Here is a 57,671-nt window from a genome sequence, read left to right as displayed (position 1 = left end):
ATACATTTGCTCAGGGAGTTCTCTGCTTATCATTCCTTCTGGAATATCATCAAAGTTTTCAACGGCGACTGTGCAAATATAACTAAAAGACACATCATCTTCTTGTTCTTGATACGACTCATAAATACCAAAACTATCCGTGCCTAATCGGTTTGGAATACTGTCTCTATAAGGTGCGAACGCAGACCATAATTTTGGCAAGCTTAAATCAGCACTGTCGTATTGTCGTGCGACACCCACCAGTTTTATTGCAGGGCGAGTGATAATTTCTGGCTCCATGCTGATTTCATTTTGTAAGAAACTCAGCATATGCGGGCTAAACTGATCCTTATAAAGCAAACGAAATGGATCATTTTGTTTGCGATATTGGGCTGGCGTAATATTAAACAAGCTTTTAAAAGCACGTGTAAAAGCCTCTTGTGAATCAAACTGACACTCAAGAGCAAGCTCTAAAATACCTGTATCATCCTGCAATAACTTGGTTGCAGCCACTGTTAACCTGCGCTTGCGCAAATATTCTTTCGGCGTATCTCCCACCAAGGCTTTAAAGATACGGCTAAAATGGTAAGTCGAATAAAAGGATGCAGCTGCAATTTCATGTACAGAAATCTTATCGAACAAATGCTGCTCTATATACTCAATACTTTTAAAAAAACGTTGCATCTTATTTCCTTGTAAAAAATGTTTGAAGCTAGGTTTCTCTGGCCTGATTTGTAACCTAGAGCGTCATTCAGACGCCTATTCATTTGCTATTCGCATATTATAAAGGCTCACTACCTATATAAAAGGCGACTTGTTTAAAGGCTAAATCCCTATCTGGTACCAAGGCCTGATAGGCAGGCGCATTAAATAAAGCCAAAATACTCTCTCTATCAGGAAACGAAATGACTGCTATTCCTCTCGATACGGGTTCACCCTGTACTTGAGCTGAGTTATTCATTTTGGCTGATCTTAATTGCGAAGCAATATCATAACTTGCAACAGTAACGGCACCATAAGTTTGGAACACAGTAGGCACTTTTGCTAAATAACGATTAAGCGCCTCAGTTTGCTCTGGATCAGGTACCGCTTCAATCAATAAAAAGACAGGTAAAGGTATTTCCATCACTGATACCCTTACGCGCTTTTCAGCTTACTAGCAGCTGAACTCTGAGTTAGGTGATTTTCTGCATAGTTTTTTAAATCTTTTAGTAAGCCTTTAAACGCCGCACCAGCACCTAATTTCAATAAAGGGTACAAAGGATAAGCAAAGGCTTTAATTTGAGGACGAGATACCCAAATTACTTGCGATTGATTCCTACCTAGGGATTTTACCGTCATGGACACTACATTTTTCTTAATAGGTATAATCGCAGGCACATTGATAGAAGTCACCTCGAATGTCAGACTCTTATTAGCATCATCAAAGGCAGTAATGACCTCTTTAGCTTTAGCACCATCAGCTTTATCACTCAGGTGACAAATACGCCCTTCCATTGGTGCTCCTTGCTTACTATTACCAGTACCAATCGCATATGAATGCGGGATAGGTCCCATCCATAAATGTGCTTGGTCAAAATCATAAGCAATAAAATTCCACACTAAATCAGCAGGTTGGTTAATCACGATCTTCTTAGTAATTTTCATAATAATCTTCTCTCTATAATGAGTTACGAGGCCCTTAGGCGATGAAGATAACTATAGGGATTAAGCCGCGCGTTTTTTTGATATTTCTTGCTGTGTTTTATTTTAAGCAAATAGATGAATTTACATAAGCTACTGTCACGTAACGAAAAAAAACGTTGTGTAACGAAAGCCTATTGACTTAACAAAGTAAAAATATGAAACTCAGTTCCAAATAATAAGCATATAACCATTTCATAACTTTAAATTAGGATAGGCAGTGAAAATCACGTCATTTGTACTAAAGAATGAGATTGGTGATTGGGTAGAAATACTCAATTTTGGCGCTCGCATCATGAAGTGGAGCACCCTAATTGATCAAGAAAGCCGTAATATCATTTTGGGCTATGAGCATTTAGATGACTACCTTGAAGACCCATTCTATATGGGTGCAATTGTGGGCCCTTATGCCAATAGAATCGGTAATGCAGAAACCTCGATTCTAGATACTAGGATTGACTTAGATCCAAACCAAGCGCCTCATCATTTACATGGAGGTCGTCAAAGTTTAAGTAATCAAATTTGGACAGGTGTTGAGAAAAGCGGCAACAGTATTACCTTAAAATGTAAACTGGAAGACGGCCTCGCTGGTTATCCAGGTAATCGTGTATTTTCTGTTAACTACCACTTATCAGATGACTCATGTTTGACGATCAAGATACAAGCTCAAACAGATAAAACCAGTATTATTGGCCCTACTAGCCACCCTTATTTTAATCTTGCAGGTTTTGGTAATCAGCATAAAGGCCACAAATTACAAGTCTTCTCTGAGCAATACACTAAACTAGATTCGATGGCGATTCCCACAGGAGAAATTGCCTCTGTATTAGAGACTGAGCTTGATTACAGACAAAAGCGACAGCTAGAAGCCCCTGAAGATAAAGACAGACTAGATCATAACTTTATTCACTCATCTAGTTTAAGCGAGCAGCAAGCCATTCTAACCAGCCCTGACGATACACTATCCTTAGCTGTTTCCAGTAATTATCCAGGCCTTCAGGTTTATACAGGTAACTATCTAAGCGATTCGTTTGAGCCCCAGTCGGGTATATGCCTAGAACCTCAGTTTTATCCTGACAGCCCAAACCGCACAGCATTTCCTTATCAACATACCAATCCTGATACGGTATTTGAAAAAGTCATCAAGTATCAATTACTCAAATAAGCACTCTGATTAATAGTAAAAAGCCAGTTGCACTTAGAGTGACAACTGGCCTTTCTAATAAAAACGTTTAGGTTTTTAGTACGCCCTTTTTTAGGCTTCTATTTTTGTGATACTTGGAACTCACCTACCAAAGAGTTTAATTTCATACTGGATAGACCCACACGTGAAGAACGTCTTTGCAAAGCGGCAATAGAACGTTTCATTTGCTCGGTTGCTGCTCCCATTTCTTGTGCTGTATTGGCATTTTCTTTATTGCTCACGTTAAGCTGAAGAATATCTTGGAACATATTATCGACCAGTTCATACAAGCGATTATTCTGATCATTCTCCTGCTCATTGACTAACAGGCTCTTATCAACATTCTCCGCTTCTTTTTCCATAAAGTTCACCGCAGATTGCGTCTCTTTTTGAATGCCTTCTAGCATGGTTTGTATTTCTTCTGCCGCACTGGCTGTACGAGATGCAAGGTTTCTCACTTCATCAGCCACCACAGAAAAACCACGACCATGCTCACCAGCTCGTGCCGCTTCTATCGCTGCATTTAAAGCCAGTAAGTTAGTTTGATTAGTTATCTCAGTAATAGTATCGATTATGCTGGCAACTTCATTGGTTCTTTCATCCAAAGATTTAACCGATTCAGCTGTCGTACGCACCACGTCTCTTATCCCTTGGGTACTTTGTTTAACTGCATTGATACGAGATTCAGCCTCTTCAACAACCGTGTCCATCGTTTGCTTTAAGGTTTGAGCTGTATGAGAGGCCTCTTGCACCTCGGCAATCTGCTTCTCGAATACATTGAGCATGGACTCTACGGTAGTTTCTAGATATTCAGATGCTTGGCGGGCTTCCTCATTGGTGTGAATCATAAATTCGTTTGAGCGCTTCACATTGCCACTGGCAGAGATAACTTGCCCCATGGTGTTATCCAAATTATCAATGAAGCTATTCATCCAGCGGCCCATATCACCCGTTTCATCTGCTTTCAGGCCTTCCTCTTCTAGCCTTTGCTTTAAGTTGCCCTCACCTTCTGCGATTGTCTGTATGACATTCGTCATTTGAGTTAAATGCTCACTCACATCTTTGGGGCCAAATAAATGGAAAACATAACCTGCTAAAATCAAGCTTGAACCCGTTAAGCCTGCAATCAAAAGAGTGGAAAGATCGGTAAATGAGGTTAGGCCAATTTGCAGGGCAAGTGGAATACTGGCCGCAATTGCGTAGCCTTTCATCAAGCGTAGGTTGAGTGAACGACGACGATACACTTCTTCCAAATCACCTTCACACATCATGCCCCAAATATCAGGGCTACCTTTTAGCTGAAAAGTGACCCCCTTACCAATGACAGGAATATGTCTGTAATCTGAATAACCTGGATAAGTGACAAAGAGATTCTGCCCATTTTTGATGGTTTCACGAATGCCCGGGTGTAGCTCTTTCGTCGCAGGATCAGTAAAACGTATTTCAAATTCTGTATGTTGATTAACCTTTACGACGCCCCAATCAGTCGTAACACCCGACTTAAGATTTTCACCATGGCTAAAAGTATTATCTTCAAAACGTGAGCGAGATAAGGCAGTACCGGGTAAAATGCCAGCATCAAAATTCGCTTCCACCATGAATAAGTAATTATCACCCGATTCTTTATAAATATGCCCAGCTTCCCTTTGGATCAAATCCCCAAGCACATCATTAGGTACACGAGCACAAACGGCCCCTAGTACTTGATCACCACGCTTAATCGGCAAGTAAAACATTAAGGTAACAGCATCATGAAACTTAGAACTTGTAGGTCCTATTTTCAGGGTATTCTGATCAATATAAGGGCCATGAAGAAATGGTGCAGTAAGCCCTTGAGATAAAGCATTCGCATTCAAATCTTGTTGATTTTTATGAGCTTTGTAAGTGGAGTTGATCACCTTGCCTTGATTATCAACCACAAAATACTCTGACACATCACGGGCAAGTTTTAGCCTTTCTTCTAACACGCTTAAATCAATGACTGGGTAGGATTCTGAAAAGATTTCTAATAAAACATCAAGATGGGACCATTGGCTGTTCACCCAAGTATTTAATAACTTTACTCGAGTATTGGCGATGCCTTCAAAGGTCTGTTCAACGGCTGGATAAATCCCTTTATTCAAATAACAGGACCAAGAAAGTGAAAGTTTGCCATTGTCACCAAACCAAGGAAGCCAGCTTTTTTCTGCTTGGGTTAAGGACATGAGTGAACTTTTAAGTGCCATGTGTGCTCCATTTTGTTTTTATATACAAAACGAAACAAAGCAATAGACTTGCCAACAGATAAATTAACTCTTATTTAACAATTAGTTAAAACATTCCACTAAATAAAAGATATACGACACTATCTTTAATCATTGGAGTAAGTAACAAAGTGTATATAAGAAAGACATAAGTAGATATTTAGCACCAAATCAATGCATGAAAGAGCAATATTAGTGCGTATTTTTTATTGATAGGCTTCCTATTTAAATAATAGTCTTGGATAAGGGCAGCCCCTTATCCAAGGAGTTAGATTCAAATAGCGTCATTTAGCTTCTTAATTAAAGCTTGGTTTTCTGGTGTATCTTTACATAAAAGGCTGTCTTCATGTGACGCGACAGGCGAGGTTTTAGTATGAGGAAATGGGTCTTTACCCGCTGAATAAAAAGCATCATAAATATCCGGAGTATAAGCAACCATATAATCTAAACTGCCTCTCTCAAGTTTTTTAATGTTTTTCGTCAGCTGATCAACCTTCATAAAACGAGCCCCTGAAGACTCAACATGATTACCATAAGGCATGCCTTTTCTCGCCCCTACTTTTTTCCCCTTTAATAAAGCAACATCATTAATCGCAGCGTCACCCGGTTTAGAGAAAATAAAGATTTGTGCGGTAAACATAGGGATACTGACAATGTGTCCGTCACCATATTCATAAAAGTCTGGGTTCTTGTTAGCCGGGCTGATACAACAATCCGTGCAGCTATCATAAGCATTCACTGCCCGTGCTGGCGGCATGATGAGCACATCTCGCCCGGTTGCATCACGAATCATAACATCATAAATACCCTGTCCATCATTATTGTGTAACCCAGGAATATCTATCCCTATTATGGTTTGAGCAGAAATACTATTTAAAAAGCTGCTAACAAATAGCAGTAATCCAGAAAATAAAACGTGTTTAGTTAACATCTTGTTTGCTCTCTTGTGTTAATAAAAAGTGTTTAATTGGCATTAAACAAATGGTTTTTATTAAAGCTAGAACAGGCTTAGTTATTCGTCTAGAAACTGGACTGTAAATAAAATGTATAAGAATTAGCCTAAAAAGCAGGACGATGAAAAAGAAAGATTTGGCTCTTTCTTTCTCATCGTAGGGACCTAAAGTTATTGAGTTGGCCCTGAGTTTATTTGGGTCAGACTATCATTAATATCAAAAATAACACCTCGAATATCAGTGATGCCCATTTCACTTAATCGAGCCGAATGCATTTCTAGATAGTTTTGAGCTGATGTTTCATCTTTAAAAAGATAAACCCCACCCCCTAGTTTTTTCTTTTCACTCTCTGTCCAAATTTTCCAAATCATGCCGGGTTCATTGTTAATTGAATGTGCAATGTCTTCTAGCACTGCGCTCATTTCATCACCAAAAGGACCATTAAATTGAAAGTCTACTTGTAATAATTTTTGCATCTAAATCTCTCCAAAACGAATTATTAATAGGCTTTGACACCAACAGACTCGTTTAAAAAGTCAGTGGGTTAATGCCAACAAGGTGATAATACCTTTAACAATTAGACTTAAAAGTTCATAATTTAATCACTTATTGTAGAGAAAATAGACACATGAGATTGAAAAGCACCTTAGAGCAATGGGTGACACTTCAAGCCGTTGAACGCTGCGGTAGCATTCAATCTGCTGCAGAGTCACTCAATAAAAGTCACACTACACTGATTTACGCCATCAAAAAATTAGAAGATCAATTAGGTCTCAGCTTAGTAGAGGTTAAAGGTAAAAAGACCCATTTAACCCAAGAAGGAAAAGCCATTTTAAGACGTGCTGATGCCATGATAGAACAGGCACAGCAATTAGAAATAATCAGCCAACAGCTGCAAGCAGGTACTGAAACAGAAATAACCTTATCCATAGATCATTTATGTGACCCCAATTGGATCTATCCAGTATTGGCTCGTTTTTATCAGGACAACCCAACAACCTCTATTCAGTTGGTCGAAACCACCTTGTCCGGCACCCAAGAAGCCGTTTTATCCCAAAAAGCCGATATAGCTATCATTAATATTCCAATTACAGACTACCCGGCTGATATATTTGGAAATACTAAGATGCTGGCGGTAATTGCATCACACCACCCCCTGGCTCAAAAAGAAAAGCTCTCTTTTTCGGACCTTAAAACTATCACTCAAATAGTAATTCGTGATGCAGCATTTGAAGCGAATGTCACAGCATTCGAACAAGAAAACAAACAAGAGGATATCAATGTCGGCTGGCTTAAAGCAGAACAGAGACTGACGCTTGATAATTTCGAGCAGGCCCTTAGTGCAGTAAAAGCGGGAGTAGGATTTTGCCGCTTACCAGAGCACCTTATTCAAGCAAATCAAGACAATAAATTAATACAGCTTAAGCTAGATAACTCCGCTAGTTATCAGATACCAACACATATCACATTGCCCAAAGGAGAGAAAACAGGCCCAGCAGCTAGACAGCTCTATGAGCTTCTACTGGCCAGTGCATCTGAGCGTTTATAATAAGAGGTGATAAAAGCTCATGCTGAGCTAATTATCAACAATTTCTATAAAGTCATTCACCCTGAATACCTATTATCATAGGCAGTAAGTGAAAATATACTCTATTCCATGGATTTGAGATCAAACACCTTTAGATAAAAGTGGAAAGCTAACCGTTAAAGAAAGCATACCACTGTGTATTTGATCTCTCCCCAACTCACTAAAAATTGAGCACAAGTCATACTATCTAAAAAGATTGATGATAAAGCTAAGCCTTGGAGAAATGAGATGAGCAAAACAATACTAATCACAGGTGCTACTGATGGTATCGGCCTAGTGACAGCCCGTAAATTAGTAGAATCAGGCCATAAGGTTCTGTTGCATGGCCGTAATGCCAGCAAGCTTGATGCTGTTATGGAATCCTTGGCTGAATATAAAAATCAAATCCAAGGCTATATTGCAGACTTGTCTAACCTAGAACAGGTGACAAAACTTGCCCAAGAACTGTTTAGAACACAGACTCAAATAGATGTTTTAATTAATAACGCAGGGATTTTAAAAGCACCTAAAACTCAAACCCTAGCAGGGTTAGATGTACGCTTTGTTGTAAACACGCTAGCGCCTTACCTTTTAAGCCAAAGTTTAATGCCACTTTTTAACAAGGAAAGTCGAGTTGTAAATCTTTCTTCAGCAGCGCAAGCACCCATTGATATTCAAGGCTTGTTAGGTAATAAAGGTTACCACAATGACATGGCAGCCTATGCACAGAGCAAACTGGCGCTAACTATTTGGTCTAAAGGTTTAGCCGCCGAACATGCAGAAACAGGCCCTTCTTTTATCGCGGTAAACCCAGGCTCCTTGCTAGCGAGTAAAATGGTGAAAGAAGGTTTTGGTGTTGCAGGTAATGATCTAAGCATAGGGGCAAACATCTTAATAAAAGCAGCCTTGTCAGATGAGTTTAGCCAAGCCAGTGGCCAGTATTTTGATAATGATATTGGAAGGTTTTCAGACCCACACCCAGACGCTTTGGATAAAGTAAAAATTGAAACTGTCATGAGTGCTATTCACACACTGGTAAAGCCTCATAGTAATACCTCTCTTTAATGGCTTATCCAGTGAGTAAACTAACCTAAAAAGACAAAAGCATGAGAAACAGGAACGCCCTTAGCTTCACTGTTTCTTATGCTGGTCTACTAACACGCCTTGTCGCCCAAAAGTATGCCGTAATGCTCAACAAAGTTAGCCCAGCCATAACATAATAAGCCGCTGCTAAACCAAACCATTGCACACTTAAACCTGCGATTAAATAAGTGATTAGCCACCAACAATGAGTAAGAGAAAAGTGTGCCGCAAAGTAAGGGGCTGTTTCTTTCCCATGACAGGTTTTAACTATGATTAAACCAGCGGTAGTTTGAATACAGGACATGCCAATTCCCATTGCCAGACAAAATACAATAAAGCCTAGCCAGTTAGCCGCTATTACAGGAATAAAAAAAGCCCAAAAGACGATCAGCATTCCTAGCCAATGAAAGCGAGTAAAACTGAACTTTTTAACCCAGTGAGGCAAGCCTAAAGCAATAAACATAGAGCCTAAACCAACAGCCATCATGGCCATTGCCGTTTCACTCTCACCTCCTTTTAATATGTCATGAACATAAACCACTGTGTTCACAAGCACCATGGCAGAAGCACTTGCCGCCGTTAAATAGGCAAACCAAAGCGCCCTTAAAGAGGGGTTAGACAAGTAATTCTTTAAACCTAACGTTAATCCCTTATAAGAAGCGTTTTTGTCCTTTTCAAGATTTAGATTTACTGACACCAAAGCCTGTTTATCTGCTCTACCAGTTAAAGGTTCAACCCTTTGCTTGCGAGGCATACTGATAAATAAAAGCAAACTTGCAGACACTAAAAAAGAAAAAGCATCAAAGAAAAACACATAACGAAAACTTAGTACTAACAATAATAAGGCTGTAATCATTGGGCTTAGCATCTGCTCTAGATCAAAGGCTAAACGGCTAATACTCAAGGCTTTTAAATATTCATCCTCATCGTCACTTACTTCGGCTAAAAGGCTCTGAAATTGAGGTGTAAACCAAGCCGAACAGGCATGAATAACAAACATTAAGACATAGACTTGCCAGATCTGGGTAACAAAGGGAATAAAGAGAATGAAACCTGCTCGTATCAGATCCAGTAACACAAGACTCTGACGTTTCGCTAACCCTTTAGCTAGTTGAGCAAACACAGGAGATAACAAGATATAGGTGAGCATTTTAATTGCAAAAATAATGCTCAACACCCTCCCTGCATCACTACCAGCAAGGTCATAAGCCAATAAAGCTAAGCACACACTTGTGATGCCAGTTCCCAGTAATGAGACTATCTGAGCACTAAGTAGCCCAAGATAAGGTGAGCGAGGAAAAAGGGCATAAAACATAATGGGTTACTAGGATTGTGATTTTCATTGAAATATACTCCTTACAACTTGATCAATTAAATCGAACATATTCATCAATACTATTAGTTTGTTCGATAATTTGTTTTTTATCGCGAGAAACCTAGATGAAAGAGATAAATTGGCGTGGTGTAGACCTAAATCTATTACTCACTTTCAATGCTTTAATGCAATTCGAGAGCGTATCTGGCGCCTCCAAACACCTTAATTTAGGCCAACCCGCCACCAGCTATAACTTAAAAAGGTTAAGGCAATTATTAAATGATCCCTTGTTCGAACGTCAAGGTCACAAGATGGTGCCAAGCTTTCGAGCAAAAGAAATCGCCCCTCATATCACACACATATTAAGCATAATGACGAATGAGGTTTTACCCCAAGGTGAATTTGACTTTGCCAGTTACGATGGCATCTACAAAATAGGCCTCACAGATTATGCCGAGCAAATATTTGGCCCTGCTCTTTTTGATACCTTGCTAGAGAACTCACCCAACAGCAAAGTCTTATTTAAACCTGCTGACTCACAAAACAGCTTAAATATGCTAGAAAATGGTGAGATAGATTTATGCATAGGTGTGTTTAATCAGCTTCCTGACAACGTCAGCAAAACCTTTCTATACCGAGAAAAGCACTGGTGTATTTTTGATAATAAACAAGTTAAGACTGAGATACCGATTCCGCTAGATGCCTACCTTGAAACACCACAAATTATAGTCACAGCAAATGAAGAGCTAACCAGTAAGGTGGATATCACCTTAAAAAATATGGGTGTTAAACGTAACGTCGTTTTAGGGACCACACGCTTTTTCACTGTTAGACGTATGCTTTCTGGACGTAAGCAACTGGCCGTTGTGGCAGAAATGGTCGGGCGCAGTGACTTAATTCAAGATAAACTTAGCCTGAGCCCACCCCCAATCGATATTCCTGACTTCGACGTGGATATGATTTGTTTAAGTCGGAATGCATCGCACCCAAGACTGGTTTGGCTCGATGAGAAAGTAAAGGCGTTAGTACAAGCGAAAGTCGAAGCCTTAAAACCTCAGCGTTAAACTCAACACCAAATACAAAAGTGAACTAATTACCAATAAATTAGTATCACTGATACTTTTTATAAATATGTTCGATTTCAATGATGAAGGCGTTAGCACTAATATCCTCGGCAACACATTTAGCTTGCGACAGGAGCAACATCTTGAATCGATTACTCAGTACAAAAGGCCGTTGGTTCAGGCCAATACCTTTACCCAAAAAACTTACATTTTTACTCTCTGCTTTTGCCTTACTGCTTATTAGCAGTCTGGCCCAAACGGCATATGCCCATGGTGTCACACTTGGGGATCAAGGTTATATCCAAGAAATCTCAGGGATCAACCTGATTCCTTTCATCTATCTTGGCGCCAAGCACATGGTGACAGGCTATGATCACCTGCTCTTCTTATTTGGCATTATTTTCTTTTTATTTAAACTCAAAGATGTCGGCCTGTATGTCAGTATCTTTGCCATTGGCCACTCTTCTACTTTGCTAATTGGTGTCTTTTTCGATATCTCAGCCAATGCCTATTTGATTGATGCCATTATCGGCCTTTCAGTGGTTTATAAAGCGCTAGATAATTTAAACGCCTTTAAAAAATGGTTTGGTTTTCAGCCTAATACCAAGCTTGCCACGCTGATATTTGGCCTCTTCCACGGCTTTGGTCTGGCCACCAAAATTCAAGAGTTTGAGCTTGCTGAAGAAGGGCTTTTACCCAACCTGATTGCTTTCAATATTGGTGTCGAAATCGGCCAACTACTGGCGCTTTCCCTCATACTCATCTTTATGGGCTTCTGGCGAAAACACCCGAAATTCATGCAACAGGCCTTCATTAGCAACACACTTCTTATGACATCTGGCTTTGTCCTTATGGGCTACCAACTTAGCGCTTATACCTTAAACTAGGAGGAAATTATGACTCTCACACAGGCAAAAAATACCGACGATACGGTTTCAATTTTATCTCTGATAAAAGCCACAATAGCGGCATTTATATCGGCAATAGTCATCTTAGTATGTGTTGTATTACCGGCTGAATTTGCCATTGATATTACCGGAACAGGCAAACTTCTTGGTTTACAAAACATGGGGGAAATTAAACAATCGTTAGCCCAAGAACAAGTAGCGCTTGATCAGAAAGCTCAAATGAGTGCGAAAAATATTGAGCAAAATTCAAATGAACAAGAAACACTGATAAGCCAATCAGCGTCAGTACAAGAAGTAGCTAAACCTAGCTTAGTTAATCAAGATTCTTCAACATTAAACCAAGAAACAAAAAACCAATTAGCACAGAGCCAGCCTACACAAGATAAAACGCTTATGTCAGACACTCTCACTATAGTGTTAGAAAATGGCGAAGCTGCGGAGTTAAAAGTGGCGTTAGCCAAAGGTTTGTATGTTGATTTTGATTGGCGCGCCGATGCTAAAGTCAATTTTGATAACCACGGTGATTCAAACAAGATACGCTATCACCCTTACTCAAAAGGCAAAGGTGTTACCGAGGATAAAGGCCGCATTCAAGCTGCATTTGACGGCTACCATGGTTGGTTCTGGCGTAATCGCTCCGGCAAGCAAGTTAGCTTGACCATCAATTTCACTGGGGAATACACCAAGGTTAAACGGGTTTTATAAGACTTTTACTTAGCCTTAAACAAAATGGCAGATATTTAATTATCTGCCATTTATACACACCTGGTTCAATTTTTAAACGTTAATCACGCGATTAGAAAGCAAAGATTACTCAATTTCAACTACCACTTTACCCATGCCTTCACCACTAGTTAGGCGAGCATAAGCGTCATTAACTTGATCAAAGCCATAACGATTTTCGTCTAATACAGGTGTTAAGCCACCCTCTTCAACAATTTTTGCTAAAGAAGATAAGACCTCAGCATGATCCTGACGCTTATAGTTGTGCAACATAGGAATCAGCATAAAAACAACATGTAATGACAAGCCTTTAAAGTGAGCAAGAGTCAGGTCTAAATCCACCATAGAAACGGTTGAAGCCACATGGCCATTTAACGCAGCCGCTTCAAAAGAGTTAAGCATATTCATACCACCAACCGAATCATAAACAATGTCGAAACCTGCTCCTTGAGTATATTGCTCAACATAGTCAGCAACGGATTCAGTTTGGTAGTTAATCGCTTTTGCACCTAGTTTTTCAATCAAGCCTAACTGGTTATCACCGCCGCCTGTGGAATAAACATCAGCGCCAAAGTAGTTGGCTAATTGCAAGGCAACATGACCTACACCACCAGAACCACCATGAACTAACACTTTTTGACCGGCTTGAATTTGAGCACGCATAAGGCCTTCATAAGCGGTAATACCGACTAAAGGCAGAGCTGCAGCTTCACGCATGGATAAGTTTTTAGGTTTAAGCGCAACGAGATTTGCATCAGCAAGCATGAACTCAGCCAAAGCACCTTGTAAATCAGCTAAACCACCAGCACAACCGTATACTTCATCACCCACTTGGAAATTTTCAACACCTTCACCTACAGCTTCAACGACACCTGCGAAGTCCATTCCTAGTATCGCAGGTAGCGCTGGTGATAAAGGTAAATCAGGCCCCATCAGCTTGATCATGGTATCAACCGTATTCACACTGCTTGCTGCAACTTTCACAAGTAAATTACCCGCTGTCACGGTAGGTTTTACTTGCTCATTGCTTTCAAAAACACTGTTGTCACCGTAAGTTTTCAAGATCATTGCTTTCATAGGTTCACCTTAGATGGAGTATTTCTAGCGTGATATGACACAACTAGTAACGAGTTAAGTGGCTCAGATTCGGGCCAGAAGTAATTAATAAGGAGATTATATGAGCTAGCATTGAAGTTGATAATTAGGCAAAATATGAAATCACTTTATAGCTTTTATTGATAATCATGAATATTGATCACTTAAGACTTTTTGTCCGAATTGCGCAAACCCATAACATTAGCCAAGCAGGACAAGAGCTAGGTTTATCTCCTGCAGTAGCAAGCTCTCACATCAATAAACTTGAGTCAGGCCTTGGGGTAAGGTTGATTCACCGTACTACGCGTAAAGTCTCATTAACGGAAGAAGGGATCGCTTTTTTCCCTCACGCTGAAGATGTCATTGCCAGTGTTGAAGCAGCCCAAGCATCCGTTGGTGCAGGAAAAAGCACTCCCAGTGGCACACTGAGAATTTCAACACCCGCGTCTTTTGGCCGAATGCATGTTTTACCTGCCTTAGCCGACTTTATGGAACGCTACCCTGAGATTAAGATCGACCTTAAACTTTCAGATACCATAGTCGATCTCGTTGAGGGAGGGTTTGATATTGCCATTCGAATCTCGCAGCTCAAAGATTCAAGTTTAATCGCTAAAAAGCTGGCTGATGACAAACGCATACTATGCGCTTCGCCTGGTTATATTAAAAAGTATGGTGTACCGAGTAACCCAGAAGAACTTAATCAGCACCAATGCATTTCTCTCATTGGCCTTGAAGATTGGAGTTTTGAAACAGCAAAAGGTCCAATCAATTTTAAAGTAAAAGGTAAGTTTCGTACGGACAATGGCGAAGCGGTGAGAGATGCAAGCATAAGCGGTATCGGCATTACGATTGGCTCTAAATGGAGCGTCTACAAACAGATTCAATCCGGTGAACTGGTACATATCATGCCAGAGCACCCTCTCATATCAGAAACAGCCATCTGGGCGGTTTATCCAAGCTCACGATTATTAGCCCCTAAAGTCAGGGCCTTTATCGATTACTTTAGTGATTATTTTGGTGATAAACCTTACTGGGAATAAAAACTTCTAAGGCTTTAAATGAGTATATTATGTACGCTTGAGCCTTTGTCTTATGCGGCTTAACGCCACTGGGGTGATACTCAAATAAGAGGCAATTTGTTGTTGGGGTATCTTGTCTTTTAGCTCGGGATAATCAACACAGAAGTCTAGGTAGCGCTTTTCTGCTGAATCTTTCACAAAGCTGCTTTCTTTCTCTTCTTTGAGAATGAATATCTGCTCCATAAAATGGCAATAGCACTCTAAAAAGCCCTTATCTTGTCGCATCTCATCAAAGAAACTGTGCCAAGGGTAAGAAATGATCATGCAGTCCTCAAGAGCTTGGATACCAAATAAGGCCTTTGTGCCTTTTATAGTCGCCCTTGTAGAACCTATGATTCGAGGTGATTTAGCAAAAGACTGAGTATATTCTTTGCCGGTTTCAGACACACTGACATACCGTACTTGTCCTGTGTGTAAGAAATATAAACGATCGACTTTTTCCCCTTGCTGAAATAAGAATTCGCCTTTGCGTATAGGCTGTATTTGCATGGATTGAGTAAAATACTGCCAATCTATGCCATAACCCATTTGATCAAAGTAGTGTTTAAAGCTTGCTTCTAACAGTGCCTTATCCATTCGGCTTCCTTTTTCTAAATACGCTTTAGCTAATTACGCTTTTTCTGGTACTTGTTTATTCATGTCTTCTTTATTTCGGCTTTCCTATGAAGGTTCTACCTCAATCAAAACAAATGCCAGCCATAATAAACCCAAACCTAACATAAAGCCGAGGTTAAATAGCTTATCCAATACGTTATTCGCAAAAGCGCTATAGAGTGCCACCCAAACAGGGATACTGTAAGAGAAAGCTAATAACCGATTCGCTCCAACACTTGCTACCAAATGCTGCTGTAAAATGAAGGTAAACAAGGTCGCAAACACGGTGAGATAAAGGCCGTTAAGCCAAAAACCTTTTGCTAGCCAACGAAGCTTATCAAGCTCTCCCCAGATAAGGGCGATGGGAATAAGCCAAAGCGTACCAAACAGCATTATCATAAAAGCACCTGATAAGGGTGCGAGCTTGCGCCCCCACTTTTGTACACTTACCACATGTATGGCTAATAGCACACAGGCAGCAAGAAAGATGAGATCCCCCCTATTCCAATTCAGTAAACCGAGTTCAGCAACGTTTGAATTTATGTCATTTTGACTATTAAACAACACCAAACAAGCCGCAATCGAGCCTAATATAAAGCCTGATAATTTGATGCCGTTTAACCTTTCACCAAGCCATAGTTTTGCAATAAAAACGCCCATTAAAGGCACCAGAGTATAAAGTACTGAGGTTTTAAGAGGAGTCGTGTATTTAAGCGCCACAAACAGACCAATAAAGAAGCCTACTAAGGCGCCACTTATCAGCACATACTGCAGGCACAATATTCTTGATACAAACAAATCAGATAATGCTTGGGTCCGATTTATTCCCGCCCGCTGCCAGTTAGCAAGCAACAAACCAGAAATCAGTACAAGGGCCAAAACAAAGCGAAAAGCAGTGGTTGCGATTGGGCTAGCAAAGGCTTCCATATTGCCTGATACAACAAAAGAAGATGCCATCAACCAAGCCCAAACCAATAAGCTAGAAACCCCTTTCATCATTTTTAATGGCCTAGCTTAGGCACAAGAAAGCGGTCAAACAAATGCGCCGTAATCGCCTGATCCAGAGCTAAACCAAAGCTCTCTGTTAAAATATTGTGCAATGCATCTGCCGAGTTAACCTGTTCAGTAAGCTCAGTACGTTGACCTGATTCATCGGTAAAACGGGTTAACAACTCATGGTTTTTTAAGGCGATAATCACCTCATCATTTTTTAGACTCACCACCAAATTATTAACAAACCCCGCCTCTGGATATTTATGAGAAAAGAAGTGACTTAACTGGCAATCTGCATCTGAGTAATCCGCTAAATCAAAACGGTATAAAGTGAAGAACTCACCACCTTTAAAGATTTGCACGTCATACTCTAGTGTCTCCAACTGCTTTTGCTCAGACAGTGAGATGATACGATAAGTTTCTCCCCCTATGTTTTGCTCTTTATCTAACTCAAGAGTAAGCGGTAAACTTGGGCCATACGCGCCAAATCCAGTATCAATCAGATAAGTTTCGCCCTGAAGTTTAACGAAGCTAACCCTGTGGGTTCTAGGTGCTTTTTTCTCTTGGTTATAAAGGACACGAGCTAGCTTTAATTGCACTTCATAACCTAATGCACTTAATAATTCATAAGTAAGCTTATTATGCTCAAAGCAATAGCCGCCCAAACCTTGAGTCACTATTTTATGGCTTAAGCTATCTGTGTCCAAAGGTAGCTCTTCCCCCAGTACAACTGCCAAGCTATTAAAGCTGTATTTAGCAATGTGCTTATTTTGCAAAGCTGCAACAAATTCTAAAGAAGGCTCGCCCTCGTGGGTTAGTGCTAAGTCGTCTAGGTAATTTTGTAAACTGCTTGATAAAGTCATGTTCTACTCCTGTAATGTCATTCAATGGATGACAGAATATGGGAGTCAAAGAGAGAAGGAATTAACCCAGGTTAATTTTGAGAAAGTTTTTTAAAACACGCCATTCTTTAAATCTATTTCACCAAAAGCTAATTAAGACTGTTTCAGTTTTTGCACTTTTTCATGCATGAGTATTTCGCTAGCATAAAATGAACATTGTTCAGAAAATTTAATTTATGTTTATCTTTATTAGCGCCTTTATTGCTGGTGCACTTTTACCTCTCATCACCTCTGCGCTAACGTGGAAGTCTGAACCAAAATTAAGCCGTAACCTGTTTATTCTAAGCTGCTTTTTGTACCTGCAAATTTTGGGAGAGATGCTCTTCAAAGTGAATGATTTAGGGGATTACATTAAATACTTATCAGCATTTTTTGTTGGCTTTAGGTTAGTTCACCTAGCTTACATTACTCAATTAGGTATCAACTTAATTAAAAGAGCAAACCCTTTACCTAAGCTACTTCCAATCACCTTAATTCTAAATACTCTTGTCTGGCCCATGGTGTTTATTAGTCTTGTCAGTAAGTTCTAAAGATATTCTCTTCACATAAACTTACTGACATGACTGCCTAAATTCAAAGATTAGAGAGTAAACCAATTAGTCCAGGAAACTCCTCTTCCAACTCTTCCCGCCTTAACTTAGCAAGAGAGTGGTTTCCACGGTCGATATGAGAAATTAAACCCACATCCTTCAATAATTTAAAATGATGAGAGCGTGTGGCCTTAGCCACAGTTAAGCCAAAAGAAGTACAGTGTCTTTCTGCCCCATTTTCATCATTAATGAGATCCACAATGATTTGCAAACGTATTGGATGAGCTAATGCTTTCAGTATTCCTAGCATAGCCTCTTGCTTAGTACTGGTATTTGTTATGTTGTTTGGCATGATTTGATCCTTTTTATAAACGTATCAAAGTATTGACATAAAGTTTTTGCTAATATAAGGTTCGACAAAAATCGAACGTTTAATTTTATTGATACGTATTCATTTTTTATAAACGTATTATTATTTTCTTACCATTCTAGTGAGAAAATTTCTTCCTGTCATGGATTACAACTAATAAGAGGGAACTAAAATGGAAATTCAGAGCAATGCAATTTGTTCAAAACTTGGTCAGATCGAAGCAAACGCCATTCTTAAAGAGCTTAACCACTCTGAATGCTCTTTCGGCCATACAGTAAACAAAAAGCTTGTTCACAGAGCAGCAGTAAGTGAAGTATTCCTTACGGATGTTAAGAGTACTGCTGACGATAAGTTCTATACTGGTGCGCACTTACCAAGAACACATTCGTACTACAATGATGTTCCAGGCAAAACCCATTATGAAAATATTGCTCTGTTAGAGGTTTGTAGACAGTCTTCTATCATCATTGCTCATAATTTTTATGAGGTGCCACTCAATGCTAAATTTATTTTCAATGAAGCAAAATTTCATATCAAAAATAATAAAGCCTTATCAGTCAAAGCCACTCCTTCCTTTGTATTGACAGAGGTAGATGTCATTTCCAAAGAATTTAGAGGTGATAATTTAAGTGGTCTAACCTATGAAATGCGAATCTATGTAGATGGCTGCCTTGCTGCTACCAAATTAATGAATATTTCATGGATGCCTGTACCAATTTGGAACAAGGTAAGAAGTAAAGGTTTAAAGTTTGTCGAAAACTTCTCAGAAATCACCTATTCACCAAGTCCAGCTAAACTTGAACTTAAAAGTCTACTAGGTAGAGAAAACACTGATAATCTTGTTTTACATCTAGTTGAAGAGATAAATAATCAATTTACAGCAAAGCTTCATGTGAATGATACCCACCCAGCCATGTTCGATCACCCTCTCGATCATGTTCCAGGTATGCTTTTGATTGAAGCGTTCAGACAAATGTCATTTTACTCAATTCAAAAGAAATATGGTTTAAGTCACAGCGATGTGTACATGAAAGACTGTGATATCGAATTCACTAAATTTACCGAACTTAAAATTGATTCGGCCTGCCATCTAAATGAAATTTCAGTCGACGAGGCATCAAATGAAATTTCACTCCTGCTATCAACAACACAAAATAACGCTATTACAGCGAAATGCCACGTAAGAATTGCTCGAAAATAAGGATATACCAATGACCTATAAAGTGATTTGGTTCGATTTTGGTGGCGTTTTATCGCCACCAATTGATGAACTTTTCAATATATATCAGACCCGCACAGGGATTCCCGCTGCGGCATTAAAGGACGTCATGACACAAGTAGCGACGGATATGGGCTTAGCCATGCTATCTCCCATAGAAAACGCCTTGATTAGTGAAGCTGAATGGGGGGCAGCATTAAGGCAGTGTTTGCATACTCACTACCCAAATATAGATACCTCAAAAGCCAAATTAGAAAATTTTGGTGAACAATGGTTTAGCAATGTAAGCCCTAATCAAGACATGGTGGATGAATTTATCCGCCTAAAAGAAGCTGGTTACCAAGTCGGTATTTTGACCAACAATGTCGTTGAATGGGAGCCTTACTGGAAAGCAATGTTAGGGCTTGATGACATAGCCGATTTCATTATTGACTCGTGCAAAGAAAGACGCCGTAAACCAGAACCCGAATTTTTCTATCTAGCAGAAAAACAAACAGGCTATGCGCCCTCACAAATGCTACTCATTGACGACCTCAAGATAAATTGTGAAGCAGCATCATCAAGGGGATGGGGGACAGTGCATTTCAAGGAAACAGAACAAGCACTTTTAGATCTAAAGAAACAATTAAATTCAGGGAAGAAAGATGAGTATCGAGTTGCATAGTAAGTTAAATAGTATCAATGACCTTCCTAAATATGATGCTAAGCCCGCTTATTCAGTTATTGAGAAAGCGACCTATAAAAAACATGGCTTGATTCGTATTTTAAGTGGGCATGAAACCCATCATGTGATCAATTACCAAGACGTAAAAAAAGTATTACTCGATAAAACATGTGTAAGAGGCCCCTCTAATACGGAAGGTGGTCCAAGTATTTTGCCGACATTGACGCCAAAAGATTTGTTACTAAATCTCGACTTTCCCGATCATTCACGTATGAAACAGTTTATTTCTAAAGACTATAGTCGCAGTGGTTTAAGCTGGCTTGAGCTCTTTATTGATGAAATAACCAATATCTGTATCGACGATATGCTCAATAAAGATAATCAGGATTTATTCAAAGATGTTTTAGACAAGGTATCTGTTACAGCAAATTGTAAATTATTAGGCATCCACACAGATGATATTGCTTACTTTAGAGGCCTAGCTAAAACAGTACAGATTGCAGATAAAAATGATGTTGATAATTTAGTCCAACAGTTTACCGACTTATATACCTACTTGATGGAACATGTCACAGGTGTCAGGGAGCATGCTGATGAAGGTTTAATTCAAAAATTTATTAACGAGAGGGACAAGAGTACACCAAGCTTAACTGACGATGAAATTGTGTCCATCTTACTTGGCTCTCTTCTTGGAGGAGATCAAAACACGTTAACTGTCATGACAAAAGTCTTGTATGCCGCTCTATATCTCCCTGATGTTTGGCATGACATGGTCACTCAGCCTGAACTGAGGGAAGCTTATATTGAGGAGTTTTTAAGATTAACCAACCTTGGCAACGCATCAACCTTTCCTCGCATCACCACTCAAGATGTAGAGTTATCATCAGGCACTATTCCAGCAGGCTCGGTGATATATGCTGATGTTTTCCTAGCGAACCGTGATCCAAGTGTGTTTAGTGATCCTTTAAGCATCAATCCTAATCGTACTGGACCTTCACACCTGCAATTTGGCTATGGCATGCACCATTGTATGGGAAGAGAGCTCGCCAAAATGGAAATCAGTACTGTACTTAAGGTGCTCTCCCAACGCCTACCAAATATGACGCTAAATACAGATCCTGAAAACATAATCTGGTCTGAGGGCATTATTTTAAGACGCCCAGATAGCCTACCTATCGTTATTAACTAAATTCGGATATCTAATAAAATGAGTGATACAAAGCAACCAAGCGCCTTTTTAATACTCTTTGCAGTACTATTGGCCGTATTTGTCGTACCAAGCTCTATCTCAGGCACGGCAATCGCATTACCTTATATCAGTGAGGATATTCAATCAGACCTTGCCAGCTTACAATGGGTGGTTAATGCCTTTAATCTAACATTCGCGTGTTTTACCCTAATTTGGGGCAAAATATCCGATGTTTGGGGTAAAAAGCGATCTTTCTTTATTGGCGCTTTTATTTATACCTTAGCGTCTGCAGGGTCTGCCCTATCAACAGATGCTTTAATGCTAGATATATTTAGAGCACTGGCAGGTGTTGGTGGTGCCGCCATTTTTGCATGTGGTAGTGCAATATTTATTCACGCATTTGAAGGTGATGCAAGAACTAAAGCCTTTGCCCTATTTGGTACAACAGCAGGCCTTGGGATTACCTTAGGCCCGACTATTTCAGGTATTCTTCTTGATTCGATTGGTTGGCAGGCAATCTTTTTCATGCATGCTGCCGCCCTCTTCTTGGTTTTAATTGTCAGTGTCAAAATACCAGCAGATCAGACTCAAGGTGGCTCTTTTGCTCAGATAGACCTGATTGGCTCCTTCTTGTTCATTTCAAGTATGTTTTTGCTAATGCTAGCACTCTCAAAAGGTTATGACTGGGGCTGGAGAAGCCAATCCATCATACTGAGTTTCGCTGGCAGCGCCGCATGTTTCTTAGGGTTTATCTTACGAATTAGAATCGCAACATTCCCAGTATTAAGCCTTGAATTAATTAAAAACCATAAATTTTTAGGCTTGATCTTGGTACCTGTTGTAGCAAGTTTCACCTTTGTTACTCTGTTAACTTACTTCCCAACTTTTTTAACTGGCTCAATGCAGTTTACTGCATCTAAAGCAGGCTTAATCATGCTGTTTCTAACCGCACCCGTTTTGGTTTTCCCTCTGCTTGCGGGCAAATTATCGGCGAAAGGCGTCAGCACAAACTTACTCATGTACTTAAGTATTATCAGCATGTTAATTGGTGCTGTAGCGCTTATTTTTGCAGTGCAAAACCATATTTCTATCATCACAATAGCCTTTGCTTTGATACTGATTGGTATAGGTATGGGGATGTCAGCAGGTCTTGTGGATGGCCAAGCTCTAAGCAGTGTCAATGAAAGCGATGTTGGTATGGCAGCAGGTTTACTTAATACCTTCAGACTTGGTAGTGAGGCAATTGGGGTTGCTATTTATGGATCATTATTAAGCTCTCTTGTTAGCAATATGGTGCCTATACAACTTAAAGAGCACATCGTTTTGAACACAGACAGTTGGGTTAATGCGATTTCCTCAGGCAACTTTATGAGTATGTTACCCCAAGGGAAAACTGATCAAGCTGGCATATTTGAAACCATGTCTAGCATCTATAACAGCGCTTTTGTTACGACGAATATCGCACTAACAGGTATGGCGCTTATTGCCTCTATCTTGGTTGTTTTTCTTCTTAGTAAAGAAAGGAGAGAAAAGAAGAAACAAGCAATCCAAGAGAAAGCTTACAACCTTTAGTAAAGTACATTTATAAAGGCTAAAGGAAAAAAAGAGAGGCCTAGATGCTAAGCCTCTCTTTTTGTTTGTTATACCCTATCTAAGGTTTATTCGTTTGTTATACCCTATCTAAGGTTTATTCATTCGTATCAGGTGTAAAGGCTTGATTCATATTAACCGCATTCAAAGAAGGCGCAGTACTACCACCAAATACATAGATCTCCTTTCCAACACTGGCTGCGGCTAATCCATGTCTGGCTGTAGGCATAGCTTCAACTTCCCCCCAAACATCTGTTTTTGGATCATACACCCAAGTACGATTAAAAATCACTTCATTTGGAAACCACTGCTCACCACCAAAGGCATACAGTTTGTCATCCATGACAGCTACTGCAAGGCCAGCCTGAGCTAGAGGCATTGCGGCTTTAATCTGCCATTTATCTGTTTCTGGATCATATACTTCTAGAGTATTAAGGTTGTTAAGCCTGAGTTTACCCTCTGGATCATGTTGATTTTGACGACCACCCACAACATAAATTTTGCCATTAATCACCCCAGCTGCCGCACTGTTTCTTGGTGTTGGTGCATCAGCTAAACGAGTCCAAGTATTCGTCTTTGGGTCATAAACTTGTGTCAGCTTTGTTTCCACATAATCATCTATATGTTTGGTATTAGGCGTTTCAGCTAATCGTCCACCTATAATATAAATTTTATCTTTAACAACCGCACTAACATGCTCACCACGAGGTGTTGGCATATCACCTGCAGATGCCCATACATCAAGCTTAGGGTCATATACAAAGATAGAAGACTGCACCTGCCAATCTGGTAAAGCACCATAAAAGCCACCCATGGCATACACCTTTCCCTGCACACTAGACAAAGTAATATGATGACGCTTTGCTGGCAGTGGTGATAACAGCTGCCAAACATCATTTTTAGCATCGTAAGCACTAAATTGGTCAGTAAACGTATTCTTGCTGCCAACAAAACCACCTGCCACATAAACTTTGCCATCCAAGGTATCCGTATAGATTTCTTGGACCGCTGTTGGCATAGGCGCCACATTACGCCAATCAGCAAAAGATGGTGTTGCCAAACTAACCGCAACACTCGTACAAAGGGCTAAAGCCAAGGTATGTAAGCGCATCGCCTATATCCTCTAAATGTAATTTCTATTGAGATAATTGTTCGTTAAGCTCAATGAGTGGCTAATAACACTTAGCCACTCACAAAAGCGTTAAGACAGACTAAGTAATGGCTAAAGCGTGACTATCACTTTACCAACACTACGACCAGCTTCGATTGATGTATGCGCTTCACCCAGTTTTTCAAATGCAAAGGTTTGAGACACATGAGGCTTAATGGCACCGCTTTCTAACCAGCTACTTAAAAGTTTCATATCCTCGCCATTAGATTGAACCAACAATTTATCGATAGAAACCTTTAGCGCATCAGCTTTTGCCTGCAAATCAGCTGGAATCTCCATCAGCGTGATAGAAACCAATCGACCGCCTTTACCAAGAACCGTTAGCGATTTTTCTGCCGTCTCTGCAGAGACAGTATCAAAAACAAGATTCATATCTGATACGGCCTCTTCAAATGCTTGAGTACGGTAATCAATATACTCATCTGCACCTAAAGACATAACAAAATCGAGATTTTTGCTTGAACTCGTTGATACGACATAAGCACCCATTTTTTTAGCGATCTGAACAGCAAAGTGTCCAACTCCACCAGAACCTGCATGTATGAGTACCTTATCTCCTGGAGAAACACGGCCCTTAAGTGCTTGCAATGCCGTTAGTGCTGCCAAGGTTGTTGCTGCTGCTTGAGTGAAACTGGTGCCTTTTGGAATTGCAGCAAGGTGAGACTCTGGTGCAGCCACGTATTCGGCATAAGCTTTACCATGGCCAGGAAAATTAACCATACCAAATACCTTGTCACCAATTTGATACTGGCTAACTTTATCGCCAACCGCGACAACAGTCCCTGCGATATCCCAACCCAAAACAATAGGACGCTCTGGGCTAATCAACATATTTAGACCTTCATTTGAGTATTTCACCTTGGTATCAGCAGGGTTAATACTGATTGCCTGGTTTTCAACTAGGACTTCATTATCTTTCAATTCAGGTTTAGCGATATCTTTAAGGATAAGGTTTTCAACGCCACCAGCTTGTTCAAGTAAAATTGCTTTCATTTTGGATGCTCCTTTTTAAGCTAATTGAGTTACAAAGTTCATGTATTGCTGCATATCACCTATCACGCTCTGTTCCATTAATTGGCCGGTGGTGACTGCATAAGGCTGATGGAAGTGAATGTCCCAAACATCTGATTCTTGACGCCAGTGCTCATAAACTACCAAGGTGTCTTCTTGGCCTTGCACTTCATAAAGGTCAAACAACAAACAACCTGCTTCACGACGAGTTTGTTTAATGTGCTCTTCAAACTGAGTTAATAACGCCGCTCTGTTTTCCAACGAAATTTTAAAAATGAAAAAGATATTAAATTTCGGATCAGAGTCATCTGCTTTAATCGGAGTAACAGGCGCTGGCTGAGTATCCGTTAAGTGAAAGCACTCTGTTGGTACCGCCAAAGCTTCTTGCTCTAATTCGTTTAAAACTTTGCGGTGAATAAGTGTTTGGTGATGATCAAGTGAGACTTCATCTTCCCAACGGGTATAAATGAAGAAAATATTAGGGTCAGTATTATCTTGATAAAGACGTGCAGCTAGATTGCCTGCTTCCTTTAGGGTTAAGGCTTGCGCCTCTAATAACGCTTGTGAAACGGCATCTTTAAATTCTGGTTTAGCAGTAAATTTTTCAACTTGTGTAGCAGGCATGATACTTACTCCTAGTAAATGTCTGTGCATTGATTAAGTAAGATGCATATTAATAAGTTTGATTTTTAGTATCATCTAGCTAAATTAGGAATTATATTCCTTAAATTTGGGATAATATTTTCATTTAGCTGTCATATCAGGCTAAATTCGACTCATGCTCTCTCTTCAAGCTGGAAACAAGATGAACTTAGATCTGAAAAATTTAGCTCTTTTTTTAAGGGTAGCTGAGCTAGGTAAGATTGGGCGTGCTGGTGAAGAATTCGAGCTTTCTAGTACTAACGCTAGTCAGCGAATTCAACAACTGGAAACCCAGGTAGGAGTAAAACTGTTTCATCGCACCACGCGTACTGTCACACTGACTTATGATGGCGAGGTATTTCGCGAGCATGCTAAACGTATTTTAGATGATGTAGAAGAAGTCTCTAACGTCTTTAAGACAGATAAAAATAAGGTAAAGGGGAAAATTAAAATCAGTGTTTCTTCGTCATATGGTCGAATTTACATCGTGCCCTTTATTCCTGAATTACTAAAACGCTACCCTGATTTAGAGATCGATTTGGATCTCAGCGATAAAAATATCGACCTTGTTGAGCAAGGTTATGATCTTGCCATACGTATTGGAAACCTTACCTCTAACAGTCTATTAGCCAGAAAGCTTGCTGATAACCCAACACTCTTGGTTGCTTCACCTGACTATGTAAAACAGCACGGCATGCCAAAAGAACCAGAAGAGTTAAAACAACACATCTGCCTCCCCTTTGCAAACCTAAACAATTGGACTTTTAAAGATACACATGGAGAGTTGATAGATGTCACGGTAAAAGGCCCTTTAACCATAAATCTTGGTGATGCGATAGGTGATCTTGTAGAGGCAGGTATGGGCATAGGTATGGCCTCATACTGGCACGCTGCTCCCGCAATAAAAGCAGGTAAGGTAGTTCAGATATTACCAGACTTTCCTATCTGCCCAGAAACCAAAATATGGGCGGTCAGGCCAGCAGGTCGCATTATGCCTACTAGAGTAAAAGCCTTTTTAGACTTCATTGAGAAAGTCATTTTTGAAACCAATCAAAAGCGCTATGGCAGTCTAATTAAGTAGTGAGTGATTAAATCAACACAGAGGCCAGAAGCCTCTGTGTTTTTTACAAATACTAGTTTGCTTGATAAGAAAATCGGTACAAGGTGTAAGGGGCTTTCGCATTCCCTAACCCTTGGCTAAAAGCAGGATGCTGATGCAACTGATCTTGTGTCACATAAACATAACCATTACTTAGGGCAAAACTATCTGGCCAAGACAAACGCTTATCTTGTACTAGAACTTGATACTTGCCTTTGGTGGTTAAGCCAACTGCACTGTTTTCAAGGTCTGACACTATGATGCCCTGCTTAGAGTAAGCGATACCATCACTTGGGTTCTTCGGCCCAAAGACTTCGATCTTGCTTTCGATTTGAGAATCAGACAGTGAATTATTCACTAGTGCCATAGCTGGTACACGATAAATTTTAGTGCCAGTAAAAGCACCAAAATAGATCCACTCACTCTCATCATCCATGGCAATTGGGTTTAAACCAAAACGCAGTTTAGTCGTTTTACCCTCTGCTGATTTTGATGCTAATAGAGACGCTTCTATCACAATGTCTCTGTCTTCTGGCATCAAGGTATCCACATTTTCAAGGACACGTTTAGCTTGGCCAGAGGCAATATCGACCACAACAAAGGCAGGTTTAGTTGCTCCAGCAAAGTTTCCAAATGTCATATCAGCAATGATGATTTTCCCGTGTTTTTCATCTATCACAAAATCTTGCAAGAAAGAATTTGCGGCAAGTGCAGAAGCTGGCAGTTCAATATTATGGGATAGTTTATTAAGCACAGTATCCCAAGCGATCAATTTAGCAGGAGACGCTTCGCTGCCCATGTCTAGCATCCATACCACCCCTTTGCTATCTGAATGCACACCAATAACCGCAGATAAACCTACCTTGCCTATCTCTGGACCATCCGCCCAATCTTGCGTAGGAAATGGACGCTTAACCCCATTTGCCATCACTTCGACAACTTTTACCTTAGGACCATCAAGTGGGTGCATACTGATAATGATGCGACCTTCTGGCGTAATTGTAATACCGCCACCACGATAATCTTCAAACTGAGTTACCGCTTCTAACGCACCTATTTTAAGATTGTGTGCTGTATGCGCTTTATCGTTTGAAGCCGCAGACACTCCCATCGATAAAGTGGTACCCATAATAGATAGGCTCAATAAAGTTGCAGATAACTTAACGTTTTTCATGTGAACTCCCGTTTAAATAATTTAATCAAAATAGAAGAAAGCAGTGTCTGCCCCTTCGATAAACGCCATATTAATGGCGGATTAAATCTCTTTAAACAGGATAATAAATGAATCTTTATCTAATAATTTTGGATAACTGTGCATTTACTTAACTAATTAGATGTAATATTTACAGTAATTGAGCTCATATATCAGCATAGAGAAGACAATCACCACCAACAAATGATAACCATTTGCATTTAAGTCTCATTTCCATTTAAATAGCCGTAACGTTTAACTAAAGGTGTGTTTAGATGAGCTTACAAGATTGCTGGACTAACTATTTAACGGCGGAGCAATTACTTGAAGATGGGCACTGGTCTGCTGCTCATCAGATGTTTGATAAGGTGCTTCAACACCTCCCCCAACATATTCAGGATGCCTTAACTGATGAGGATACAAGACCTTGTCAGTTTGCTTGTCTATTAAGGGGCTTAAAAGATGCGAGTGTTTCCCAATCTGAGATTCTGAATCATATGGGTGAGTACGATGCCGCCTTTGATCTGCTTAATCAGTCTTACGCGCTTTTACAGTTTATCTACCTTGAGCCAAATCTATTAGTAAAACACTCTACTCAATCACTAGAGTCGAATAGTGATGATTTACTCAAACATATGACGGCGTTTTGTGCTGCCCACGATGAATCTCATTGGGCTCATGAGCTTCAGCAAGTACAAGAAAGCCACCATCATTTTAGGAACCTCACCCAACACAGAGTAATGAGCGCGCAATCAGTAGCGCTTAATTGATAAGGAAATCTCATGTCACACCCCCCTATTCTTGAGGTCAAAAGCCTCTCTATTAGTTTTGCCTTAACCCAAGGCACATTGGATGCAGTTAAAAATTTAAGCTTTGAACTCTACAAGGGGGAAACCCTAGCGATTGTTGGCGAATCCGGTAGTGGTAAATCGGTTTCAAGTAATGCCCTGATGCAACTTTTACCTAAGAACGCCAGTATCAAGGCAGAGTCTAGTATTGTCTTTGAAGGTGAAGAGATCTTATCCAAATCCGAAAAAGACATGCGTCAGATTCGTGGGGATAAGATTGGCATGATCTTCCAAGAGCCCATGACCTCACTTAACCCTTATTTGAAGGTTGGCACTCAAGTCGCTGAGGCCATGTTATGCCATCGCTCTGTTTCTAAAAAAGTGGCAAAAGCTAAAGTATTAGAACTCTTTAACCTAGTACATCTCCCCTTTCCTGAACAAGCTTATGGTAAATACCCACATGAGTTTTCCGGCGGGCAATTACAACGCATCATGATCGCTATGGCGCTTATCAACGAGCCAGACATCTTGATAGCAGACGAACCTACCACAGCTTTGGATGTGACAGTACAGGCAGAAGTACTAAACCTGATTAAAGAAGTTCAGACTAAAATGGGCATGGCTGTGCTCTTTATCACCCATGATTTAGGTGTGGTCAAACACCTTGCCGATAGAGTTTTAGTCATGTGTAAGGGTGAACTAGTGGAGCAAGGGGAAACAACAAGCCTGTTTGAAAATCCGCAGCTTCCCTATACCAAGATGCTAATCGACTCGACACCAAGAGGCCAAAAGGATGAGCCACCTAAAAATGCAACCGAGTTACTTAAAGCCAACGACATTAAGGTGAAATACCATATCGGCACTCAGCTCATTAGCCGTAAGAAGGAATACTTTGAAGCCGTTAAAGGCCTCTCATTAAATTTAAAACAAGGTGAAACCTTAGGCATAGTGGGTGAATCTGGTTCAGGTAAATCCACCCTAGGCAGAGCCTTAATTGGCTTATTACCATCAAGTGGCCAAATAGAATTTAAAGGCCAAGATGTTAGCAAACTCAGCAAAAAAGACAGATTTGATCTTAAAAAAGATATTCAAGTCGTCTTCCAAGATCCTTATGGTTCCCTTTCACCACGTATGACTGTAGGCGAAATTATCACCGAAGGGCTTACGGTTCATCGCCCTGAATTATCTAAAGCAGAACGCATGCAAAAAGCCCGTAAAGCGTTAGAGGAAGTTCGTTTAGAAGCTCACTCCATCAATCGTTATCCCCATGAGTTTTCGGGAGGGCAAAGGCAACGTATCGCTATTGCCCGCGCTTTGATTCTAGAGCCTTCTTTTATCTTGTTAGATGAACCCACCTCAGCCCTTGATCGATCAGTCCAACTAACAGTCATCGACTTACTGAAGAATATTCAAAAGCAGCACAATATTGGCTTCTTGTTTATCAGCCACGACTTAAGCGTAGTGAAAGCCTTGTCTGACCGAGTAATGGTGATGCAAAAAGGGGAAGTGATGGAAGAAGGCTCAGCTGAAGAGGTTTTCAAGAATCCAAAAAGTAGCTATACCCAAAAACTCATTGCCGCATCTTTTGACCTTGAGCCTAAGATGACGGCAGAAAATCAAGTTGCCTAACAAAAACAAGCGGCAAAAATAGCGAATTTTATCTACTAAACCAACCAAAGAGATAGGTAACACTGGCCTTTACCTCTCTCTTTGGCATCAAATCCCGAGACTCTTTTCTCAAAGAGTTAGCCCTTTCAAATTCTTTATAATAATCCTTAAGCCAAGGCAGCCAGATCAGAAGTGAATGGTATGATGAAATTAGGATATACTTGAATTATAAGGAATTATCATGCCATTTTTTGATACTAAAGGATTAACTTCCCGTGTTCTCGATACCATAGAGGTTATCAGGCAAGAAGACGACAGAGTCGCAACCAAAGCCGTTGAATGGTGTGAGCAAGCCCATATGTACGAGATCATTCGTATTTCCTCCAAGATGCATTTAGGCAAAGGCTTCCTTAGTAATAAAACTCAACGTAAATATAAACGTGCCATCATTTTGATTCGAGCAGCCATCATGCGAGAAGACTTAACTAATGTGATGACGAGCGTGAACAACATACAGAACAGCCAATTAGAGGTTCAATTTAAACGTACCGTTCGTAAATGCCGCTCTTTTGAAAAACTCATCCCGCCATTAATTCAGCAACTTGAAGCTGAAAACTATCGCCTTATCCAAAATGATGCGAAAAAGGCGATGATGGAAATCCAACACAGAGACGCCAGAAGAAAGGTTCAAGTAAAAACCTGTGAAATTTACTCTCCTTTCTACAGTGCAAATAATAAAGATGCCGCTTTATTTCATTGTCTTTACGAGATTAGAACTAAATTATTGCCAGCAAGAAGCCAAAGCCAATCCATACTGTCACACACAGGAAAATTAGACAGGCTGGATGATGGCGGTAATCTCTATATCGTTGGTCATGGTAACTTAGGCAAAGGAATCGGCACCCACGATGACTTTCTTGATGAAACCCAATTAACCCAAGCTTTAATCGCCAGCAACCTCACCAGAGACCCCACTCCCCCAATTAACATTTACCTCTTTGCCTGTTGGACTGCTACCTCAGTTAAAAAAACCTATAAAAGAGGTAAAACAGAGCCCTTCGCCAAACGCTTTGCTAGCAAGCTTGCCAATGCTGGTTTTAACAACATCAGAATCATAGGCTTTGCAGGCTCAGTGAATAAGTTACAACTACAGCAAGAAATCATCTTTAGTAATGGAGACCAACTTGGGCCAAAAGAAAATTTAGGTATTAAAGACAAATTCTGTATTTATGAAGTAGATAATCGTAACTACAAACGTACTTATGGCGTTGACTGGACCACAGATTCAGAATGGAATAGACGACGAGAACGAACCCGTATCATCGTCAGACCAAGAGGTGGGGATGACTCTTTAAACCTTTAAATTTTCTCACTTTAAAAGAGATAAACACTGGGTTGATACAGGCAAAATACTCTAATTGATAGAGTATCCCAGTGTTTAGCATTTAAATGGCTTTGCTGTAGAAAAAGCTATCTCTACATAAAATGATATTTTACATTACCGTTAACCGTGTTAGAGCGAAAGCGAGCGGTGTTAAAATGCTCATACTCGAAGCCCACTGATATATCATTCTCCAAAGTAAATTCATACCCTACCGACAAACTCAATCCTAGGCCGTTCTTTTTTGAGATGCTTTTATCATCATTTTCTAAATCATAACGATAAGCGCCAGCTCCCACTTTCGCATAGATAGCGTAGCTATCATTGATTTTATAAAAGTGTTTAAGCTTTATATAAATCATATCCATTTCTAAATCATCTTTTGATTCGTCTTCATAATTATCCCCCCCTAAATAGCCTGTTTCTAAAAAGCGAGAATGACTAATTTGATGTCCATAATGAATACGATATGGCGCATAAGTATTTGAATCCAACTCAGAGTTATCCGACGCCAGCCAAGCAATACCAAAAGAGCCTTCTACATAATTAGCGGCATAAGAAGTGCTAGAAATAAAGGGTAATAGTGAAGAGACTAAAAGGAAGGAGAAAGTATTTCTTAGAAAAGGACGACCCATATAAAACGTTTCCTTATGTTTTATTAACTGTGGCTATTAAACCGTATTTTATTGAGGCCAGCATAATAGAAAACACATTTAAAAGACATAGTTAAAGATCCCCCTGATAACCTCCATCCATTATAAAGATGCGGCTTAAATCAGTTAAAGAAACTATGTTTAACCAAGGCTAAATTGAATAACAACAAGAAGGTAAATAACTGAAATGCATAATGTTTTGAGATTTTATAGAACGTAATATCACGTAATGTTTTTACCCCATCTTAAAACTACATTTATCTCGTATCTCTCAAGATATGGCTTATCGGTTGTTGGCATTCACCAGCCCACCATAGTCGAGTTAAGAAGGCGACTTGTCTCTATTGAGACCTCAAGGCTGTAGGCCAACTCCCTAATTTTTTATCAACTGAAAAGGATTGTTCAATGTCTCAAAATGTCATTTATTGCTTTAAGGGAGTTGCCGACGGAGATTCGGCAACCTACGAATTCGATGCTAACACTATGTTAAGCAACGTCAGAAGTACTCTTACAGCCAATGGTTTTATGCCTGCAACTGTGACTAACCCTAACGGAGTAGTCACAACTCAATGGCAATTTATAGCAGGAAAAGCAAAACATACGAATCTCAAAGATGCACTAATTGCGCCCAGCGCAGAGCCCTATATTCCACTTAAAGCCATTCTCGGTGGTAATGATAATCGCCTAATTATCACAGACTCAATCGCGACTCATGATCCAGATCTAATAGGCATTGGCACTGAGTGGTTCTTTAATAAATATGTCAGCGTGCAAGTGAGCCTCAATAACTATGACCCTAAAGCTCGAGCACAAAATACTAAAGTAGGCGCATTCCCTCCAATGCAGCTCACCAATGTGGTACCAACCAGCACAAAAATAACAGGGATATACGACAACGTATGCGTTTGTGTTGAAGGTAGCGTTGTCGATATCACGATTAACTCTTGGGGAGCTGCAGGTTTTCAGTTTGCAGCAGGTTCTGAGGCGGGACATCAGGTGGTTCCAGCATCTGGTGATAACACCCTATACCAAGCTTGGCCTAACAATATGAATCGTTACGTGAGTACCACGATTCGTCGTTACTCAGATGTTAAACAAACAATCGAAATTGTTGGGGAAGACTCGGTAGGTATAGGCAAAAACCAAGAAATTCAATATCAAAAATTCACAGTGAAAACTCGTAGACTTACCTCCTTCTCACAAAATGGACATACATATTCAAGTGATAACCAGCCACCACCACTGATTGCTCCAGGCTCTGCCGGTACTAGCTTAGCTGAAACAAATGGTAAACCAACCGACCAACAACTCGCCAACGCCGAAACGGGACTTGAAGTTGTACCGGGACATTCAATCAAACCAGGAACACCGACAGAAGGACCAGCATCTGACCAAAATTGGGGAGCTCCTATTTCTGATCTTGAATTGGACTCTTGGGATAAAGCTCTTGGTGAAGTCGTTATCTACTTCTTTGTATTCAAAAGTCACCAAGACGCAGTGCGAGTTATTAATGGTTATAACGCCCCTAACCCACAAATTTGGTCATGATCAACCCTATTTATAAGGAGTGTAAAAAGATGTCGAATACTCAATTATTAGTAACAGTTAAAAATAGTGATGGGCAACAAGAAGCAATCGAACTTGATGAAAGTAAAACCCTAAGTGTGGCACGAGCGACATTAGGTAGTTTCATGACAGAAGATGATGAGTTTATTGCTGCAACAGGTGCACCAATCCCAATTTCTGAAGAAGGGAACATTGCCTTAAGCCTTGTAATTAGCATGGTAGATGGTAATGCTATTTTGAACATTGGTGTTGCAAGCAAGCATTCTCCTCTTAAGCCTAAAGACGGTGTTGACCGTTGGAACCTGCTTAATCAAGATCAACAAAGAGCAGTACTTAATGATGTTCAAATTTTTCGAGGGCTCACTCTTTCCGAAAAGCTTGGCTTTGGTAAAACCTTTAAAAACCTCTATTCCTGGTCAGAAGATTACCAGCCGGCTGCTAACCTTCCACGGGTGCTAACAGAATTAAAATACACCTATAACTTCTCCGAACAAACAGCAGAAATTACCCGTTTTGGCTCTGATTCTGCTTCTGTTTCAATGTCCTCTCCTTATGGCAGTGCTAGCGCTAACTATAAAAGAGAAACCAACAGCTCAAGCTATAGCGGAAAAGTTACTGAATACTTAAGTGCCCGCTATATTGTGAGAAAGGTAGAGCTTTCTGTAGATAATAATGCCTTTGTCGTCGATCCAGATTTTTTAGCGGCTATTCAAGTTGCCATTAAAGGCCAGCAAGGGGCAAACACGGTATCTGGCGCACAAGCTCTGATCGAAGTGTTAAATGAATGGGGCTGGTATGTACCTCAAGAATTCACTTTAGGCGGCGTATTGTTCTCGTCTACTTCAACTGAGATCACAGAATTTAAAGATGCAGAGAGCGAAAAAGAGCAGTTTGGCGGAAGCTTTAAGGCCGCTTTTGAAGGTATAGGCGGAGGAGCGTCATACGAGCATGCCAGTGGTTCCAGTTCTAAAACAACTAGCACTAATAAATTCACCGATACAAGCATACTTCAAAGCGGCGGTGCGGCTGGCACATCAAATGACTATAGCAAGTGGGCGGAATCTTTAGATAATGCAATCAACTGGAATTTAGCTAGCGCCAGCGGTCTCTACCCAAGCTTAATGTTATTAACTAGCAGCCAAGAAGGCAGACAAGCACTGAATGTTTGCTTGAACTTACTCAGTAATTTTGTTGCTTATCCTACTGTCACATCCATGCAGCCCTATTTGGACTTTACAGATTATGTGACAAAAATTCAGAGTAAATTGAATCCTTTTAGCTAACTATCCCCAAGAGATAACTTACTAGGAGATAACTCACTTTAAGAGAACTAAGCAGCATTGTGTTTTTTCAAACACTTTGCTGCTTTTCTTTTCATATTAGCTCTCTTAGCACTTCTATTAGAGCCTTACTCCATAGAGCGTTTCTAGTTAAAAAACATTTATTCAATAAACAGTTCAAATAATGTAATTAAGGGAAAATCTATGTCAGATAAAACATTCATTAAATGTACTATTACAAATACGTTACGTGAAGGTGATTACACTTGTGTAATGGAGGTAGGTTCTGGCACAGTCAAGGTAAACCTCATTCTAGATACTGGCAGTAGTGTACTGGCGGTTCACAGCCATAAATATAATCCATCAAATGATAGCCATGCTGAATTTACTCATCTTGCCCAAAGTATTTCGTACAATTCTGGCGCTTGGTCCGGTGCGATAATAAAAACCAGCCTTAAAATAGCCTCTTCTAAAAAAGCCCAGCTCGATTCAGCTCCAATTGCTGCTGTAGATTCAACAGAAGGAGACATGTTTGGAGAGGCCGATGGCATTTTAGGGCTAGCTTATCAAAACTTAGATACTGCCTACTTAATGCCAGAACAAACTTGGCCACAAAGCAACACACCAAAACCATTAACTAAAGGAGTTAAAACGACTATTACCCCCTTTTATACACAACTCATAAAGCAAAATTCCCTAGAGAATAAATTTGCTTTTGTGACTCAAAGATCAAGAATTAGCCATGCTTTAGATGATCCTAAAAGTGACCCTCTAAATTCGGGCTATTTTATTATGGGAGCATGTGAGCAATGTACCGACTTATACCAGGGAGAATTCAAAAGCATCAAAATTGTACATGATAAATTCTACAATACGAACCTGCTATCAGTTCAAGTCGGTAACACCAAACCTATTAATATTCCTTCCGTAGAATGGTCACAGCAAACTTCTTCAAACAGCATAGTAGACTCAGGTACAAACAGTATTCTTTTATCACCAGAGGTCTTTCAAGCCTTGGTTACTAAGATCTCCTCTAGCAATTCAGCTGAAAAAGGTTCAACTCTATCCCTCGGAGTTGCCATGATGAATGAATTAGACATAAAGAGCTGGCCAGATCTTACTTTTACCTTTGAGGGTCCTGAAGAAGAAACATCTCTCACCCTAACACCTGAGACCTACTGGCAAGAAAACAATCCAGCAGCGGGTGTCGCTAAATGTGTACTGAAATCCACTGGCGGCCCCACAGTCAACATCTTAGGGCTCCCATTACTCAACAACCATTTTACAATTTTCGATCGTAGTGCCAGTGATGGCTTAGGATTGATACGCTTTGCTGCATTACCAAATAATGCTAGTGCTAAGGTAAATAAATTACAGCCTTAAAGTACAAACGCTATACTAAAACCTTAACTAGGCAAGCGAACCCTTTAGCTTTGGAGTCATGATGAAACTTAGTCAATTAGAGCAATACGCAGAGATAGAAAAGCTTATCTTCAATAGCTTGGACCCTTCTTTATATACGGTTAGCGTCCTTATTTCGGGGGGAGATGATGCTGAAGAGCACATGATTACAGATGAATCTGAAATAAATTTAAAGGGTAACAACGTGCTCAGCTTACAAAAGCAGCTTCGTAAGGTTAAAGCGGCTAAGCATGTAATAAGACACACCAGTGCTTATGATGAAATGATAGGTGGTCCACTCAAAGCAACCAATGAAATGGAAGTGCCCGTTGGAGATAATAGATTGTATTAAGGAAGCTGCGAATAAGTCTTCCCACCTCAGCGAATGGACAAAAGTAGACAAGCCATAAGCTGAGCATTTCAGTTAAAGATAATAAATAGCCATAAAACGTGTAAGATAAAACCTGTCTTAGCATCCAGATTTTAAGGAGTAATTTCTTGGCTCTTGAACCCCTTCCTAATGTTTCTATGAATACCCTTAACAGGTTAAATACGTTGGGCAAAGAAATTGATGCCGTTGCAGGAAGTTGCTTACTTGATGCTTCTCATATTTGGAACAAGGTTACGCTGATTGAATCAGGCGTTGTGAGAATGTTCTATTTAGCCATTGATGGGAAAGAACATAACAAAAACTTCTTTTTTGAAGGCGATATATTCTGGCCTGTCACACCAAGCCTACAAGAAAAAGCAGCAGGGTTTACGATCGAAGCACTCTCTAATGTTAAAGCAATTCAATGGCATATAGATGACTTTAAATCTGCTTTTGAGAGTGAACTTGAATGGCTTAGATTTACTCTATTTTGGTCAGATAAATTGCTTGATAGTAAAATGCAAAGAGAGCAAGAATGGCTGCAGCTTCCAGCCAAAGCACGCTATGAAAACTTGCTTAAAAAACATCCTGACATAGTTCAGAGAGTTCCTGCGCATCATATTGCGAGCTTTTTAGGCATCACCTCTGTCACCCTTTCTCGTCTAAAACACGCTAGCTAATTAACATTTGTTAATGCACACCATTTTAAACCCTAGATAATGAGTGTTTTAAGGAGTGCAAACAGATGCTAACAATAAAACAGCTTAGTGGATTAACGGCTACCGCTTTATTTGGATTAATGGCGGGCTTTTTTGCGACCTATTCGTTTAATGTTAATTACGCGATGTTAGCTGTTGATGCGAGTACCTACGCTGAAGTTCAATCTCTCTTCAACATCAATGTGCGTCATACAGGTTTCTTTTTATGCTTCTTCGGTGCAGGAGCACTTCCCTATTTTTGTGCTGTTTTGAATATCAAAAATAAGAGTATTTTCTATTTTTGGTTACTGCTCGGAACGCTCTACTTAACAGGAATAATTCTTTTCACCAAGTTCGTTAATTTGCCGCTCAATGATTATACCGAATCTTGGACACCTTCAACTTTGCCTTCTGATTGGGAAAACACCCGAGATACTTGGAATCAGGCGAACCTATTCCGATCTCTACTTAGTTTTATTCTCTTCATTAGCGCCTTAGTTCTTCTCATCAAACAAGATAAAACGAATAGCTAATGTCACTGTATGAGCTATTTTCACACCTTGAAAAACCACAAAGCACGGGGGCTGAAGACTATTCTTGAGCAAGTTTACACCCATGATAAATAAAACACTTATCATGGGAATTTCTCTAAATGTCTAAAATGCACTCTAAATTACGCTAAAAGAACTATTTAAAATGAGCTATTTGATAGAAGTACTCAAGGATGTACCTTTTTCACCTATCGACAGAACGAGTATCTTAGCGACCTCATTGTGACTAAGGTTTTCAGTTAACTCATGAACAGAACCTAAAGGTTCTACCCATACATCTCCTTGTTTATAATCCTTGGCTTCACTGCCTTTTAATTTTGACCTAACCCTTCCTTGCAGAACATATACATAGAGCATGCCCTCATGTGTATGCGAGCCAACACGCACCTCTGGCTGTAATTCAACCGTTAAGGTCGTGAGATAGGCTTTCTCAAACTCAGGCAGTGCCAAAATATTTAGCATTTGTCGCTTTACATCATGGACATCACCTTCGTGTGTTAACCCATGATTAGACAAGCTTAACAACGCAATGAGACTAAAGAACTGCGCTGCTTTTCTCCAAACCTTCATAGCTTTCATAAAAAAGCCCATAACTTTCTCCTAATTTAGGCCATAGCCGTTGCCACACCAATGCGATTCCAAGCATTAATCGTCACTATCAGCATAATGAGCTGGGCAATTTCCGAGTTTGAAAGGTATTGCTTTAAAGGTTCATAAATATCATCAGGGACATGTCTACTCGATAACTCAGTGACATGATCTGTCATGGCTAAAATGGCTTTTTCTTTTCCATTAAACAATGCACTTTCTGGCCAAGCCTTCAGCGCTTCAAGCTTCCTCTTTTCAATGCCGAGCTTTTCTGCAGCAGAAGTATGCATCCCGATACAAAAATGACATTGATTAATCAAAGAGGCTCTAAGCCTTACCAGCTCTTGAATATCTTTAGGGAGTGTGGATTGGCCAATAAACTGCTCTAGTTCAAACATGGCTTTATATGCATTTGGTTCAATAGATTGAATATCTACACGAGTCATAGTGTTACCTCAAAAGTGAATGGACAAATTGTTAACTTGTGCTCACTTTAACCAAAGGCGATTAATGCTAGAATAGCCTCAAAAGAACAAGAGTTATTCGTAAATTGCATAAATAGAATGGAACATCTAAATGCTTAAGATTCAGATTGAAGAATTAGAAATGTTGGTAGCAACAGTAAATTGCGGCAACTTTAGTAAGGCTGCCGAAGAGCTTGGGGTAACCGCCTCAGTAGTCAGCCGCACAATCAAGAAGCTGGAAAACAAGCTCAATACGACCCTCTTCAATCGAACTACTCGCAAGACACAATTAACACAAGAAGGCCAATGGCTGTTTAATGAAGCAAGTGCCATGATTGCTCAAGGTCAGAGAGTCGAGTCCCAACTTGGCGAACGTACAGCTGCACCTGCGGGGCGATTAGTGGTTGATGCTGCCACACCTTTTTCGCTGCATGCTATTGCTCCACTTATCGCAGGCTTTAATCAGGAATACCCAGATGTCACTGTGATCATGACTTCGACCGAATCCAATATTGATCTAATTGAACGTAAAGTGGATATTGCTATTCGCATTGGCCATTTAACAGACTCAACCCTTAAAGCACGCAAGCTAGGAGAAACCAGCAGACAACTTTATGCCTCTCCTAGTTATCTTGATAAATACGGGTTGCCTAAGTCCCCAAGCGACTTAAAACAGCATAATTGTTTAGGCTTTGTTAAACCCGATAGGCTTAATGTATGGCCGCTTCAGGATGAAAACAAAAATGCGATACACATAGTGCCTAAAACGTATGCGGACAATGGAGAAACCCTGCGTCAGTTAGCAATACAAGGCTGTGGAATCGCCTGTTTATCAAGATTTACAGTAAACGCAGATGTTCAGGCGGGACACTTACGCCCTATTTTAGAAAGTGACATTCAACCTGAATCCATTCCAATATATGCTGTTTTTTACTCTGATAACGAGGTTAACCCAAGAATGCGCTGTTTCTTGGATTACATCAGTGAACATATTGTTCTTAAATAATAGATGGAAATAATCGTTAATCAGAAAAAATCTGATTTGAAGAAGAGCCAAAATATTGGATCAGGATAATTAATTCTTCAAACCCAACATTTCTTGGATTTTCTTTTGCTTGATATTGCTTGCATCCACAAAGATAACCTCTGCTTCTACAGATGCATCTATGGTTTTACCTAGCCTCGCTGCATGGGCTGTTTTAACACCTTGATAACCCATCAAGAAGGGGTTTTGAATGATAAAACCTTGCATACTCCTTTCTTGAACCGCCTTGATCATAAGGGCATGGCTATCAAAGCCAATAAACTTAACATCCTGCTCTAAACCTAATTGTTTTAAACTCGCCAGCACACTGACACAGGTCGATTCGTTTGGTGTAAACACCCCTTCAAACTCACCTAACCCTTTAAGAAACCTGATAGAGTTAAGTCTGGCTTGGCCTATAGTTGTGCCTAAATAGCCATCAAAGATAAGGCCCAAACCTTTCTCTTTAGCCGCTTTAATAAAGCCCTCTTCACGTAATCGCGTACTGATAACTTTTTGATCCATCCTCAGTAACACAACTCTCTTTTGAGTAGAATCTGCAAGCGCATTCGCCATTTCTAGGCCTGCAAGATAACCCGCTTTAAAGTTATCCGTTTTAATCACACTCACCCGCTCGCCCCCTGTGTCTCTATCAATAAACACAGTAGAAATACCTTTTTCTTTTAGAGATTTCACATCTTTATTTCGATCGGCATTATTAGGCGCTAACACCAAAGCCTCACAACCCATTTCCATCATAGAGTGAATGATTTTAGCTTGAGATTTACTATCTACTTCATCCGCAGCACCTCTTACCAAAACCTTCAATGAAAGCTCCTTCCCGGCGGCTTCAGCCCCTTTTTTTACCTCACCCCAAAAACCATCGCCACCCCCTGCGGTAACCACCCCAATACACTGGGACATAAGCGGAAAAGACATAACTAGAGACACAGAAAATACAGCAGATTTTACAGCACTCAGAAGAGAGGAAGCTCTCATTGACGATATCCTTAAATACGAATCACTCTTTAAACTATAGGACCATTCACCCTCATAAACTGGGGTATTAGGAATAAAAAAGTAATGCATTGTAAATGAGGTTAAGTGACAGCTAGGTAAACAAGAAAATCTCTCCAATTGCTTCTAAAAACACTTATCTCCAAGCATTTCCCGTTGTTAAGGCGGCGTATTGAGTAAAGGGATTTTCTAGGATGGATTGCGAATATTTTTAAAAGGATTTAAATATGTATGAACAAATGGATCTCTATTAAAGACATCCATCCTTTGCTTAAAAGGCCATGGATGTCTAACTCTATACCTCCCCTACTTCGACCGTTTTTGCCAAAACTCACTGTCAGGCCAGCGTTGCTCTAGCTGGTAAATATGGGCTCTATTCCTCAAGTATTGTCGGTAATCCTGCTGAATCATGTCACCATAATTAATTTGAGGTTCAGTACCTTTTAACTTAGCTAGCACGACTTCGGCGGCGAATATGCCATGCTTAATGCCTTTATAGATCCCCTGTGCTGCTATGGGATCAAAACTTGAAGCAGCATCTCCAACAGCAATCCAGTTTTCACCTTCAACCTGCTCTAACAAACCAGAATTAATCATATAGGTGTGATAACTCTCATCGGTTACTTCTATCTCTTGGGCCTTATCGCCTACCCAAAGCGGCTTGGCTAAACGAGTTTTAAACGCATGATAGTTATCTTTTTCGAGCGCCTTTCGCTCTGAAGGATCAGTAATCAGCATACTCATTACTTTTTGATGAGGCATTAACGTGTGATAACACCAACTATTGTTCGTAGCATCTATTCTCACTTGTTTGCCTTTATGGGGCTGCTCAAGCTCGGCAAAATGCACGATTGCAATTAACTTATCATCTAGCGTTTTTTTAACATTTAAGCCTTTAGCAAAGCTTGCCTTACTACCTGTGGCATCAACAACAAAATCAGCTTTAACTGAACGGGTTTCTTGAGAGTCTATTTGCAAGAAAAGCTCGTAAGCAATATGCCCATCTTGCTGACGCCTACTCGTCTCAATAAAACGGGTATCCCAAACGATTTCAGCACCCAATGCCTTGGCCTTATTCACTAAAGCTAAGTCAAAAGAGTGGCGATTAAGTCGCCAAGAGTGGCCATAAGGGTTAACAACCGCATAGTTATAAAGAAGCTCTTTACCTCCCCAGACAGAAGCAAAATCTGGGCAAGGCTCATGACCGCCTTTTGAGAACTCAGACTCAACCCCTAACCTTTGTAATAACACTGAAATATCAGAAGGGACATTCTCCCCTATTCTTTGATGGTCTTTTGAGCGCTGATCGATAAGCAGTATTTTCGCCTTCATATTAGAAGTAAGAAGGTCAGAAGCAATACCTATAGCAGTGGCAAGCCCAGCAGGCCCTCCCCCAATTATCACCACATCATAATGAGTTTGTAGCATACCGAATTGACTCCTTAACCTTACTTAACCTTTAAAAAAAGAATTGATTGGCCAAAAAGAGATTGAGATAACCCTCCTCTTTTTTGCCTAAAAGGCTGATAAATAAATTCTAGCTAACTCATAAAGTGAAATGAGCAAACATTCACTTTTTCATAATCCAGCTCAAGAAAAGGTGAAATAAATTTAATTTATAGGTTTTTATTTGGAGTTTAAGGGTAATAAATTGACGATCAGGCTATTTCTGCAAGCTCCTTTCAGTCAATCCAAAGACATCATTTCTTCACCTAAATGTCACATAAGTGTAAATCGCCACAAATAGAATTCATTTACCATTCATTCTTAGGTAAATAGCTATTATGGAAAATAATCAAGCAGTACTTCCTAACAAAAGCGAGTATCAAAACTACATGCAGTGGGCGATGGTTGCCCTATTAGTTTACCTACTTATCTGTGCTGTTGGCATGATAGGTGGTGGATTTAAAATGGCGGCAGGTGGCCAAGCTAAGGAGCTTTTTGCTTTTGCTAGTAACCCTTTTGCGGGCCTTGTTGTCGGTATTGTTGCAACAGCGCTCATTCAATCATCTTCGACAGTAACCTCTATTATTGTGGGCTTAGTGGCAGGCGGCTTACCCGTTGAGCTGGCTGTGCCTATGGTAATGGGTGCCAATGTTGGGACATCTATTACAAACACAATTGTCTCCTTAGGCCATGTCAGAGCAAAAGAAGAGTTTAAACGGGCCTTTTCAGCTGCCACAGTGCACGACTTCTTTAACCTTTTATCCGTACTTATTTTTCTCCCGATGGAGATTGCCTTTGGCGTATTAGAGAAAATGGGGGCATGGTTATCTGGCTTGTTTTATGGCGCTGGGGATAGCTCAATCAAAAGCCTTAACTTTGTGAAGGCTGCAACCGCACCTGTGGTAAATACCTTTAAGGAAGTGACTCACTCTTTCGGTGATCAAATTGGTGGTATCACCCTGATTATTTTAGGGATAGTGCTTATTTTTATCTCTATCACCATGGTTGGTAAATTACTGAAAAAGCTCATGGTCGGTAAGGCTAAAAACATCATGCATACCGCGATTGGCCGTGGCCCGGTTTCAGGGATAACATCAGGTACATTAGTGACCATTCTTGTTCAATCATCCTCTACAACCACCTCTTTAATGGTACCGCTGGCTGGTTCTGGCGCATTCAAGCTGAAAGACATCTACCCTTTTACCTTAGGCGCAAACATAGGTACCTGTGTGACTGCCGTATTGGCAGCGACTGCAGTAACAGGTAACGCAGAAGCCGCATTACAAATCGCCTTTATCCACCTTACCTATAATATTTTAGGGGTTCTCGTGATCTATGGATTACCTATGTTAAGGGACTTACCTGTTAAAGCGGCAGAGTTATTAGGTGAGACAGCAGCAGAAAATAAATTTGCTGCACTAGGATATATTTTAGCTGTATTTTTTGTTGTACCTGCCGTATGCCTCGGCGTCAGTAGCTTAGCTTAATAAAGGGAAATGACATGAGTAATTTACAAGTTTTAACCACAGAAAGATTAAACAAGTTAATTGATGAAACTCAGCAAACCTTGTCAGAACTAAAGGAAGAAGTCGCTCGTCGAGAACTATTACAACAAGAGCATGAAATAATGGATTTAGACCAACATATGAAGAGTGCTGAATTTAACCTAGTGGGAATAAAGAATTTTATTACCTACTTATTAGATGAAGCCAAGAAGAAAAAATAGCAAAAAAACAAAGGTCCTTGTTCATTGCAAGGGCCTTTTTTGTTAACTAATAAGTCAGCTAACGCTTTGCCCTACACAACTAAAAAGTAGGTTCTTTCTTATCCTTGAATGAATCTAATAAAACTAGTCTGGGATAAGATACATGCCAAAAAACGCTGGGGGCCTATGGTCATTTATCATAGAAGATATATAGAACGATGTTGCTTATGTAGAGTGTCGGGAAAATAACGTCTTTAAAGCCTCTCTTAAGGTAACCGAACTCCAATACAAATCAACTCTTACATTAATTTACTATAGAAACATTTCTGTAATGTCTTATTAATAATTCATTATTCATTTACATTCTATGGCTTATTATCTCCGGTGATATCAATATCTGACAGGAGAGCTACATTTGCTTAATAATCTAACTATAAAAACTAAGCTAAACTTTAATTCCTTACTCCCTCTAATTGGCATTATTGCCGTCGTAATAATTTCCTTATCAGGTCTAAAACAAGCCAATGAAGGCGTTGGTCGAATATATGAAGACAGAGTCGTACCTCTAGAAGACTTAAAAACAATAGCTGACAACTACGCCGTGTTTGTTATCGATGCAGTAAACAAAGCAGATGCTGGCCTAATGACAGCACCAGAGGCGCTTTCAGGAGTACAGCAAGCAAGAGAAGAAATTAAGCTAAAGTGGCAGAAATTTATGGCGACAACCCTTACACAAGAGGAAGCTAAATTAGCCAAAGAAGCAGAAGCACTGTTTGTTGATGCAAACCGTTCGTTAGATGCACTAGAAAAAGCATTACAAAATGCGAAACAAATAAATCTAGCAAATAAGCTCAGCGCATTTAATGGACCTCTATATAAAACCATAGATCCTATAAGTGAAAAAATTACAGAGCTAGTTGTTTTACAGTTGGCAGTTGCAAAGCAAGAACGTGAGAATATTCAATCCGTTTACCAAGACCAACAAATACTACTATGGCTTTTGACTACGCTGATTATTGTTGTACTCATTGCTACAGGGTATCTCATTAATAAATCAATTAATGCCCCACTCAATGTGCTCAATAATGCGATGTACAAAGTATCGACTGAGTCCGACCTCACAGTGAGTGTTGATAGCAAAGGTCAAGATGAACTGGCAAAAATGGCCAATAATTTCAATAGCATGCAAGAGCAACAACGCTCACTCATTTCAGGCATTGGCAATGCTATTCACCAGCTCTCTGATGCGGCATCTCAAATGACTTCAATTAGCTCACTTGCAGGAAAAAATATAAATAACCAAAGAGTTGAAATAGAGCAAGTTGCCAGCGCAATGAATGAAATGGTTTCAACATCACTAGATGTCGCGGATCATGCTGAACAGGCAAATCAAAACGCAAAAAGCATGCAGAATCAGGCTAACATCGGTAATACAGTCATGGAAAGTACTGTCCATGCAGCGAATGCACTCATAGAAAATATGGAGAATGTAGCCAATCAAATTAAATCTGTTGATGAAGACACTCTCAGCATAAACTCAGTCGTTAATGTCATTAATGACATTGCAGAACAAACCAACCTGCTTGCACTTAATGCCGCCATAGAAGCCGCACGAGCTGGCGAACAAGGGCGAGGGTTTGCAGTTGTTGCAGATGAAGTAAGAACACTGGCACAAAGAACACAAACCTCGACGACAGAAATACGAACAACCATAGAAAAGCTTCAACAAGGCACACGTATCGCAGTTGAAGCTGTCAAAACAAGTAAAGAAGAGACCGAACAAGTCGGTGCTAAAGCAACAGAGGCTAGCCAAAGCTTTATTGATATTACACAGTCGATTGGTAACAGCACAGACATGAATACTCATATTGCTTTAGCCAGTGAGCAACAACATTCCGTCTCCGAAGAGATCAATGGCTCTCTTACAAGGATTAGTAATTCAGCGCATGACTCAGCCGAAGGTGCTGAACAGCTTTCAGGTGCTAGCGACCAACTAATGACACTTGCATCAGAGCTCAATGCTCAAGTAAGTAAATTTAAAGTTTAAGCATCAAACACGTCTTGGCTTGAATACAGGCAAGATTACGTTGCCTGTCCATGGTAATTAATGGATTTAGACCAACATATGAAGAGAGCTGAATTTAATCTAGTGGGAATAAAGGATTTTATTACCTACTTATTAGATTAAGCCAAGAAGAAAAAATAGCCAAAAGACAAAGGCCCTTGTTCATTGCAAGGGCCTTTATTGTTAACTGATAAGTGCACTGAAAGTTTGTCTTATATAGCTAAAAAAGTATGCGCTTTCCCATCCTTGAACGAATCCTAAATAACCAGTTCGATTTACGTGTAATTGAGGAAGATGAGAATAAGAGAGAGCTGTGCAGGTAAAACGACGATGAAAAGGACATGACTCATAACTGTACCATCAAGTAGCGGTTATGAATCATGTTGCTCTGTTTAATCAATGAATATTTAAGACATATCAGCAACTTCTCGTTCAATCATAGCCTTAATGTGCTCTTCATTTTCAACCACGGATTCACTTTCGTTTCTTAATGATTTGAATAAGCCAATCACCATAGCAATTAGAACGAAAGAGAAAGGTAATGCGCCGGCAATAGAAGCCGCTTGCAGAGCCCTCATTGCCTGATCTCCCCCCATTAGTAGAATCACTAGGGTCACGATTCCAAGAATAGAACCCCATAATATACGTTGCTGTATAGGTGGCCTGCGGCCAAATGAAAGCAGTCGACCTAATACTAAGGTTCCTGAATCTGCAGACGTAACAAAGAAGATAATAACAACGAGTAACGCAGCACTTTTAGCAATGGTTGCCGCTATACCTGGTGTTAATACATCAAACGCGGCGTAAAGTGTTCCGGCATAATCCCAGTTGTTTACAGCGGTATTGTAGATGGTCATATCAGCACCATAAATGGCTTCATACATACCAGCAGAGCCAATGATGCCAAACCAAATGAGCGCAACGGTAGAGGGAACAAACATAACCCCAATGATAAACTCACGGATAGTACGGCCACGAGAAATACGCGCGATGAACATACCAACAAACGCACCCCAAGCAATCCACCACCCCCAATAGAAAATAGTCCAACCACCTTGCCACGTTCTTTCTTCAGGGCTACGAGCTGTCCATAGCGTCATGGAAATAGCCTCTGAAACGAAGTCTCCCATGGCTGTTAAGGTATTTGCTAATAAATAGTTTGCGTTACTTACGATTAAAAAATACGACAAAATGATAACGCAAACCCATGTATTGAATGTTGATAGCATTTTGATGCCTTTGGCAACACCACTTGTCGCCGATACAATAGCAATAAAAGTAATCAATACGATGGAACAGATAGTAACCATTTGAGAAGGTTCATCTAACAAGCCTAATGAGATTAAACCTGCACTAATTTGTTGAACACCTAAACCTAAGGTAGTGGCAATACCAAAAATCGTCCCTAATACGGCTAAAATATCAACAACGTGTCCAATTGGGCCGTAAATACGGTTACCAATCAAAGGATATAAAGCAGAACGAATTGATAGAGGCAAGCCTTTACGAAATGCAAAATAAGCCAATGATAAACCCACTACGCCATACATAGACCATGCCGTTAAGCCCCAATGAAAGATGGTCAGCTTAAGTCCGCCTGCAACAGCTTCCGCAACCAAATCATTTGGTACTGGGAAACCTGCTTCGCCAGGAACTAAGCCTTGTTCTAAAGCAATTTGTTTAGCCTCAAAAAATGTCGCAACCGCCATTTTCACTTCAGCACTCAAAAATGGGTTACCACCACTCCAACTACTTGCAAAATGAATCAAAGGCTCTGACATAGAGAAGAAAAGCATGCCAGCACCTGTACCCGCTCCAAATAACATGGAGAACCAAGCAAAGTTGCTAAACTCGGGCCTTTCATCATCTTGTCCTAGTCTTATATTGCCAATTTTAGAGCACATGAAATATGTACAGACGACAAACGACATAAAAATAATCAGAACGTAATACCAACCTAAAGTACTTTCAATCCAGCTTTTTAAACCGAGAAACTGCTCGCTGGCTATATCGCCCAAGATGACTGTGTATAGTATTAACCCAACCACCATCACTAATGCGGTAATGCCAAGTGTAGAATCTAACCCCTTCAATATCCCTCTTTTGGATATTCGTGCGTTTATTTCTTCATCCGATATCATGATTTACCCTTTAATTTCCAAGTTGTTTAAAACGACATTGCTAAATTAAGGAGCCCTTGAATAAATCTCATCTTTCGATGTGACTTACTAAATAAACTCCATGGTAACCTCGTAGCCTTTCCCTCCCGTTATTATTATTTTTTTATCTATAACAAATTCCACAGATAGTTATTTTTGTAATCAATCAATCGTATTTTTTAAGTTTTTTACAATTAAAATTTCTCAATAGATGACATGAATAACAATCGTAAAGTTATAGTGGCAATGTTTTGAAAATGCGTAAACTCTAGCCAGACTAATCCAAGGTATAAGTAATTCTTATGTTACTCAATAAATGACAAAGTGTGGCACTCTGCATTCTGCATGTTAGTTTTTTGAGGGAGGGGTTAATTTATTATTAATTTTATCGACATTGGCAAGAAACAAAATTAAACAAATCAAATCAACAACTTAGAAAAAAACAAAAAAGTCAAAATTTTCTTTAACCTAATTAAAAACCAAAGAATTAATCATTAATAATTTATCCTTACTAATCTGATGAAATTATTTTCATCGCCGCATAATTAAAAATAATACGTATAAATAAAGCAACCTTGTCGTTTTTAACCACATGAAGGTCGCTTTGATGTTTTCAAACAGATCGAATTTTAATATTCAGAATTAGTTATAATAAAATTTATTATGAAAAGCATATAAATATAAAAACTCCACATAGGAAATTACGCAATTCTCTATTAAAAGAGACAACGCTATACACAGTAATAATAAGAACATATCTAAATAAGAGCTGAAGGCTAATAAGAGATTTACGCTTTCCTAAAAAAGAGCTAAAAGAGAGCTAAAAGAGAGCGCCTTATTAGAATCCTCTTCCTTGAGTGAATCTAATCAAACTAGTCTTAGATACAGGTAAGATTACGTTGCCTGTCCATGGTAATTTAAAGAAAAGCCCAAACGTGCTACAGACTCATTGAGTTCTCGCATACACCAACTACTTTCGTAACGTTACCCCCTAGTTCCCACGGTCCTCCGTGGTAACTGATACTAAGTAGCATTGCTGCCGCTTTGTCTTACACTAGTTCCCATGGTCCTCAGTGGTAACTGATACTAGGTAGCTTTGCTGCCGTTTTGTCTCTTTATTGAGCATGAGCTCAATGATATGCAGGTTTAAACTGATCTATTTTCACCAGTTCGAAGTACAGGTTATTAATAAGGCGATGTAAATCGTTAACTTTTCAACTTATTATCTACAGTTTTATAGAAGCTATCGTCTAGGGAGAGAAAATGGAAAGCCCAGTTGTCACACTGAAACAAGCCAGCAAAAGCTTTGTTGACGGCAAGGACACCCATAAGGTGCTGAACGGCGTCGACTTCGCTTTGGCGAAAGGAGCAAGCGTGGCGTTGACTGGAGCAAGTGGCAGCGGCAAAAGTACGCTACTCAACCTCATCGCGGGTTTTGAACCGCTTTCTGATGGCGAACTCTGGCTTGATGGCAACAGCACATCGGTCTGGAAAGAGCCACAATGGAGCCGCTTCCGCCACCAAAAACTGGGCGTCATCTTTCAGCAATTCAACTTACTAACCCCGCTTAACGTTAAGCAAAACATCGCATTCCCGTTGCACTTGAATCAACAAAAATGGGACGACTGGTGTGATTACTTGGTAGAAGCGTTAGGCATCAGTGAACTACTGGATAGGCATGTATCAGCGCTCTCTGGTGGACAACAACAGCGAGTCGCGATCGCACGAGCATTGGCTCATAAACCCAAGCTGCTGCTTGCCGATGAACCCACTGGTAACCTCGACCACAAAGCCGGATTAGAAGTCATGAGGCTGCTGAACGAAATCACCACACAAGGCAACACCGCCGTGTTACTGGTGACACACAGCCCTGAATGCGCCCAATTTATGCAGGCACAATGGGTATTGGATGATGGAGATCTGAAGCAAGTAGGCCTAAACCAAAGTCAAGCCGGTGAGATGCCTCATGCGACAAGCTAACTCGATTCAATCTAAGTTAAGCCACTCTAAGTTAATTCACTCTAAGTTAATTCACTCTAAGTTAAATCGCTCTAGGTTAAATCACAGTTGGCTCTCTCTAAAGCTGTTTGCTGCGCACTATAAACAATCGCCCTTGCAAGCCGCGGCGATCCTGATTGGCATTGTATTAGCAGTCACCTTATTTGTTGCCGTGCAAGCCATTAACCTGAATGCCAAACGAAGCTACGCTGAATCTACCGAACAACTCAGTGCTCAAGCGAAAAACCTGATCATCCCAGCAGCGGGGCAAAACTACTTAGCAGAATCGCTCTACTTCAAGCTAAGACAAAATGGACTCAGCGCAATACTGCCCGTAATTGAAGGGAAAGTGAGAGACGAGCAAGGTCGCCGTTGGTCAGTACAAGGCAGTGAGTTAATCGCCGCCCTCACCTCAAGGTCTCGCTATTCTACTGACAAGACAGTCGAGAGCGATAAAACGCCACAAGGCATATCCCTGTTCGATAGCGCGCTACCTCTGCCACAGCTCTTGGCAGGCAAACCCATCGTCATGATGAGCCAATCGCAACACCAAAGCTTAGGCAAGGTAGAAACACTCACTCTGGATGAAATAGTCACTCAAGTTGTCGTATTGCCCGACGAATGGCAACTGGGTAGTCGAATGTTGATGGACATAGGATTCGCCCAACAACTACTCAACAAGCAAGGTCAACTGAGTTACATCGCTGTTTTTGATACCAACAACCAAGCACAAGACAAGTGGCAAGCTCTCATCGCTAAACAAGGGCAATGGATCACCAATAATCAAAGTACCGATCTCGGCTCTATTACCGACAGCTTTCACCTCAACCTAACGGCCATGAGCTTACTGGCGTTCTTGGTTGGTTTGTTCATCGCTTACAACGGCGTGAAATACAGCTTGCTCAAACGTAATCGGCTGTTAGTACAAATTCAGCAAGCCGGCGTTTCACCTGGCATCGTGTTCTCTGCTCTGTTAATCGAGCTTACTGTTTTAGTCACACTAGGCGCATCACTCGGTTTCATTTTGGGGATTCAATTAAGCCACTGGCTCCACCCTACCATTGCGATAACGCTGGAACAACTTTATGGTGCGACGCTGCTTCCCGGTACATGGCAGTGGTCATGGTTAGTCCAAGCCCTATTGCTGACGTTAGCGGCCACGCTTGTTGCCTGCTGGCAGCACTTTAAACAAAGGGTGAGACAACCGCTCTCTTCCCATGGTGGGTTTTATCAAGCGCCAGAGACTTCCAATGAAAACCAGTTGTTCGTCATTGGTTTAACCTTAACCTGTATCGCATTAGCAGGGTTATGGCTCAGCGAGCATCATAGATTCACCATGGCGTGGCTAGGCGTGTTGGTGGTGTCCATTCCTTTGTATCTCCCCAAAACACTCAGCGTGTTAGCCAATTGGTGCGAACAACGCACTCAATCTGGGTTAATGCAGTATCTCTTTGCAGAACTGCGAGAGCTGATATCTCCCCTCTCCCTTGCGATGATGGCGCTGCTGCTTGCGGTAACCGCCAATATGGGAATGAATACCTTAGTCGGCAGCTTTGAATCCACCCTAAAGCAATGGTTAGAGCAGCGACTGCATGCCGATATTTACGTTAGCCCTGCTCAAGGTGAGATCGCTAATGTCGAGCGCGTATTAGAGCAGTTTGAGAAGGTTGAAACCGTTTATAAGCAATATTATGTTGACGATAACCTGCAAGGCCTACCCACATTACTCGGCACCAAAGATAAAGACAGCTTAGAGCAAACCATGGTGTTCCAATCAAAGCAGGATAACTTTTGGCAGCGCTTCTACCAAGGTGAATGGGTTGCCATCAGTGAACCTACCGCTGTGAAACTCAACTTATCACTGAATAGTGAATTTAAACTCGATTCCATCCCCGACAAATTACTGGTGGTTGGCGCGATTTTTCATGATTACGGCTCCCCCAATGGCGAAGTGCTGCTTGCCCCTAATTTATGGATTGAGAGTGGCTTTACCGACTTACCCAATAGCCTAGGGGTTAAAGTGTCTGGCGACCAACAACGGGTATACGAACAGCTGCGACAACAACTGAATTTGCACCCAAGCCAGCTTTACGATCAAGCGCATATCAAATCCATCGCGTTGGATATCTTTTCACAAACCTTCTCCATCACTCGTGCACTGAATGGCGTCACCTTAATGGTTGCCGTCATTGGCTTGTTCTGTGCCTGTTTCATGTTGCTTGATGCACGTAAAGCCGCTATTGCAAGGCTGTATGCGCTTGGCGTGAGCCGTAATCAGTTAATGGCGATGGTGCTCGGGCAAATTGTCGTATTGGTGGCTTTCACTCTGGTTATCGCTATTCCACTTGGGGCTATGGTGGGCTATGTGCTAACCGACATCGTCACCCTACGCGCCTTTGGTTGGAGCTTAAACTACCAATGGAATTGGAGCGATGCCCTCAGCATTTCCGCCATCACGATTCTTGTGGCTGTAATTGCGACACTCATCCCCCTATGGCGCTTAGTCAGTAAGCCCGTGGTATCTAGCTTGCAAAGTGAGGTGTTGTAATGGAGCTTGATTTGAAGAGAAAGAGAATCAAAATGTCCGCCGTCGTGCTTAGCCTGTTATTTCTATGGGGTTGTGAGAAAGCCGAACAAACATCAGCTCAAAACATGGGCTCAATTCTCGGTTCTCACTATGATAAAAAGCAGAATAACAAAGAGCAGCATGAAAAAAAGCAAAATGACAAAGAGCAGCATGAGAAAAAGCAGAATGAACAATTTACGCCTGTCACTAAAGGCGTAGAGATCACTTTCCCTGCCGACCACCAAGCGCACTCAAACTTTCGTCATGAATGGTGGTATTTAACCGCCAACCTCATGGATGAAAATGACAATGCGCTGGGTGTGCAATGGACACAATTTCGTTTCGCGACTGCCCCACAAGAAACTACCAAACAACCCAAGCAAACCACATGGCAAAGCCAGCAGATCTACATGGCGCACAGTGCCATCACCACCAAAGACAAACACTACGCCGATGAAAAGTGGTCCCGTGACCAAGCAGAACTGGCGGGCATAAGCGCTTCACCATTTCGTGTTTATCTAGATGATTGGCAATGGACATCTTCCACCGATGACCTATTCCCTGCCACATTGAATGCCAATTCAGATCAGTTTGGCTACTCATTAACACTCACGAGCGACGCGCCCTATCAAAAACAAGGTGAGCAAGGCTACAGCACGAAAAGCAGCGACGGTAAAGTGGCTTCTTATTACTACAGCCAACCATTTATCGATGTCTCAGGCAAAGTGACGATTGATAGCGTGACACATCAGGTTTCTGGCAAAGGGTGGATAGACAGAGAATGGAGCTCTCAGTTCTTACTCGACTCGCAACAAGGCTGGGATTGGTTTGCATTCAGACTCAATGATGAAACCAGCTTAGTCGTGTTCCAACTTAGAAACGCAACAACAGGCAAAACCAATTACTCTCACGCAAGATTAATGCAACAAGATGGTTCTGGCATTGCCATTTCACAGCAAGACATCAGCCTAACCGCCGTCAAACAGACAGAAATCGACGGACGCGATTACCCAACAGCGTGGCAAGTATCCATTCCAACTCAGCAAATTGAAGTGACAGTCTCGGCACTGAATCCAAAGGCAAAAATGCCACTATCGATTCCGTATTGGGAAGGGCCAATCATAATAGAAGGGACACACTCTGGAACGGGCTATATGGAGTTAACTGGGTACTGACCCCATAAACACGTCTTTCTAAAAAATCCTATTTGTAAAAGCAGGTGAATCTCTAAAGACATCCAATCTAAAATCGAGGGATTTATGCTTGCATAAAAAAGAGCTGAAAGAGCAGTAGAAACAATTAAACACTCATAAAAAATGATAATTAATACGAAAACCTTACAAAAAATTCATTAACATCTTGTCCTCATTAGGGTTTAATCCGCCTTTTTAATCGCAAGGATGCGACCAAGATGTACCATAGAATTGCCCCAACGGAATCCGTGCTTCTTAATGAAGCCTCTCAAATCGAAACTGACTTCTCTTCTTTCAATGAAGAAAGTTGGCAAGCAATCACCCCCACAAACCTTTCACCAGAACAGGTAAAACAAAAACTGGCTGACGGTGACATGGTTGCCTTAGCGGACACACCAAACCTACCGCTTTTTTGCTTTATAAAAGGGGACATTGAAGTCAATCCACTGGCAATCTCCCAAGCAAACCAAGACCTCATCAGACGCCTTAATGCGAGGTTCGACGCCAAAGGCAGTGGTGCTTCTTTTAGCGCTCAATCAGCACAATCAAATGGCAACTTACATCCGCCAGCCCCTATGGAAGAAAAGGCCCCAGAACCTATTGTTAAAGACCCTGAGCCAGAAACCAGTAAACCTAAAGTACCGGCATCTTTTGGGCAGCCACCTGCGCCTATCATTTTAGAAGTGGTTTATGACGATAAAGAAAAAACGCCAGTTGGTGATGTACCCTACCAACTTGTCTTTGATGATCCTAAGCAAACCATATTAACAGGCTCGCTTAACCCTATGGGTTGGGCCTGTGTAGAAGACTGCCCAAACGCCAAAGCCAGCATAAGTTTTGGAGAAACCGTCGATAACCAAGCAGAGCTCGACAGCCTTTATGCCGAATTAGAAACGGCACTTGATAACACCATTAAGAAAGTCGCTGATTACACGCTAGAGAAATTAAACGACATCGAAATAAGTACCATTACAGATACCTCAAATCAGCAACTAAAAGATTACCTTGCTGAGCTTAGCGACACACTTGAAGATATGGATATGCTCAGCTTTTACGAGCATACGATAGCTAAAGCTAAAAACGCAGCAAGTGATGTCACTGACGCCCTTAAAGAGTTTCTCCCTCAAGATAAATCTGATTTAGACGAAGAAACACTGAGTCCAATTCAAGACGCCCTTTGTGAAGCAGTGACCCATGGTGACATTGATGCGCTGGAATCAGCACTGGCTGGTTGGAAGTCTAGGGAAGAGATCAAACTGAAAGCAGAATCAAAAGCCATGGAAAAACAGGTTCTCATCATTAACGATCAACAAAGCCGCAATATACTCGCAACCAGTTGCCAGCGCTTTGTTAAGGCTATGACACCAGAAAAGCTTATCGACTTAGCTGTGTACCTCTCGATCAAAACCACCGAAGACGCCACTCTCAATAGCGTCTCAAACCTAATGGGCATACTCACAGGTAAAGTCAGCTTGGCCATTACTCGTCAAGTGCTATTGTCCGCAACCACAGACACTAAAACTGAATGGTATAAAGACATTTCTCAAGCCCTTAGCAACTTGGTTAAACCACTGAAAACCCTCAGACCTTTTGATGCAGAATATAGCCATAAAAAAGTCATCGAGATCCCCTTAGCTAAAGCCGACCTCCAGCCATCGGACTGGGCTAAGAACATTGAAAAAGAAAAAATAAAAACCATCACAGACAAACCTGATGACAGCATCCTAGATGATGAAATGGACAAAAAATGGCTGATCGTATCAAAAGGCCAATTGACCTTTGATGTGGAAGGGAATGACAACGACTCAAGTGTAAGTTTTAGTCGAACTGTCCACCTTCCTGTTCGAGGTAAAGCATCCACCTCAGAAGTAGTTGCTGGCGCGTCTGGCATAACCATAGGTAGAGGCTTAGATGTCGGTTCTAGGTCGGCTAAAGAGGTCCAAGGCTATTTTGATAAAGTAGCTGAACATTGTAGACCTGTTGCACCTGAACTTATCACGTTTTTGAAAAATTCAGTGGGGATGAAAGGAGCCAGTAATAAAACAGGCGAAAAATTAGAAGGTGAAGTTAAAACTGCCCATATAAAGCAAGCCCAAGAGAATGATAAGGCGCTGATTAAGTACGTAAAAGACTTTAAAAACAGCATTAAAGATAAGTCTAAAATCACCCTGACCCGTAAGCAGCAGTATTATCTTTTCCTTGCTATTTATGATTATTATGAAGGTGAAGCTAAACGTTTAAGTACCAAACCAGACGTTTGTAGAGACTACCTAAATGATAACAAGATCAACTGGGATGCTTTGCCTCAGAACGTAAAAGATGTGTTAGTCGATTTAACCTACAGAGGTGATTACACAGGGTCTAAAGATGCTAGAGGTAATTCCAGAAAAGTGATAGTACCTGCTGTATACAAAGACCAAATAGAAAAAAATACTGGAGCTGATTCCGAATTAGCTTTAGAACTAGATAATCAAGAGCTATGGATAAATAAACTAGGTGTTGATATCAATCGCTTTAACAAAAGAAAGGAACATTTATCATGAAACTTTTTCTAGTTTTCTTTTTATCCTTATCTTCATTATACGTCTCTGCAGAAATGGAAATGTTATATAAATACTTCCAAACAGATAACGTCGTTCCAAACGGAAGAGAGCCACACTATTTCGTATATATAAAGAATGACAACCCTTGTATTTTTATTGATGACCTAAGAAAAAACTTAACAACAGAGTTTTGTGATATTGAGGGTACTGACTACAACTTTAAACATGATTTTCCAAGTATTTACCCCGCCAACATTAGGATTTCTGGTTCATCATTGTATTTTATCGTTGCAGCACCTTGGAATGAACAAAAGTGCAGAATATATTTACCAAGACAAAAGCTTACTTGCGAACCAACTGGAAGAAACTAAACATTCTCATTATTTGAAGCATTAAAGGAATACATGCGGATTTCGTCTCGTGCATACCAGCTCAACTTTTCATAAAAAGCTTGAGCTTTGATGCATAAACTAGGTTTTGAAGACATATATGGACGCTCCCATGCCGTCAAGGCATTAGTTATCCAAACCACTTTTTAACTCTGTATATTGAGTGGTTTTGACTTT

At 40.5% G+C, this 57,671-nt stretch carries 53 protein-coding genes (1 of these 53 running past the window's edge); 31 read left to right on the top strand and 22 right to left on the bottom strand.

The window, feature by feature from the left end; all coding sequences use genetic code 11:
• The 3 genes from TW85_RS16930 to TW85_RS16920 all read right to left on the bottom strand — a co-directional run.
• A protein-coding gene (locus TW85_RS16930; protein ID WP_046018318.1) for an AraC family transcriptional regulator crosses the window boundary here: on the bottom strand, positions 1-663 show its 5' portion. 195 nt of this gene lie to the left of the window's left edge; only the first 663 of its 858 coding nucleotides appear in the window; it begins with the start codon at positions 661-663; its stop codon lies off the left edge, out of view.
• A 97-nt stretch (positions 664-760) separates the two neighbouring features.
• Complete coding sequence (locus tag TW85_RS16925) at positions 761-1,105, bottom strand: DUF1330 domain-containing protein (protein ID WP_046018317.1); 345 nt, start codon at positions 1,103-1,105, stop codon at positions 761-763.
• An 11-nt stretch (positions 1,106-1,116) separates the two neighbouring features.
• On the bottom strand, positions 1,117-1,626 hold the full coding sequence (locus TW85_RS16920) for an SRPBCC family protein (RefSeq protein ID WP_046018316.1): 510 nt from the start codon (positions 1,624-1,626) through the stop codon (positions 1,117-1,119).
• 256 nt (positions 1,627-1,882) lie between these two features.
• On the opposite strand from TW85_RS16920, the gene TW85_RS16915 reads away from it, so the two are divergent.
• Complete coding sequence (locus TW85_RS16915; protein WP_046018315.1) at positions 1,883-2,827, top strand: aldose epimerase family protein; 945 nt, start codon at positions 1,883-1,885, stop codon at positions 2,825-2,827.
• A 98-nt stretch (positions 2,828-2,925) separates the two neighbouring features.
• On the opposite strand, the gene TW85_RS16910 is transcribed toward TW85_RS16915, so the two are convergent.
• The 3 genes from TW85_RS16910 to TW85_RS16900 all read right to left on the bottom strand — a co-directional run bounded on the left by TW85_RS16910 (position 2,926) and on the right by TW85_RS16900 (position 6,517).
• Complete coding sequence (locus TW85_RS16910) at positions 2,926-5,070, bottom strand: methyl-accepting chemotaxis protein (RefSeq protein ID WP_046018314.1); 2,145 nt, start codon at positions 5,068-5,070, stop codon at positions 2,926-2,928.
• A gap of 292 nt (positions 5,071-5,362) precedes the next feature.
• Positions 5,363-6,019 carry a transporter substrate-binding domain-containing protein gene (locus TW85_RS16905; protein WP_046018313.1) on the bottom strand — a complete coding sequence of 219 codons (657 nt, stop codon included), beginning with the start codon at positions 6,017-6,019 and terminating at the stop codon, positions 5,363-5,365.
• 192 nt (positions 6,020-6,211) lie between these two features.
• Positions 6,212-6,517 (bottom strand): monooxygenase, encoded by a 306-nt coding sequence (locus TW85_RS16900; protein WP_046018312.1) that lies wholly within the window; start codon positions 6,515-6,517, stop codon positions 6,212-6,214.
• Positions 6,518-6,669: 152 nt separating this feature from the next.
• On the opposite strand from TW85_RS16900, the gene TW85_RS16895 reads away from it, so the two are divergent.
• Entirely contained in the window at positions 6,670-7,590 is a 921-nt protein-coding gene (locus TW85_RS16895; protein WP_046018311.1) for a LysR family transcriptional regulator, read from the top strand.
• A gap of 267 nt (positions 7,591-7,857) precedes the next feature.
• Positions 7,858-8,673, top strand: coding sequence for an SDR family NAD(P)-dependent oxidoreductase (locus tag TW85_RS16890; RefSeq protein ID WP_046018310.1), 816 nt, complete (start codon positions 7,858-7,860; stop codon positions 8,671-8,673).
• A gap of 76 nt (positions 8,674-8,749) precedes the next feature.
• Here the strand turns inward: TW85_RS16890 and TW85_RS16885 are convergent, their stop codons facing one another.
• Complete coding sequence (locus TW85_RS16885) at positions 8,750-10,006, bottom strand: MFS transporter (protein WP_046018309.1); 1,257 nt, start codon at positions 10,004-10,006, stop codon at positions 8,750-8,752.
• A 125-nt stretch (positions 10,007-10,131) separates the two neighbouring features.
• Here TW85_RS16885 and TW85_RS16880 point away from each other — a divergent pair, with 125 nt between their 5' ends.
• The 3 genes from TW85_RS16880 to TW85_RS16870 all read left to right on the top strand — a co-directional run bounded on the left by TW85_RS16880 (position 10,132) and on the right by TW85_RS16870 (position 12,683).
• Positions 10,132-11,070 carry a LysR substrate-binding domain-containing protein gene (locus TW85_RS16880; RefSeq protein ID WP_046018308.1) on the top strand — a complete coding sequence of 313 codons (939 nt, stop codon included), beginning with the start codon at positions 10,132-10,134 and terminating at the stop codon, positions 11,068-11,070.
• A 233-nt stretch (positions 11,071-11,303) separates the two neighbouring features.
• Positions 11,304-11,957, top strand: coding sequence for a HupE/UreJ family protein (locus TW85_RS16875; protein ID WP_343251982.1), 654 nt, complete (start codon positions 11,304-11,306; stop codon positions 11,955-11,957).
• Between the two features lie 9 nt (positions 11,958-11,966).
• Positions 11,967-12,683, top strand: a complete 717-nt coding sequence (locus TW85_RS16870; RefSeq protein ID WP_046018307.1) for a hypothetical protein — start codon at positions 11,967-11,969, stop codon at positions 12,681-12,683.
• Between the two features lie 105 nt (positions 12,684-12,788).
• On the opposite strand, the gene TW85_RS16865 is transcribed toward TW85_RS16870, so the two are convergent.
• Positions 12,789-13,778, bottom strand: a complete 990-nt coding sequence (locus TW85_RS16865; protein ID WP_046018306.1) for a zinc-dependent alcohol dehydrogenase family protein — start codon at positions 13,776-13,778, stop codon at positions 12,789-12,791.
• A gap of 167 nt (positions 13,779-13,945) precedes the next feature.
• On the opposite strand from TW85_RS16865, the gene TW85_RS16860 reads away from it, so the two are divergent.
• A complete protein-coding gene (locus tag TW85_RS16860) occupies positions 13,946-14,836 on the top strand; it encodes a LysR family transcriptional regulator (protein WP_046018305.1) in 891 nt (296 codons plus the stop codon).
• A 27-nt stretch (positions 14,837-14,863) separates the two neighbouring features.
• Here TW85_RS16860 and TW85_RS16855 read toward each other — a convergent pair whose 3' ends face one another.
• The 3 genes from TW85_RS16855 to TW85_RS16845 form a co-directional block, all read right to left on the bottom strand.
• The gene (locus TW85_RS16855) at positions 14,864-15,451 is read right to left on the bottom strand and encodes a Crp/Fnr family transcriptional regulator (protein WP_046018304.1); all 588 of its coding nucleotides are present in this window, start codon (positions 15,449-15,451) and stop codon (positions 14,864-14,866) included.
• Between the two features lie 84 nt (positions 15,452-15,535).
• Positions 15,536-16,468: a DMT family transporter gene (locus TW85_RS16850; RefSeq protein WP_084616392.1), complete on the bottom strand. Its 933-nt coding sequence runs from the start codon at positions 16,466-16,468 to the stop codon at positions 15,536-15,538.
• 2 nt (positions 16,469-16,470) lie between these two features.
• Positions 16,471-17,325: an arylamine N-acetyltransferase gene (locus TW85_RS16845; protein WP_046018303.1), complete on the bottom strand. Its 855-nt coding sequence runs from the start codon at positions 17,323-17,325 to the stop codon at positions 16,471-16,473.
• A 215-nt stretch (positions 17,326-17,540) separates the two neighbouring features.
• Here TW85_RS16845 and TW85_RS16840 point away from each other — a divergent pair, with 215 nt between their 5' ends.
• The gene (locus TW85_RS16840) at positions 17,541-17,894 is read left to right on the top strand and encodes a hypothetical protein (RefSeq protein WP_046018302.1); all 354 of its coding nucleotides are present in this window, start codon (positions 17,541-17,543) and stop codon (positions 17,892-17,894) included.
• A 43-nt stretch (positions 17,895-17,937) separates the two neighbouring features.
• On the opposite strand, the gene TW85_RS16835 is transcribed toward TW85_RS16840, so the two are convergent.
• Positions 17,938-18,246 carry a helix-turn-helix transcriptional regulator gene (locus TW85_RS16835; protein ID WP_046018301.1) on the bottom strand — a complete coding sequence of 103 codons (309 nt, stop codon included), beginning with the start codon at positions 18,244-18,246 and terminating at the stop codon, positions 17,938-17,940.
• A gap of 190 nt (positions 18,247-18,436) precedes the next feature.
• Between TW85_RS16835 and TW85_RS16830 the strand changes: the two genes are divergently transcribed.
• From TW85_RS16830 to TW85_RS16815, 4 genes are read left to right on the top strand one after another with little or no spacing between them, the layout of a single operon-like run.
• Positions 18,437-19,465, top strand: coding sequence for an AfsA-related hotdog domain-containing protein (locus TW85_RS16830; RefSeq protein ID WP_046018300.1), 1,029 nt, complete (start codon positions 18,437-18,439; stop codon positions 19,463-19,465).
• Between the two features lie 10 nt (positions 19,466-19,475).
• Positions 19,476-20,147 (top strand): HAD family phosphatase, encoded by a 672-nt coding sequence (locus TW85_RS16825; protein ID WP_046018299.1) that lies wholly within the window; start codon positions 19,476-19,478, stop codon positions 20,145-20,147.
• Positions 20,128-21,336, top strand: a complete 1,209-nt coding sequence (locus tag TW85_RS16820) for a cytochrome P450 (protein WP_046018298.1) — start codon at positions 20,128-20,130, stop codon at positions 21,334-21,336. Before TW85_RS16825 ends, TW85_RS16820 begins: the two co-directional genes overlap by 20 nt.
• 18 nt (positions 21,337-21,354) lie before the next feature.
• Entirely contained in the window at positions 21,355-22,908 is a 1,554-nt protein-coding gene (locus tag TW85_RS16815) for an MFS transporter (protein WP_046018297.1), read from the top strand.
• Between the two features lie 115 nt (positions 22,909-23,023).
• Here the strand turns inward: TW85_RS16815 and TW85_RS16810 are convergent, their stop codons facing one another.
• The 3 genes from TW85_RS16810 to TW85_RS16800 all read right to left on the bottom strand — a co-directional run bounded on the left by TW85_RS16810 (position 23,024) and on the right by TW85_RS16800 (position 25,732).
• Complete coding sequence (locus TW85_RS16810; RefSeq protein ID WP_046018296.1) at positions 23,024-24,037, bottom strand: kelch repeat-containing protein; 1,014 nt, start codon at positions 24,035-24,037, stop codon at positions 23,024-23,026.
• A 111-nt stretch (positions 24,038-24,148) separates the two neighbouring features.
• Positions 24,149-25,090 carry an NADP-dependent oxidoreductase gene (locus TW85_RS16805; RefSeq protein ID WP_046018295.1) on the bottom strand — a complete coding sequence of 314 codons (942 nt, stop codon included), beginning with the start codon at positions 25,088-25,090 and terminating at the stop codon, positions 24,149-24,151.
• A 15-nt stretch (positions 25,091-25,105) separates the two neighbouring features.
• Positions 25,106-25,732, bottom strand: a complete 627-nt coding sequence (locus TW85_RS16800) for an antibiotic biosynthesis monooxygenase (RefSeq protein ID WP_046018294.1) — start codon at positions 25,730-25,732, stop codon at positions 25,106-25,108.
• A 181-nt stretch (positions 25,733-25,913) separates the two neighbouring features.
• Here TW85_RS16800 and TW85_RS16795 point away from each other — a divergent pair, with 181 nt between their 5' ends.
• The gene (locus TW85_RS16795) at positions 25,914-26,831 is read left to right on the top strand and encodes a LysR family transcriptional regulator (protein WP_046018293.1); all 918 of its coding nucleotides are present in this window, start codon (positions 25,914-25,916) and stop codon (positions 26,829-26,831) included.
• A 52-nt stretch (positions 26,832-26,883) separates the two neighbouring features.
• On the opposite strand, the gene TW85_RS16790 is transcribed toward TW85_RS16795, so the two are convergent.
• Entirely contained in the window at positions 26,884-28,023 is a 1,140-nt protein-coding gene (locus TW85_RS16790; protein WP_046018292.1) for an L-dopachrome tautomerase-related protein, read from the bottom strand.
• A 293-nt stretch (positions 28,024-28,316) separates the two neighbouring features.
• Here TW85_RS16790 and TW85_RS16785 point away from each other — a divergent pair, with 293 nt between their 5' ends.
• The 3 genes from TW85_RS16785 to TW85_RS16775 all read left to right on the top strand — a co-directional run bounded on the left by TW85_RS16785 (position 28,317) and on the right by TW85_RS16775 (position 31,800).
• Positions 28,317-28,811 carry a hypothetical protein gene (locus TW85_RS16785; protein WP_046018291.1) on the top strand — a complete coding sequence of 165 codons (495 nt, stop codon included), beginning with the start codon at positions 28,317-28,319 and terminating at the stop codon, positions 28,809-28,811.
• Between the two features lie 12 nt (positions 28,812-28,823).
• Complete coding sequence (locus tag TW85_RS16780; protein WP_046018290.1) at positions 28,824-30,458, top strand: ABC transporter ATP-binding protein; 1,635 nt, start codon at positions 28,824-28,826, stop codon at positions 30,456-30,458.
• A gap of 220 nt (positions 30,459-30,678) precedes the next feature.
• Positions 30,679-31,800, top strand: a complete 1,122-nt coding sequence (locus TW85_RS16775) for a hypothetical protein (RefSeq protein WP_046018289.1) — start codon at positions 30,679-30,681, stop codon at positions 31,798-31,800.
• Positions 31,801-31,913: 113 nt separating this feature from the next.
• Here TW85_RS16775 and TW85_RS16770 read toward each other — a convergent pair whose 3' ends face one another.
• Positions 31,914-32,453 (bottom strand): porin family protein, encoded by a 540-nt coding sequence (locus TW85_RS16770; RefSeq protein ID WP_046018288.1) that lies wholly within the window; start codon positions 32,451-32,453, stop codon positions 31,914-31,916.
• A gap of 423 nt (positions 32,454-32,876) precedes the next feature.
• On the opposite strand from TW85_RS16770, the gene TW85_RS16765 reads away from it, so the two are divergent.
• From TW85_RS16765 to TW85_RS16740, 6 genes are all read left to right on the top strand, one after another.
• Positions 32,877-34,019, top strand: a complete 1,143-nt coding sequence (locus TW85_RS16765) for a hypothetical protein (RefSeq protein ID WP_046018287.1) — start codon at positions 32,877-32,879, stop codon at positions 34,017-34,019.
• A 29-nt stretch (positions 34,020-34,048) separates the two neighbouring features.
• A complete protein-coding gene (locus TW85_RS16760; RefSeq protein ID WP_046018286.1) occupies positions 34,049-35,320 on the top strand; it encodes an MAC/perforin domain-containing protein in 1,272 nt (423 codons plus the stop codon).
• Positions 35,321-35,521: 201 nt separating this feature from the next.
• A complete protein-coding gene (locus TW85_RS16755) occupies positions 35,522-36,700 on the top strand; it encodes a pepsin-like aspartic protease (RefSeq protein ID WP_046018285.1) in 1,179 nt (392 codons plus the stop codon).
• 61 nt (positions 36,701-36,761) lie between these two features.
• Entirely contained in the window at positions 36,762-37,070 is a 309-nt protein-coding gene (locus TW85_RS16750; RefSeq protein ID WP_046018284.1) for a DUF6482 family protein, read from the top strand.
• Between the two features lie 146 nt (positions 37,071-37,216).
• A complete protein-coding gene (locus TW85_RS16745; RefSeq protein ID WP_052702264.1) occupies positions 37,217-37,768 on the top strand; it encodes a Crp/Fnr family transcriptional regulator in 552 nt (183 codons plus the stop codon).
• A gap of 65 nt (positions 37,769-37,833) precedes the next feature.
• Positions 37,834-38,319, top strand: coding sequence for a DUF1772 domain-containing protein (locus TW85_RS16740; protein ID WP_046018283.1), 486 nt, complete (start codon positions 37,834-37,836; stop codon positions 38,317-38,319).
• A 168-nt stretch (positions 38,320-38,487) separates the two neighbouring features.
• Here the strand turns inward: TW85_RS16740 and TW85_RS25610 are convergent, their stop codons facing one another.
• Both TW85_RS25610 and TW85_RS16730 read right to left on the bottom strand, forming a co-directional pair.
• On the bottom strand, positions 38,488-38,928 hold the full coding sequence (locus TW85_RS25610; protein WP_052702263.1) for a cupin domain-containing protein: 441 nt from the start codon (positions 38,926-38,928) through the stop codon (positions 38,488-38,490).
• Positions 38,929-38,942: 14 nt separating this feature from the next.
• Complete coding sequence (locus TW85_RS16730; protein ID WP_046018282.1) at positions 38,943-39,371, bottom strand: carboxymuconolactone decarboxylase family protein; 429 nt, start codon at positions 39,369-39,371, stop codon at positions 38,943-38,945.
• Between the two features lie 130 nt (positions 39,372-39,501).
• Between TW85_RS16730 and TW85_RS16725 the strand changes: the two genes are divergently transcribed.
• Entirely contained in the window at positions 39,502-40,395 is an 894-nt protein-coding gene (locus TW85_RS16725; protein WP_046018281.1) for a LysR family transcriptional regulator, read from the top strand.
• 69 nt (positions 40,396-40,464) lie between these two features.
• Here the strand turns inward: TW85_RS16725 and TW85_RS16720 are convergent, their stop codons facing one another.
• Both TW85_RS16720 and TW85_RS16715 read right to left on the bottom strand, forming a co-directional pair.
• Entirely contained in the window at positions 40,465-41,412 is a 948-nt protein-coding gene (locus TW85_RS16720; RefSeq protein ID WP_052702262.1) for a substrate-binding domain-containing protein, read from the bottom strand.
• Positions 41,413-41,736: 324 nt separating this feature from the next.
• On the bottom strand, positions 41,737-42,858 hold the full coding sequence (locus TW85_RS16715) for an FAD-dependent monooxygenase (RefSeq protein ID WP_046018280.1): 1,122 nt from the start codon (positions 42,856-42,858) through the stop codon (positions 41,737-41,739).
• Positions 42,859-43,214: 356 nt separating this feature from the next.
• Between TW85_RS16715 and TW85_RS16710 the strand changes: the two genes are divergently transcribed.
• From TW85_RS16710 to TW85_RS16700, 3 genes are all read left to right on the top strand, one after another.
• A complete protein-coding gene (locus TW85_RS16710) occupies positions 43,215-44,363 on the top strand; it encodes a Na/Pi symporter (RefSeq protein ID WP_046018279.1) in 1,149 nt (382 codons plus the stop codon).
• 14 nt (positions 44,364-44,377) lie between these two features.
• Entirely contained in the window at positions 44,378-44,602 is a 225-nt protein-coding gene (locus TW85_RS16705) for a hypothetical protein (RefSeq protein ID WP_009831711.1), read from the top strand.
• Between the two features lie 394 nt (positions 44,603-44,996).
• Entirely contained in the window at positions 44,997-46,628 is a 1,632-nt protein-coding gene (locus TW85_RS16700; protein ID WP_046018278.1) for a methyl-accepting chemotaxis protein, read from the top strand.
• 425 nt (positions 46,629-47,053) lie between these two features.
• Here the strand turns inward: TW85_RS16700 and TW85_RS16695 are convergent, their stop codons facing one another.
• Positions 47,054-48,787 carry a BCCT family transporter gene (locus TW85_RS16695; RefSeq protein WP_046018277.1) on the bottom strand — a complete coding sequence of 578 codons (1,734 nt, stop codon included), beginning with the start codon at positions 48,785-48,787 and terminating at the stop codon, positions 47,054-47,056.
• A gap of 1,281 nt (positions 48,788-50,068) precedes the next feature.
• Here TW85_RS16695 and TW85_RS16690 point away from each other — a divergent pair.
• From TW85_RS16690 to TW85_RS16670, 5 genes are all read left to right on the top strand, one after another.
• The gene (locus TW85_RS16690; protein ID WP_046018276.1) at positions 50,069-50,785 is read left to right on the top strand and encodes an ABC transporter ATP-binding protein; all 717 of its coding nucleotides are present in this window, start codon (positions 50,069-50,071) and stop codon (positions 50,783-50,785) included.
• Positions 50,772-53,351 carry an ABC transporter permease gene (locus tag TW85_RS16685; protein WP_046018275.1) on the top strand — a complete coding sequence of 860 codons (2,580 nt, stop codon included), beginning with the start codon at positions 50,772-50,774 and terminating at the stop codon, positions 53,349-53,351. Before TW85_RS16690 ends, TW85_RS16685 begins: the two co-directional genes overlap by 14 nt.
• 32 nt (positions 53,352-53,383) lie before the next feature.
• Positions 53,384-54,544, top strand: a complete 1,161-nt coding sequence (locus TW85_RS16680; protein ID WP_238326237.1) for a lipocalin-like domain-containing protein — start codon at positions 53,384-53,386, stop codon at positions 54,542-54,544.
• Between the two features lie 236 nt (positions 54,545-54,780).
• Positions 54,781-57,105 (top strand): hypothetical protein, encoded by a 2,325-nt coding sequence (locus tag TW85_RS25605; RefSeq protein WP_052702261.1) that lies wholly within the window; start codon positions 54,781-54,783, stop codon positions 57,103-57,105.
• Positions 57,102-57,476, top strand: coding sequence for a hypothetical protein (locus TW85_RS16670; RefSeq protein ID WP_046018273.1), 375 nt, complete (start codon positions 57,102-57,104; stop codon positions 57,474-57,476). The genes TW85_RS25605 and TW85_RS16670 overlap by 4 nt, the downstream gene beginning before the upstream one ends.
• Positions 57,477-57,671 lie beyond the last annotated feature (195 nt).

Source organism: Marinomonas sp. S3726 (assembly GCF_000967665.1).
Lineage (GTDB): Bacteria > Pseudomonadota > Gammaproteobacteria > Pseudomonadales > Marinomonadaceae > Marinomonas.
This window is presented reverse-complemented; position numbering and strand designations above follow the sequence as displayed.

Excerpts from the sequence above, each read along its gene's own strand:
- TW85_RS16800 (WP_046018294.1), bottom strand. The coding sequence starts at position 25,732 with ATGCCTGCTACACAAGTTGAAAAATTTACTGCTAAACCAGAATTTAAA.
- TW85_RS16920 (WP_046018316.1), bottom strand. The coding sequence starts at position 1,626 with ATGAAAATTACTAAGAAGATCGTGATTAACCAACCTGCTGATTTAGTG.
- TW85_RS16895 (WP_046018311.1), top strand. The coding sequence starts at position 6,670 with ATGAGATTGAAAAGCACCTTAGAGCAATGGGTGACACTTCAAGCCGTT.
- TW85_RS25605 (WP_052702261.1), top strand. The coding sequence starts at position 54,781 with ATGTACCATAGAATTGCCCCAACGGAATCCGTGCTTCTTAATGAAGCC.
- TW85_RS16825 (WP_046018299.1), top strand. The coding sequence starts at position 19,476 with ATGACCTATAAAGTGATTTGGTTCGATTTTGGTGGCGTTTTATCGCCA.
- TW85_RS16910 (WP_046018314.1), bottom strand. The coding sequence starts at position 5,070 with ATGGCACTTAAAAGTTCACTCATGTCCTTAACCCAAGCAGAAAAAAGC.
- TW85_RS16775 (WP_046018289.1), top strand. The coding sequence starts at position 30,679 with ATGCCATTTTTTGATACTAAAGGATTAACTTCCCGTGTTCTCGATACC.
- TW85_RS16795 (WP_046018293.1), top strand. The coding sequence starts at position 25,914 with ATGAACTTAGATCTGAAAAATTTAGCTCTTTTTTTAAGGGTAGCTGAG.
- TW85_RS16770 (WP_046018288.1), bottom strand. The coding sequence starts at position 32,453 with ATGGGTCGTCCTTTTCTAAGAAATACTTTCTCCTTCCTTTTAGTCTCT.
- TW85_RS16750 (WP_046018284.1), top strand. The coding sequence starts at position 36,762 with ATGAAACTTAGTCAATTAGAGCAATACGCAGAGATAGAAAAGCTTATC.
- TW85_RS16765 (WP_046018287.1), top strand. The coding sequence starts at position 32,877 with ATGTCTCAAAATGTCATTTATTGCTTTAAGGGAGTTGCCGACGGAGAT.
- TW85_RS16860 (WP_046018305.1), top strand. The coding sequence starts at position 13,946 with ATGAATATTGATCACTTAAGACTTTTTGTCCGAATTGCGCAAACCCAT.
- TW85_RS16790 (WP_046018292.1), bottom strand. The coding sequence starts at position 28,023 with ATGAAAAACGTTAAGTTATCTGCAACTTTATTGAGCCTATCTATTATG.
- TW85_RS16760 (WP_046018286.1), top strand. The coding sequence starts at position 34,049 with ATGTCGAATACTCAATTATTAGTAACAGTTAAAAATAGTGATGGGCAA.
- TW85_RS16780 (WP_046018290.1), top strand. The coding sequence starts at position 28,824 with ATGTCACACCCCCCTATTCTTGAGGTCAAAAGCCTCTCTATTAGTTTT.
- TW85_RS16690 (WP_046018276.1), top strand. The coding sequence starts at position 50,069 with ATGGAAAGCCCAGTTGTCACACTGAAACAAGCCAGCAAAAGCTTTGTT.
- TW85_RS16840 (WP_046018302.1), top strand. The coding sequence starts at position 17,541 with ATGTTTATCTTTATTAGCGCCTTTATTGCTGGTGCACTTTTACCTCTC.
- TW85_RS16715 (WP_046018280.1), bottom strand. The coding sequence starts at position 42,858 with ATGCTACAAACTCATTATGATGTGGTGATAATTGGGGGAGGGCCTGCT.
- TW85_RS16880 (WP_046018308.1), top strand. The coding sequence starts at position 10,132 with ATGAAAGAGATAAATTGGCGTGGTGTAGACCTAAATCTATTACTCACT.
- TW85_RS16855 (WP_046018304.1), bottom strand. The coding sequence starts at position 15,451 with ATGGATAAGGCACTGTTAGAAGCAAGCTTTAAACACTACTTTGATCAA.
- TW85_RS16925 (WP_046018317.1), bottom strand. The coding sequence starts at position 1,105 with ATGGAAATACCTTTACCTGTCTTTTTATTGATTGAAGCGGTACCTGAT.
- TW85_RS16865 (WP_046018306.1), bottom strand. The coding sequence starts at position 13,778 with ATGAAAGCAATGATCTTGAAAACTTACGGTGACAACAGTGTTTTTGAA.
- TW85_RS16725 (WP_046018281.1), top strand. The coding sequence starts at position 39,502 with ATGCTTAAGATTCAGATTGAAGAATTAGAAATGTTGGTAGCAACAGTA.
- TW85_RS16695 (WP_046018277.1), bottom strand. The coding sequence starts at position 48,787 with ATGATATCGGATGAAGAAATAAACGCACGAATATCCAAAAGAGGGATA.
- TW85_RS16870 (WP_046018307.1), top strand. The coding sequence starts at position 11,967 with ATGACTCTCACACAGGCAAAAAATACCGACGATACGGTTTCAATTTTA.
- TW85_RS16705 (WP_009831711.1), top strand. The coding sequence starts at position 44,378 with ATGAGTAATTTACAAGTTTTAACCACAGAAAGATTAAACAAGTTAATT.
- TW85_RS16810 (WP_046018296.1), bottom strand. The coding sequence starts at position 24,037 with ATGCGCTTACATACCTTGGCTTTAGCCCTTTGTACGAGTGTTGCGGTT.
- TW85_RS16740 (WP_046018283.1), top strand. The coding sequence starts at position 37,834 with ATGCTAACAATAAAACAGCTTAGTGGATTAACGGCTACCGCTTTATTT.
- TW85_RS16670 (WP_046018273.1), top strand. The coding sequence starts at position 57,102 with ATGAAACTTTTTCTAGTTTTCTTTTTATCCTTATCTTCATTATACGTC.
- TW85_RS16835 (WP_046018301.1), bottom strand. The coding sequence starts at position 18,246 with ATGCCAAACAACATAACAAATACCAGTACTAAGCAAGAGGCTATGCTA.
- TW85_RS16845 (WP_046018303.1), bottom strand. The coding sequence starts at position 17,325 with ATGACTTTATCAAGCAGTTTACAAAATTACCTAGACGACTTAGCACTA.
- TW85_RS16885 (WP_046018309.1), bottom strand. The coding sequence starts at position 10,006 with ATGTTTTATGCCCTTTTTCCTCGCTCACCTTATCTTGGGCTACTTAGT.
- TW85_RS16890 (WP_046018310.1), top strand. The coding sequence starts at position 7,858 with ATGAGCAAAACAATACTAATCACAGGTGCTACTGATGGTATCGGCCTA.
- TW85_RS16850 (WP_084616392.1), bottom strand. The coding sequence starts at position 16,468 with ATGATGAAAGGGGTTTCTAGCTTATTGGTTTGGGCTTGGTTGATGGCA.
- TW85_RS16680 (WP_238326237.1), top strand. The coding sequence starts at position 53,384 with ATGTCCGCCGTCGTGCTTAGCCTGTTATTTCTATGGGGTTGTGAGAAA.
- TW85_RS16710 (WP_046018279.1), top strand. The coding sequence starts at position 43,215 with ATGGAAAATAATCAAGCAGTACTTCCTAACAAAAGCGAGTATCAAAAC.
- TW85_RS16755 (WP_046018285.1), top strand. The coding sequence starts at position 35,522 with ATGTCAGATAAAACATTCATTAAATGTACTATTACAAATACGTTACGT.
- TW85_RS16685 (WP_046018275.1), top strand. The coding sequence starts at position 50,772 with ATGCGACAAGCTAACTCGATTCAATCTAAGTTAAGCCACTCTAAGTTA.
- TW85_RS16785 (WP_046018291.1), top strand. The coding sequence starts at position 28,317 with ATGAGCTTACAAGATTGCTGGACTAACTATTTAACGGCGGAGCAATTA.
- TW85_RS16900 (WP_046018312.1), bottom strand. The coding sequence starts at position 6,517 with ATGCAAAAATTATTACAAGTAGACTTTCAATTTAATGGTCCTTTTGGT.
- TW85_RS16720 (WP_052702262.1), bottom strand. The coding sequence starts at position 41,412 with ATGAGAGCTTCCTCTCTTCTGAGTGCTGTAAAATCTGCTGTATTTTCT.
- TW85_RS25610 (WP_052702263.1), bottom strand. The coding sequence starts at position 38,928 with ATGGGCTTTTTTATGAAAGCTATGAAGGTTTGGAGAAAAGCAGCGCAG.
- TW85_RS16830 (WP_046018300.1), top strand. The coding sequence starts at position 18,437 with ATGGAAATTCAGAGCAATGCAATTTGTTCAAAACTTGGTCAGATCGAA.
- TW85_RS16815 (WP_046018297.1), top strand. The coding sequence starts at position 21,355 with ATGAGTGATACAAAGCAACCAAGCGCCTTTTTAATACTCTTTGCAGTA.
- TW85_RS16820 (WP_046018298.1), top strand. The coding sequence starts at position 20,128 with ATGAGTATCGAGTTGCATAGTAAGTTAAATAGTATCAATGACCTTCCT.
- TW85_RS16730 (WP_046018282.1), bottom strand. The coding sequence starts at position 39,371 with ATGACTCGTGTAGATATTCAATCTATTGAACCAAATGCATATAAAGCC.
- TW85_RS16905 (WP_046018313.1), bottom strand. The coding sequence starts at position 6,019 with ATGTTAACTAAACACGTTTTATTTTCTGGATTACTGCTATTTGTTAGC.
- TW85_RS16805 (WP_046018295.1), bottom strand. The coding sequence starts at position 25,090 with ATGAAAGCAATTTTACTTGAACAAGCTGGTGGCGTTGAAAACCTTATC.